This is a genomic window from Acinetobacter piscicola (assembly GCF_015218165.1).
Taxonomy (GTDB): Bacteria; Pseudomonadota; Gammaproteobacteria; order Pseudomonadales; family Moraxellaceae; genus Acinetobacter; species Acinetobacter piscicola_A.
In genome coordinates this window covers 1-57,671 of sequence record NZ_CP048660.1, presented here as the reverse complement: position 1 = coordinate 57,671, position 57,671 = coordinate 1, and the positions used below count along the sequence as shown (strand labels likewise).

Genomic DNA, 57,671 nt, shown 5'->3' with positions numbered 1-57,671 from the left:
GTAATGTTTACTATAAATAGGATTTAATATATCAACAGAGTAATCATTTGTTTTACAAAAACTATAATAGTTATTATATGAATCAATCAAACTCCATTTATCAGCTAATAACGCTTTTTTTATTTTTTCATAATCATTATTAGAGAAATTTTCTTTACTTATTTTTAAAACCACAAGTTGAGTAGAGCTTTTTTTCCGGAGAGTCTCATAACTAAAACTATATTCTTTAAATAGTTTTTCAGATAATTCTTTTAAATCTATTTCATCATTTTTACTATTATTTAATGATGTGCAGTTTATAAGTAAAAGAGATAGTATAATATAACATAGTATTTTTTTCATTTTATAACCTCTAATCTTGTGTACGAACTAAAGTAGGCTTACTATCACTTACACTTATATCTACTCCAGGAGTACCCATACCAACTTCCACACCAACAGGTCCATTCCTATCAAAGAAGGAGCCAGCAGGAGTTGTAACTCCAATCCTAGCTCCCCACCATCCAACACTCTGAGATATTCCCATGCCTGTTAGAAATTCATCAGTAGCTTTTGAATTTGTCAAACCTGATGGTTTATTTAATATATATCCTGCCATGCAGCTACCACTAAACATTTTTCTTAGTTTATTCAGCTTAGTAGCTCCTATTTTAAATTTATTATCTATACTTTTTTCAGCAATATCTCCTACCGTTTTTGCATGATCTTTCATATCTTTAGTTCCAGTTAACGAAATACCACCCGCGGTATAGACATTACCATTATGTAAATTATATATCTTAGAACCTCCAAATGCTGAGAATCCTCCAGTACATATTACATAATCAAACAAAGGTTCTACTGCAATTTCACATTGTCTCCCTGTTTTCATCCAACAATCATAATTAACGTGAATTCGGCTTAAGCAGATTTTAATTCAATAGGTTTTAAAATCTGCTGAATTCCTGAATTATATCCATTCACAAGTACCAACGCATATAAGGTTAAAGCTGAGAATATTGTCGTCAATAATCCTATTTTTGATCTATGGCGAGTGTGTTCAAGATCAAATTGACTTTTCATCAAATTAAATGGTGCTTCAATAATTCCACGTTTTTTTAATACAGCATGATCAAATGGATCTAAAACTTGTGGTTTCATATTTCTTTTTACACGTGTAATCAGTTGAACACCAACTTCTGCAAGGCGATCCTTCCAATTCTTACCAATATAGCCACGATCACCAAACAACTTACCTTTTAATTTTGAGTGTTCTATTAATTCTGGTAATACTTTACGGTCATCAACGTTACCTGTTGTTATACAATAAGAAACTAAGCGTCCAACATGATCGCAAATCAAATGAATTTTGAAACCATAAAACCAATCTACAGAGGTTTTCCCCCGACTTGCGCTGTCTACAAATACACGGTGTTGCTGAATACGTTTATTATGACACACTGAACCGTACCAGGTTTGTCGGAGACTTTTTTATTTAAGTTAGGCCACCTGACCTAACGGATTAATCTTATCATAGTACATTGCTTCAAACTCAAAAGGCGATACATAACCCAGTGCGCTGTGTACACGTTCTTTATTGAACCAATCGACCCAGTTTAGTGTCGCAAGTTGTACATCTGCTAAACCTTGCCAATCTGCTTTTAAATATTCAATCACCTCTGTTTTGTATAAGCCATTCACCGTTTCAGCCAAAGCATTATCGTATGAATCACCCGTTGTACCGACTGATGCTCGTAAATTTGCTGCTTCTAAACGATTGGTATAGCGAATGGAAAGATATTGCACACCTCTGTCGGAATGATGAATCACGTTCTTTGGCATGCCTCGATCATGCAATGCTTGCTCCAGTGCATCAAGTACCATATCTGTATTCATCCGTGTTGATACTTTCCATCCAACAATTGCTCGCGAGAACACATCAATAATAAATGCAGTGTAGACCCAGCCAGAATTGGTTTGAATATACGTAAAGTCACTGACCCATAATTGGTCAGGTCGATCAGCACTAAAATTCCGTTTCACTAAATCATCTGCTCGTTTTTGATCATCTCGGCTGCGGGTAGTTTGTTTGTTCTTACCACGCCAAACACCTTGTATATCTAGCTTCTGCATCAATCGAGCAACTGTACAACGTGCAATAACATAGCCTTCACGTTTCAATTTTTGCCAAACTTTACGTACACCATATCGACCTAAACTTTCTTTCCAAATACGTTTGATTTGCTCTGCATGATGTAAATCATGCAGAGCACGTTTCGCTCGATGTTCTGGGTTATCAACGAGATCTAAAGCCCGATAATAGGTCGAAGCTGCAATCGGTAAAATTCTACAAATCGCTTCAACACCATATCGATCTTTATTGTTATGGATAAAATCCACCATTATTTGTGTGGGCGGTCGAGCTCCGCCTGGGCGAAAAAAGCGGCTGCTTTGCGTAGAATTTCATTGGCACGCTTTAATTCTTTAATTTCACGTTCCATTTGCTTCATTTTTTCTTGGTCAGATATCTGTTGTACTTTGGCAGGATTTAGTTGATCCATATGCTTTAAATACCAAACACGCAATGTTTCAGGAGTACAACCGATTTTAGGAGCAATAGCTGTGATCGCAGCCCAATTCGATGGATAATCTTTTTCAGATTCAATCAATAGTTGAACCGCTCTTTCTCTGATTTCAGGGGTATATTTTAATTTTGTCATCGGGATAGTCTCTCAGAATATTGACTCTCCGACAAACCCGGTACGGTTCACACAGCTAATTTGGTAGAATCAATAAAAGCAATTCCAGAGGATTGCACCTTTAAACTCTCAATAAGAGCGACAAAATACATCACATATTTTGCTTTTAATTCAATGAATCGGTTATAGCTAGGTAAGTTTGGAAAGTAAGAGCAAAGAAAAGGCTTAGCCCAATAAAGATAAAAAGCCTTGAAGTTTCTACTCCCTGTTAGATGAAACCACAATAATAAAGTGAGAACTTCAGAAGCACTGATTTTACTTTGGCGCAATCGCTTAGCTTGTCCTGAAGTAAGCCTATATTGTTCAACATTGTTGGTAATATCAGCACAAAAATCATCAATTAAACAAAAAAGTGTTGTAAGCTGTGTATCGATAGGCATTTGAGGTTATTCAGTTTTTTGTCGTGATTAAATTGTGACTCAAATGCCTATTCTTTATCAAATTTCTTATCCCGAATTCACGTTTTTCTAGGTGGAATCACTGCATGCGCTTGCCGATCTGCAATGACCTGACGGCATTGCTTGGTGTCATAAGCTCCATCGGTATAAACAGAGTCAATCTGCTCATCTTGTGGAATTTGATCGAGTAAATCACCAAGCACTTGTGAATCACTCACATTATTTGTAGTGAGTTGAATAGCGCGTATTTGAAGGGTTTTAGCATCTATACCAATATGAAGTTTACGCCATTGGCGACGATATTCAGGTCCATGTTTCTTGCGTTTCCATTCGCCCTCACCTAGAAACTTCATGCCTGTAGAGTCTATGAGTAGATGCAGCCCATCGCTACTTTTTTGGTAGCTGATTGCAATATCAATATGCTTTTGTCTTCTACAAAGCGTACTGTAATCTGGTGCGGTCCAATTTAATCCACAAAGTTTAATCAGACTTTGCACAAAGCCAGTGACCATACGTAAAGATAGACGGAATAAGGATTTAATCATTAAGCAGCATTGGATAGCTGCGTCGGAGTAGGTTTGATTTCGCCCTTGTTTGCCTTTTGATGGAGCATACCATTGCGTAGCAGGATCAAACCAAATGGCAATATTTCCGCGACTCATGAGTGCTCGGTTATATGCGGGCCAATTGGTTGTACGGTAGATTTTGTGTGTAGGCTTCTTCATTTGAAAATTATATCGCTGAAAAAGCCTTTACAGATAGGTTTGTGCAACAAAGCCCACTGCCGCTAACAGTGGGCTTATTCATTTGAGAATTATAATATTGAATAAGCCTTTAACCGTAGGTTTGTGCAACAAAGCCAATCAGTAATGAATAAGGTATCAAGAAAGGCAAAGCGATGCCCATCGATCTCATTACTCCAGTCCACTTGTGTCAGATATTCCAGATTGAACTGATAGCAAATCACGGTTCCTCGCGACACCACGCAAAACTGATTAAGCTTAAAGCAAGTTGTTAGACTCTATTAGATTGTAAATGTCTAATTAGACTTCTTTAATCTAATAGGAGCTAATCAGGCCAATAAAGTACCCTCCTTACTGACTAAGTCAGTTTATTTTATAACTCCATTATTTTATGGTTTAATATACATATATAGGAATAAGACCCAATATTATGGATTTAAAATTCAAAAAACCTGAAGAAGTTGTTACTTTGTTATGTGAAAGGCTTCGCAAAGAACGACTTTATCTGGAAATGACTCAGTCAGACGTCGCTACACGTGCTGGTATTAGCGTGAATACAGTATCTAATCTGGAAGCTGGTCGAAATGTTTCATTTGAAAACTTAGTACGTGTTGCCATGGTATTGGGCCGATTAAAAGAATTAGAGGAACTCTTCAAACCTCATTTAAACAGTGTAAATGACATTCTCCGCTATGAGAGCAATACGGCTCGACAACGTATCAAAAGGAAATAAATCCATGCTCAAAAAACTTAATGTTTACTACAATGGATGGGGTGAATATTGGCTTTGGGGTACACTGGTCTCCTCAACCGCAATCACAGGTCGGCCATTAATCGCCTTTGAATATAGTGCAGAAGCGATCAGTAAAGGTTTAGAACTTTCCTCTTACCTACTTCCGTTAAAAGGTGAGTCATTGAGAACAAACTTTCCTGCCCATCAAATGGGATTGCCAGGTCCTATATATGATGCCCTACCCGATGGTTGGGGCATGCTTCTTATGGATCGCTTATTTAAAAAAAATGGACTCAATCCAGCACGGATTGGGCCATTAGAAAGACTCACGTATATTAATACAAATGCGATGGGGGCATTATCCTTTGAACCTTCAGCACTTGAGTTAGCCTTAACTGAAAATATTCCACTGATTAAACTCGCTCAAGAAGTCCAGGAAGTTCTCAAAGGAGAAGGTGCAGAATTTTTACAGCATTTATTAGTTATGGGTGGATCACCACAAGGTGCAAGGCCAAAAGCACTCGTCTATCGTGATCCTGTCACCAACGAATTCTCAACAGTTAGCTCACATCAACATGAAGCCTGGCTGATCAAATTTCCCGCTCAGCAAGAGCATCCTGAAGTTTGTGCAATTGAAGCTGTTTATGCAGAATGTTTACGTCATTGTGATATTGTCACCCCTGACACTCAATATTTTACTCTTCCGAATGGATTAACCGCATTTGCATCAAAAAGATTTGACCGCCATGATGGTATGCGTATCCCTATGCAAAGTTTAGCTGCCTTCACTGGAGCTGATTTTAAATCACCAGGGAGTTTAGACTACAGTAACTTTCTTCGCGCTGCACACTTTTGCACCAATGATGTTCGCGAAAAAGCAATTGCATTCAAGCGAGCTGTTTTCAATGTAGTCTTCAATAATCGAGATGATCATTGCAAAAACTTTTCATTTCTGATGTCCCAAAATGGACAATGGAAACTCTCCCCTGCCTATGATGTTACTTTCTGTGAAGGACCAGGGGGATATCATCAAATGGATATCATGGGTGAGGCACTGGATATTCCTCGACAAGCTCTTGTAAAACTTGGTACTCAGGAAGCGGAACTTTCTGCCCAAGAAGTCGATGAAATTATTGGCTCGATTTGTAAGGTTGCAAGCCGATTCAGCGATATCGCTCATGATCTATTACCTGGACAAATTCAAGCAGAGACTCTGCAAATGATCCAAAATAGGATTGAGCATAATATTCATTTATTGAATTTAATATAAAACATTTTCATGAGGATTAAGATTCATTATAATATTAAATTATATACTGTTGTTATTTCTCATGAAAATCAGTATCAAAACATCGGTGACTTTTATAAACTAGAATATCTAAAATAAAGTGACCAAACCAATATTAAATGATCTAAATTTTAGCCCACTAAAAACTAAATATTAACAATTAAATTATATACTTATAAATAAAGTAATTTAATGATATAAATCTCTGTAATCTTGCAAAGGTTGAGTTTTTTAATATATAAACTAACGTGAATTCGGGATAAGAAATTTGATAAAGAATAGGCATTTGAGTCACAATTTAATCACGACAAAAAACTGAATAACCTCAAATGCCTATCGATACACAGCTTACAACACTTTTTTGTTTAATTGATGATTTTTGTGCTGATATTACCAACAATGTTGAACAATATAGGCTTACTTCAGGACAAGCTAAGCGATTGCGCCAAAGTAAAATCAGTGCTTCTGAAGTTCTCACTTTATTATTGTGGTTTCATCTAACAGGGAGTAGAAACTTCAAGGCTTTTTATCTTTATTGGGCTAAGCCTTTTCTTTGCTCTTACTTTCCAAACTTACCTAGCTATAACCGATTCATTGAATTAAAAGCAAAATATGTGATGTATTTTGTCGCTCTTATTGAGAGTTTAAAGGTGCAATCCTCTGGAATTGCTTTTATTGATTCTACCAAATTAGCTGTGTGTCATAATAAACGTATTCAGCAACACCGTGTATTTGTAGACAGCGCAAGTCGGGGGAAAACCTCTGTAGATTGGTTTTATGGTTTCAAAATTCATTTGATTTGCGATCATGTTGGACGCTTAGTTTCTTATTGTATAACAACAGGTAACGTTGATGACCGTAAAGTATTACCAGAATTAATAGAACACTCAAAATTAAAAGGTAAGTTGTTTGGTGATCGTGGCTATATTGGTAAGAATTGGAAGGATCGCCTTGCAGAAGTTGGTGTTCAACTGATTACACGTGTAAAAAGAAATATGAAACCACAAGTTTTAGATCCATTTGATCATGCTGTATTAAAAAAACGTGGAATTATTGAAGCACCATTTAATTTGATGAAAAGTCAATTTGATCTTGAACACACTCGCCATAGATCAAAAATAGGATTATTGACGACAATATTCTCAGCTTTAACCTTATATGCGTTGGTACTTGTGAATGGATATAATTCAGGAATTCAGCAGATTTTAAAACCTATTGAATTAAAATCTGCTTAAGCCGAATTCACGTTAAACTAAAAAAATCAGCCTAAAAATGTGTACTTTTTGTCAACTCGTAAATGATTAAAAAATAAAAAAATGTTTTATTGTATGACTTAAGTTGTTTCTAGGAAAGCGGCGGCAGTCAGTCCAATGCATGAATATTCAAAATTCTTCGGTATAAATAGTCAGCAAAAAGTAGATCGTTTTTTGATTTATAAAAGAGATCTATACTCTTAAATAGAAAAATATCTTTGATAGAACGTAGTAACTTTGAGCTGTAATATGGGGAGGATTAGATACGGTAATAGTGTTTAATAAATATACAGAGCTATGTGATATCGACACTCAGATAGTAATTTAAATTTGATAGCGGCTAGATTTAAATCTGTTTTTACAATTAAAGAATTTACTGTAGAAAGTACATTATAAATTTACTATAATAAGTAAATATTAGCTTAATACGCATGTATAATTTTATTTTAATACACATATGAATAAATATTGCACACTTCAAATTTTTCAAAATAACGAATGGCAAGATTGTGCTATTGTTGAACTAACTGCTAATCAAGAGCAGGGCTGGAGAGCATCTACACGAACATCATACCTATTTGAATATGCTATTGAACATATGGATTTAAGAGATGGCCATGCTCTATCATTCCAATTTCCAGTCAATGTAAAAAACAGTTTAGAAAACCAATGGCCAGCATTTCTCATGGACTTGTTACCTCAAGGCTATGGGCGAAAGGAGCTTTTAAATCAGCTGGGCTTCTCAATTAATGCAGAAGAACAAGCTGATTGGCCCCTACTGAAATCTGGGGCAGGTAATCCTATTGGTAATCTACGAATTAAAGAAGCTTATGACTGGCTTCAAGATCATTTTCCAACTGTAAAACCTCGTGGATTTAGCCTAAGGGAAATTATTGAAAGAAAAGAAGACTTCATTGAGTCACTTGCATCATATGGTTTATTTGTTGCTGGTTCTTCAGGTGTTCAAGGTGAGTGGCCTAAACTACTATTAACTCAAGGGTATGATGGTCTTTTTTATTTAGATCACAGTCTTCCAGATGAATTAGCGGCAAAGCATTGGCTAGTTAAATTTAGTCGTGGAAATGATCAAAAACTGGAAAAAATACTGTTACATGAAGCAATCTACATGAAAATAGCTCGGTACTTAGGTCTAAGAGTGTTTAAGGATTTAGAGCTTCACCAGAGGACGCTATTTATTCCACGTTTTGATCGCCAAATTATCAATGGTAAAGTCGAAAGAATTGCGCAAGAAAGCTTGGCCTCTTTAAGCGGTAAAGCTGGCTTCGGTGTTAAAATGACGCATAATCAAATTTGTATATTGCTCATGGAATGTTGCTCATCACCAAAAGCTGAAATTTTTGAATATTTGAGACGAGATATCGCTAATGTTGCATTAGGAAATAAAGACAACCATACCCGTAATACCGCAATTCAACGTTTAAATAATGGCACAATTCAATTGACACCCCTCTTCGATTTTGCCCCAATGTGGCTTCATCCTGATGGAATTGCACGCACAACACGCTGGGAAAAAGACGATCATGGTGGAATGCCTTTATGGGAATCAGTCATAACGCAAATAGAAGAATGTACAGGAATAGATTCAAGTGAAATTAAACACACAATTACTCAACAATTGCCACTTTATGAAAATTTGCTTGATGAAATGAAAAAAATAAATATAGATGATGAGATTCTACAAAATAGTCATCATCGTATATTGAATATATGTCAACAGATTCAGGAGCTTTCTAATGGATAAACGTTATAAGCCTATGACGCCAATCGAGCAAATGAATAAACGCTTACAAGTCTTAGAAAATATAAATAACAATCCTGAGTGGGAAATTTACCAGATTGCATCATACATTAGAAAAGAACTACATTTAACATTAACTGAAATGAGTAAAATTACTAAAATAGCACCACAAACTTTACAGAAAATGGAGCAACCAGATAGTAATCCAACATTAGATTCTATAAATAAGTTGTTAAATGCATTTGGTTTAAAATTTATTATTAAATCAAAATAGTTTAATTTAAATTACCTATAAACTAGATTTGGATTTATTTTCTAAATAGTCACCCCACCATTGCATCATGTCAGCTCTTTGTTGAATATAATCTGCGTGATTATAACTAGCGCGAGTTTTATTTTTATCTACATGTGAAAGTTGAGCTTCAATCCAGTTGTCTTGAAATAAGCCTGAATTATTTAAAATAGTACTGAATGTTGATCTTAAGCCATGTGAGGATAACTCATCTGTTTTATATCCCATCTTACGGATGGTTGAATTTATTGTGTTAAAATGCAATGGTTTATCTTTAATTTTTGGGCTAGCAAAAACATAACGATCTCCTTGTGACCACTCTAGTGCAGATCTAATAATACTTACCGCTTGCGATGATAATGGAACTAAAAAATCTGGAATATTATAACCTGCTATCACTTTTCGACGATATTGCTTGATATGTAAAGCAGGTATTTTCCAAAGTTTGTTGTCAAAATCAAAATGATGAGGTTCTGCAGATAATAACTCTGCCCCCCTGACTCCAGTATATAATTTAAATAGTATCGCTTTTTTTATAATTGGATTTGTATTTAATTGAGTTACTCTAAGAATAAAATTAGAAATTTCTTCATCTTTTAAATAGGGATAATTTTTCTTTAATTTTCCTTTTAATAATATTTTATTGAGACCATAAGCTTGATTATATTCACAGTATCCCATTGCAACTGCAAAATCATAGATTTGGTTTAAATAGCTATATGCTTTTTTTACAGGTTCCTTAACTCCCCTATTTTCAATTTTTTTAATAACCGTAACTAAATCAGTTCTTTTAATTTTATCAAAACATTTATCACCAATAAGTGGATAAATGTCATTAATTAAACATGTATTCGCCAATTGGATTACACCACCCCGTGGTTGGTCTTTAAATGAATTATTTTTTTTAAACTCTAACCATTCTTCACAAACAACTTTAAAAGTTTTAATTTTTTCCTGAACTAAATTTTGTGTAGAAAATTTAGTTGCCTTATAGGAATCTCTGGCCACTCTAGCTTCTTTGAGATTCATCTCTGGATATGTACCTAGAGTTACTCGTGGTCTTTTACCCGTTTCTGGAACTGAGTAACGATAACTCCAAGATTTTCTTCCATTCGGATAGACTTTTAAACTTAAACCATCATCGTCAGCTAAAAAGTAAACTTTTTCCTTTGGATATGACTTTCGTATTTGTGTTTCCGTAAGACTCATAAATTTTTATAAACCAGCATAATGATCCCCGTTATTGTAATTATATCAAAAATAAGCATTCTTATGTGATGCGTATATTACGCATCACATAAATATTTATATATATGTTTTTTATGAATATTTTTGTGATATTCTACATTGTAGTAACCAAAAAAGTAACCACTGTTAAAATCTGTATTAAGCAACAAAAATCAGTGATAGTTAAATACTATTCTGCAATGGGTTTGTTTTACAGACTTAGTAACCGAACCTTAATTATTTGAGGTAATATTTTAATTTTGTCATCAGGATAGTCTCTCAGAATATTGACTCTCCGACAAACCCGGTACGGTTCAAATTCTAGATAAACGAACTAGATCATTTAAGTTTGCCAAGAAGCTAAAAATTGCTTCCTCGCCTTTATATTGTTTTTTAAATTTATAACCTTGTTGTATATTTTGGATTAGTTCGACAATCTCGTTATAACTTGTTACTCTCTCATCTGTTTGAAATTCAGATAGTGTAATTTTTTTAAGGTTTGCAATATATTTATTAATGTCCTTTACATCACAAGTAAGAATCGGTTCTTTTTGATCTTTTTTATGTGCTATGAGTGTAGGTAACGCAGTCATAGGACGGTTTCTATTTGGTAATACCTCTCGACCAACAATCGCATTAATAGTTGTAGACTTACCTGCTTTCATCGTACCAACAACAGCTAATACAACTTCGAAATTTTCGAGTTTTGTATATTCCCCTTGTAATACATTTTTCATTTCAGGTACTGTCTTGTTATCAAATACACGAGGCTTCTCGGCATTATGCTGTGGGACTAAATCATTCTGCTCTAAATTTAGTAATAATTGCTGTTGATTAAATAAAACCTTTTGAAGTTGCTTTTTTAAGCCAACCAATAAATTTTCATTTGATATCTTTTGATTCATAAGATCACCCTAATAGACCACATTCCAATTTTTTTAAAATATTATTAAGTTAATAAAATTAAATATTTTATATCATTTGATATTTATACCTAAGCAATCTTTACTACAGGATAAAATGGCTTACCCCATGTTTTATCATGAGAATGATTTAACATCACTTTCAACATTTCAGGAATTAATGTCGCTAGAATATTGCAGGCATCTTTAAGTTGAGCACGATTCACTGTGCTATTAAAAGTTGCTCCGCCATGAATAATTTGATTACGTAAAGTATATAGATGATTAAAAACAGCAATGAGTATTTCAGGAGTATCTTTTTGGCTTAAAGCACTTAATGCCTTTTTCTTGTTTCGTTCAAAACTTTCGACCCAAATCTGTTCTGTGATTAAACCATTGTGATAATCCCAAAAAGGCTGAAAGGTAAATTGATTATTTAACAAAATACGGATGCTACCTGAGAAGGTATTCCAAACTGAATAATAAATTTTCTGTTCTTTATCTAAATAGCAAATCCGATAGATAAATTGTACAAATGCCCCCTTATCCGCACTGCGTAAATCTGCACGTAAATCTTTCGCATAAACAGCATTAAAACCAATCCACAGAAAAATAAACTGTGAATCAAAGTCTTGTTCTTGTTTGGCCTGTTCTGCTCGCTGTAACCAGCTTAATGAACGATGAATCCGTAAACGAAAATCTTCATTAAAGTTTTCACGGTTTTGTTTAAAGGTTTGCTGGATATCCGAAAGCATTTTTCTTCCCAATCTAAAAAACTAAATAGGTTGCTTACCCTAAAATAAACAACCTCAATCCACTGAATTAAATGCTTAATTGAATGATACGGTTATTATTGGTTTGCTGGCGATGAACATCATCCAAACTCTGCGCGGTACAGATTTCAATTTCATTTGGTGAAAGTACTTTAGCAAATACCTTATGACCTTGGATATTACCCGATAATCGTAAGTTTTGTTCAAACACACCTTTATCACCACGTTTAACCTGATTTTCAAGTGCTGCACTAGATGAAGTTGTATAGCCCATAACCAACACACCATTGAGGGGCTTACCGAGTTCCGCCCACTCCTGATAAGTCTGTCCACGATGAATTGCCACTTGCAAAGTATCTCGTCTAAATGCACCAATAAAGTATTGGAATGGACTATCGGTATTATCCTCCGCAGCATGGTTGACGACTTTTAGTGTTTCCCCAGGACACAAACGTAATAGCCCCAACGCTACACCTGTTTTAGCGGTTGGTGCATAAGCATTTTTAGGATCAGCATCTAAAGGTAAATGAATTTCCAGATTAGGCAAATCCTCAAAAATCTCTGCTAAATCTGTCAACAACAATTGATATAAGGCTTTAGATTTCTCATCATCTAAACGCCCAAGTAGCCCTAACACAATTCGTGATCGACTTGAATTTCCAGCTAAAAGAATATGAATCAATTCAGGTAGCTTTTGATGCTGCTGTTTAAATGCAACATTCATAGCTATAAAGAAGTCTTTTAAACCCTGACGAATACGATTTTCAAGAAACTTAATCAATTCATCCTGTTTTATTGCAATTTCACAATCTACAGTTTGCCCATCTTTGTTAATGAGTTTAAACGTTTCTGTCCCTTTAGAGTCAAGATCAATTTTTCCAGCTTCCCATAATGGTCTTAGTTTAGACATCATTAACGTGGTATTGGTATAAGCAGCCTGTGTTTGTGCAATGAGTAGTTCTGAACCTGCAAAATTTTCTGCATCCAATGGTTTGGTAAATGCAATTTTCTTTTTATTACATTCACTACCGTTGGCTTGAAATACTAGATATGCCAAGTTTTCCAGTAAATTTTCACCACCCAAAAATTGATCACCAGATGAACCAAAATGTTCAATGACATGATCCCATCCCTCATCGTGCTCTTCGTCATTTGGATTGCGATAGAAGCCATAGTCAAAATCGGTTGTGCCACCACCAAAGTCAAATACAGCATAGGAAACACCACCATCATCAGGTTCAATTTCCAAACGCTCTAATGCTGCAGCAGCAAAAGCAGCAGGTTCAGAAGCCAACTCTTCTACACTAAACTCATTAAAGCGTTCATCATAAATCAATGATTCAGGCAAACTACGTTGTAGTCCTCGGCGAAATGCTGCCAATATTCGGGCTTTCACCTCATTTGAATATTTCACAGGAAAAGTTAAATAATAGTTGAGGAATATACCTCTTTCTCGCCAGTTAATGGTCATTCCCAAAAACCACGCATAAACTTCGATTGGGTCAAGTTGTGGGTAGTCTTTACCGATTTGAATTGCCTGACCTTTGACTGGGTTATATTCAGTTAAAGGTTGTAGTTGATATTCATACTCTTGTTGGTCACGTAAACGAACTTTTGCCGTTTGCTCATTTCGCAATGCCCATTGTTTTAAGCGAGCAAAAATACTACTCACCACTTTGGTATTACTATTATTGTTGCGTAATGCGGCTCTTGCCTCATGTGAACAATGGATATTATCCCAATCAACCAATGGACGGTAACTTTCGCTTTGCCATTCATTCAAAAAGTTTTGTAAATCTAAAAATTCTAAAACAGTCGGGTTTTCATATTGTTGGTCAGTAATGACGTCTTTGGCAAAATCTTTTTCCTGCATCCCAATACGCAATAATTCATCTTTGCCATTTTTACGAATGGCAACAACTGTACTACTTGTACCAAAATCAATTGCGACATTAGCTTCCCGAATATCCAAAACAGGGTTACGATCACGGCAGAATTGTTTGGATTGAACTTTTGTATATTTACCCTGTAAAGCTTTAGGAACAAAAAATTCCCACATACCTTGTTCAACATCAGTAAATTTTAGAGCATCAATTTTTGGTAAGCGTGTGCTGATATAGTCAATATTTTGCCAGACTGCAATTGGATCAACTTGTGGTTTATAGTCATATTTCTTTTTAGATATCTTTTCTAATACAACTAAATTTTCATAAAATTCTTTGAGTTCTTCATTTACATAAGTCGTTAGAAATTTCCTCAACTGTTCTAATTCTGATGGAATAGCAAATGGATTTTTTAACCAATATTCTTTATTATTTACAAATGTTTGGTAAATATCATGACTAAACTTAGAATCAGCAATACATTGATCTATCTCTGTTTGGAGCACAGTAATAAAATGCGGACGGATTTTCCATTTTTTCTCAGAAAAAGCTTTTAGTGCTATAAGCGTTGTTGGTTTTTGTTTAAAAAATGAATTTACAGCTAAAACTCTTGCATCGCTCCATGAATCATTACGTTTATTAGATTCATTACTTTCATCCAAATACAATACCTTATTATCTTGAGTTAACCAAAAGTGGTAATCTAACAATCTAAGACGTTGCCCTCGTTTTAATGGAAATTCCTTTGTCTGTGTAATCTTCCATAATTCAGCATCTAAAGGCACACGCCAATCACTTAACCCACCTAATTTTAAAGGTGCTAAATCTTGGTTAGCTTGCTCCTGATGACAATAATAATATTTTTTATTACTTGGATTCCCCTGCCATAACAACCCTGTTTCTCTATCAAAGATCATTTCCCCATCATTAATCCACCAATAACGATATTTCTCAAAATAAGCTACTGCTGCCTCGGTGGCTTGTTTCAACGTTTTCGCATCTTCTACCTTATCATTTTCAAGTGCGATTGCTTCTGCTGTAGCAAGCAGCTTTTGATGTTTTAAAGTTGGTACAAAAGTTTCAAAACTTTGACTCATTTATGTTCCCCGATTTAACTATTTCTCAATTTTGATGTTTGGTTGGGACAGGTTATGTCCCTATGACAATTTAATTTGCTGTAAATTATTACCACCCGTTACTTGTATTTCGTCCAGATCAGTTGCTGAACACAATTCAATCTCACTTGGAGCGAGAATACGAGCGAAAACTTTTTGCCCTGCGGTGTTGCCAGCAAAACGGATACGCTGATCAAATAGACCTGTTGCTCCCCGTTTCATTCCTTCATCCGTTAAGGCTTGAGCCAAAGAACTATAAAGTAATAGGAAAATCCCATCTTCACTCACAGCACCAATCTGCTGCCATTGATGGTACGCATCGCCACGTTTTATCATGACTTCAAATACCCCACGTTTTTGACGACCAACATAAAACTGGAATGGACTATTTGCATCATCATTTGTTTTGGCATGGTTAATGACTTTTAAGCCCTCTCCAGGGCAAAGGCGTAATAAACCCAATGCCACACCTGTTTTTGCAGTAATGACATCATGATGTTTAAGGTCAGCATCTAGTGGATAATGAATTTTAAATTCAGGAATATCCTGACCAAAAATTGTGCTTAGATTTAATCGTGTGGTTTGGGTTTGATCTTTTTTCTCAATGCCCACTAATAATTCTTTCACCAATTTGGAACGACTAGCATTTCCTGCTAGCAAAATATGAATAACTTTAGGTAAAGCTTGATGCTGTGTTGTAAATGCCTGTTTTAGCTCTACAAAGAAATTAACGAAACCTTGATAGATACGGCATTTTAGATAAGATAATAATTCATCTTGTTTGACCGTAAATTGACAATTTACAACCTCATTTTGTCGGTTGAGCAACTTAATATCCAAAGCTCCTGCAAAACCATCAGCAAATTGACCTTTTTCTAAAAATGGACGTAGTGCTGCCATCAATAAAGACGTATTGGTATACGCCATTTGACTATCATCAATGAGTTGTTCATGACCTATAAATTTTTCGGCATCTAGTGGCTTTGTAAAACTTACTTTTTGTTTACGGCAAATTTCCTGATTATATTTAAAGACGATATAAGCAAGATTTTCCAGTAAGTTTTCACCGCCTAAAAATTTGTCACCCGATGCACCAAAGTGTTCAATTACATGATCGTATAAGTCTTCTTCCTGCTCATTCGGTTCTCGATAAATACCATAATCAAAATCGGTTGTACCTCCACCAAAGTCAAATACAGCATAAGCAACGCCTTGTTCAGTCGGTTCAATATTGAGTTTTTCCAAAGCTGCGGCTGCATAGGCGGCAGGTTCAGAAGCCCATTCCCGAACACTAAACAGGTTAAACTGCTCATCAGCAATTAATGATTCTGGCAAGCTACGCATTAAACCACGGCGGAAAGAAGCCAGAATTTTATCTTTTACTTCAATTGGATATGCGACTGGAAAAGTCATGTAGTAATCAAGAAATATGCCACGACCACGCCAATTGATATTCATACCCAAAAACCAAGCATAGAGTTCAATTGGATCAAGTTCAGGGTAGTTTTGATTGATTTGAATCGCTTGACCTTTAACAGGGTTATATTCCGTTAATGGTTGAACCGTATATTCTGTGCCTCGTTGGTCAGTAATCACAACTCTGGTTTGTTGAGCATCACGTAATGCCCATTGTTTTAAACGTAGGAATATACTTGAAATAACCTTGCTATCTGCTTCCTTATTATTATTTAAACTGGCTTTGGCTTCATGCGAACAATGTACATGATCCCAATTAACCAAAGGACGATAGGCTTCACTTTGCCATGCAGTTTGAAATTCATTAAGGTTTAAAAACTCTAAAATCGTTGGGTTTTCAAATTGCTCTGCACTAATCGCTTTATTTAAGTCTTTTCCCTGTATTCCAATACGTAATAATTCATCGCGCCCATTTTGACGAATGGCAACGACCGTACTACTTGTACCAAAGTCAATTGCAACGGGTGCATATTGAATATCTAAAGCAGGATTTCGACCACGTACAGAGGTTTCGGACTGAACTTTATTAAATTTATCCTGTTGAGATTCTGGAGCGTAGAATTCCCATAAACCTTTATGATTATCAGTAAAAACTGCAGCATCTATGACAGGTAAGCGAACAGAAAAATAATCAATATTTTTCCACGATGTAATAATATCTAATTGCTCTTTTGAGTTTAATGATAACAATAATTTATATTTTGATAGAGTCATTAAGAATGCTTTATAATCTGAATCTTCTTGATTACTAAAGGGTTTAAAGTCCAAACCAATCTCTAAAAATGTGTTAATTCGATCAATATAAGAACTATCTTGAAATGAAGCATTGACTGCAATGACTTTAGCAATTTGAAATTCATTATATGCTTCTCTTGAGCTTGGTGACCAGCGAGAGTAAGCAGTAAATGCCTTAGGGTTTGGCTCTCTAGTTCTTTTCTCAAAAAACTGACCAAAGCCAATATTTTTCTCTTTTAACTTTGCTACTTTTTTATCTGATGTAAGCCATGCCCACCAGTTATTTATTTCAAAAAATTCTCCTTTTTTTAGTGGAAATTTTGGCTCTCCTTTAACAAGATTCTCTAGTTGTAATGCTGTAGGGAGTTTCCAATTTAATAAACCTAAAATATGACCAATATTCATACTCGCAGCATCTTGCTGATCATATTTATATTGAGTTCCTTTCGGATTACCTTGCCATAAAAGACCTGTTTGATTATCTAAGATCACTTCACCATTATTAATCGTCCACCAACGTTGTGTTTTAAAATAACTCTCTAATGCTTTTTCTGTTTCAGCAAGCTTATTATTTATGTCATTTACTATAAGTTTTTGTAATACCTGTTGCTTGGCTTTAAGTAAATAAACATCATACGTGGTGGATTGACTCATTACTTCCCTGTTCTTAGGCTATTTCTATTCATCATTATTCCTCCTTGTCTCTTTGCTATATAAGGGGAATTTATTCATTTCTAAAATTAACGTGTAGTTACTATTGCAGCTCTTACATTTTCGCCTGCGGCATTATATAAACCTGCGAGTAATACTTGCTCAATACTTCCACCACTACCTGATACTTTTTGATGAATATCATAATCATAACTTTCACCAAACTCTGGATTTTTCAAGGTTGCCTGATTACTTTGTAGAGTCAGATTAAATAAAGCCAAACCATGCTCAATAATCTGCTGTTCTGTTACAGAAATTGCTTGTTGTGTATTTTTAATTTGTGTTGCTAAAGCATCCCAAACTCGTAACACGTTATTCCATTGAGATGCAATCGCAATTAATTGCAGGACATTATCATCACCATTTGGCAATAAAATACTGGCAAGCTCTGGATGTGACTGTACTTGTTTTAAAAAATTAAATTCTGATTTAAGTGAATTTGCCCAGTTAAATGAACCAAGTTTTTTATTTAAATCTTGATTTTCAGTACTTAAAGACTCATTATTTTGTTTAAGCTTTTGGTTGTCTTGACTTAATCCACTAATCTGCTGCTGTAAATGACTAACATCTTGTTCTTTTCGCTTAAATAAATCCAAAATCCCCATATTTTCTTCCTCTAATTTCTTATTAGTATGTTTAAGCTGTGTTATTTTTTGACCTAAGTTATCATTATCCTGCTGTATAGCATGGATACGCTGTTCAAGCTCTGTCAGTTTTGAGTTTGATAATAAATGATTTTCCGATTTTGTATCATGTCGTATAGGCGAAGTATCATTTTGGGTTGCTGTTTTACCAACAATTTTGCGTAATAAGCCACCCAATTTTTCTTTAAACACGTTGTCGTCCTCGTTTAATTGTTCTACACGTTCAAGAAATTGAATGATTTCTTTTTTAGTAGGCATGTTGTCATCTTTTGCCATAATTAATCCAACGCCCCGACTAAAGCTTTAAATTCCTGATGTACTTGTAACGCATTATGGTTATGTACCAACTCTCGACATAAATCCAAAATTTTGCCCTGACTTTCTTCTGACAGTGCTAAATATTGACGTTTCTTTTGTTGAACTGTGCTTAGGCTTGGTGAATGGTATGGTGATGGCACTGATGGCGTATTAAGTACCCCAACAATCATCGCCAGTTCATCAGGACGTACCACATTCCAGAAATCTTTAAAAATGACAGGTAGAAAAACCAAAAGGCTTTCTAAGTCAGGCTGCTGCAATTTTTGCAATTGCACTCTTGCATCAACAATCTGTTGTTGTAACTGTTGCTTATCATTTTCAAGTTTATCCACTTGTTGAGCCAAGGCTTGTTCTGCATCAGAGCGCATTAATGCAAGCTGCTCTTCAATCTGATTTTTTTCCTGACGTAAAGCAGCTAAAGCTTGCTGTTGATGCTCAATACTGTTTTCATGCCAAACTAATGGCAAGAAATGATCTTGTACCCATGGGTGATCTACTGTTTGAGTATCAAAAAATACCTGTTCGATATTCAATATCTGTAAAGCATATTGATAGATACTATCCCAATTGAGTATTTGCCATGTCTTACAGTGATATTCCTGTAAGTTTTTCACAGCATCAATAAATAGTTTATCTTGCCCCTGTTGATAAAGCAGACTCACTTTTACTTTTGCCAAGCCATCTTTTAAATTCAAGTTAGCAGAAATATCGCTTAATACATCTTTTAAGCTACTCACCTTATCCTTGTGTAGATATTGCTGACTTCCTTTAATTTGAATTAACTGCCAAGGTTCTGATTGCATACTTTGGTATGCGACCAGATGATCTTTAAATGCCAAAATACATAAGTAATGTTGTAAGTCATCATTAGGTGTTACTTTTTGTTTACTCATGACGATAGGTGTCCAGTTCCTTGTAAATGTCTGCATTGGTTTTTTCTGGATTGATTGTCTTTTCTGCTTCAACCAATTTCGCTTCCACTGCATTACGTTCATTTGATGAAAGTTTGCCATCAAAGTATTGAACAACATCAGATATATTTTCAACTTTATCAAGAAAACTTGCTAAACGATCGCCTGTAAAATAATCAGGCGATTCTACTGTTTTGGTTAATAATCCAACACCATCTACACCAAATTTTTCTTCATACGCCCATGCCTGCGTTGCAATCCCTGCAAGTTTTTTGTCAAGGTCACTAATTTCAGCAGAACGTTTTGGGTCAAGTTCAAAACTCTTGATTGCCGCTGAATACTCCTGATAAGTCGCATAATTTTCAGGACTAATCCCTGCTTCCTGCGCCTGTATCGCACGATCACCAATATCATCAGTATCTTCGTCAGGTTCTTGTACACCCAGAATCTTGCCAATAATATCAAGGGCCGCAACAACCTTACCTAAAGCTCCCGTAATTGGAATCACAACGGCTAAGGCTGAAAACAGTGAACCCGCATTACTAATCACACTACTAATTCCTCCCATAATACTGGAACAAGCACTGCCAATTGCTGAACCAATCGAAGAACATGCACTACTAATTGCTGAACCTACACTGCTCCAAAATCCCATTTTATTTCTCCTGAAAATGTTTCTTTACGTCATCAATACTATCTATATCGTCCAACTCATCCTGCATCTGATGAAGCTGAAACTCTTGTTTTTTAGTACTTAAAGCTGTTTTTACATTTTTATCTTCAAGTTTAAAATTACTCATCTCAGCGGCATATTTTTTATAGGTTGGGTCTTCTTCTTTTACTTGATTAGATGAAGAACCAATAGCTGAACCAATACTACTCCAAAATCCCATAGCATTTACTCCACTTAAATTGACTGAATTTGTTTAAATACAAGTGAGATATCATTCCAAAGAGGACGCTTATTCTCACTTTCAATCGGAAAGTTATCACCGCTTTTTGTATCTGCTGGTAACTGGTTATTATTAATTAATCCAAATAAAATATCGTATAACTGATAAGCAGTTTTACCATCCGTATAACTTTTATCTCTAGACACGGGTGCAATATCTTTAAATAAATCTTTCAACGCCTGAGTTTGAGTAATCGATGGATACTTACCTTTGAGATTATCCAAAGAGCTTACAAGACGATTAACCCATTCCTGACTTGGGCTAATTACCCATCGAATCATTAAATTCAAAAATTTGGTTGCATCCACAATATATTGATTAAAAGTTTCTACCCCTAACACATTCCAGTCTTCACTCGCTGATAAATTGGGATAGAGTCTTGCTCTTTGTGCAAACATGCGTTGTTGCCCAAGTTGCTTAATGATATCAACGTCTATTTCAGGTGCATTGGTATCATTTGGCGTGTGTACTTGTACCCTGACTGCTTCATGCCAACCTGCACTATAGACAATCGCTTCACCTGCAGTAAGCAAGGTTAAAAACTCTTTTTGTTCATCATCTAAACCAATCGTATCGCCAATCGCATGACGATCATCAGCAGCGAATAGTCGATGAATAATTTTGGTATTGGTATTTTTTAAGACTTCTGGTGTCAATTTATTCGGAATTTGATCAGCAATAATCAAACCTTCACCATATTTGCGGACTTCGGCTAAAAGGTTAGCGAATAGCTCTACACCCAAACGTTTAGAACTATCTTCCCCGCCGTGTGGTTTAGATAACAAACGGTGAGCTTCTTCCAACAAAGTTAAATGCTGAAAACTATGGTCTTTTTTATGACGTTGTTTAACTGCTTCAGCCACACGCCCAATCAGCAAGCCCATCATTAAACATTTATCTTGTTCATCTCGTAAATCCTCTAACTCAATCACAACTTTTTTATCAAGTATCTCATTGATGTCAATTGAATTGCGAGTATTCAGCATCCGACCTTTTGCGCCCGTAGTTAAATTATCCAGACGAGAGATCAATGAGCCTTCATATTTTTCTTGTAAATCACGACCAAAGTTTTTCGATTTAATCACTTCTTTTAAGGTCAATAATACTTCGGAAAAAATTGGAAAACTTTGTCCCCCACAATTCCAAGGGTCAGGATAAATATAGTTTTCATCATAATGAATATCCCAGCCTTTCTGCTCATAACTACGAACAATTGCTTCTTCAATCAAATACGGCATTGAGGCTTCCATTGGAAATACTGCGGCAAATGTTGCTTTAAGCATGTCAATATGACCTGATAAAGGCTCATTCGGTAATAATTCAAATGGATTAAAACGAAATGGTGAAACTTTTTCATTACCCAAAGTATAATATTCAATTTCAGGATGATGCTTCGATAGGCTACGATATTCAGTTTTAGCAGGCTCAATAACCAAAAAAGGTAAACCTGAGTTAATCAAAATCTGTTGGCAAGTGGTGGTTTTACCTGCACCTGTAACCCCTGAAATAAAAATATGCTGATTAAGTAGTTTTTTATCCAAACGAACAACATTATCTTTAAGTCTACGTCCATGCTGCACCACAACACCCAAATCAAAACCATCTTTTGGATTCACTGGATTTACTGCAAAATCAACATTTTTGCGTAATTTAATGCCTGCTACTTCACGACTTGGTAAACCTGCCAATAAAGAAAGCTCATTAGCATTAAGCCATGTTGCTGCGGAAAATACCTGTTTAGCCTGTGGAATACTGTGAATCAATGCCAGTTGATTACTCATATTTGACTGTGGCAAACGCTGTACTAAAAATAGATTATGAACTTGTTTTTTTTGTAAAGAAAAATCTGTTACTTTAAGTGGAGAAAAATGCGATTGATTGCCCTGAAAAACGGACACCATCGCACGAGATAAACGATTATAAACGACTGGTGTTGGTGCAGCTAAATAGACTGCGGTACGGAACATACCTTTACTACGCCCTAAATCAAAACGCTCAATCAATTTGTCATTGATATGACTTTGTACACGTTCAATCTTTTTATTCACGTATTCAAGGGTATCTGACTTAGAAGAACCTGTATTTGTCCCTTGAGTTGTAGAAGTATTATCTGAATCGGTTTTAGAAATAGATTTTCCTGTATTTTTTCCTAATGTTGTAGATTCATTACTACTTGTTCCTGTAGCTTTAGATTCAGAGGTATTATCTCCCCAACTTTTTGAAGTACCACTACTCCAAGAACTACCACTTTTACCATCAGATGAACCTCCTCCCGTATTTTTTCCTTTTTGACGGGTAAGTGTTTCACTATCACCTGTTCCCTCGGTCTTAGAATAGCTTGTTCCAGAGTTTTGAGTTAAACCATGACTGGTACTGCGCCCAAAGGTACTTGAATTACTTTCGCCCTGATTAAAACCCAACTGTTGTGAGTGTTTAATGTGTGGATGTAAATCAGATGAAAGCTGTAATAACTCATCAATTTGCTGATTAATCTCAAATTCCTGTGCAGGCTCAGCCACTAATAGAAGCTGCCAGACCTCACCTGACAAACCACGAGCAAGACGATCTATCCCCTGTGTAATGTTCTGTCCAGTCTGTGATTGCTGGTCGATACTGCGAGAGGGTACGCCATGCAACAACCCAAAATGTATCGATTCCTGTAATGGTTGAATGATTTTTACAGATAAATCTTCGCTGCTAACTTTTTCCAATTGCACACCCGTCAGATTACCCTCTAACTGACTGGTTAGCAGTTCGCTATATTCATGTACACCCGATTTTTGAACCTTATTTACCACCCCTAGATAAAGTTCAATCCCTTCCGATGTACCCGAAATATAGTATACCCAACAATAATCAGGATGATCCAAACAGGCGATAACATTTTCAAGGTCTTGTCTTAATGTTGCTTCCTCTTCAGCAGAAAGCTCAGTAATACGAAAAAAACGAGCATTGCCATTATTAAGCTCAAATTTTTCATCCCATTGGTGTTTATTCAGGCTTAAAATTGGAGTATTACTCCATCCTTGTGTCTGAGATAATTCCCCAATAAAAATATCAACATCATCTTTTAAATTTTGCTGTTTTATTAAGTCCATTATTTATGCTCTAAATATTCTAAATATTACGTATATAAGTTAGTGGATATATCACCCAATCTAATAATGTCACTTTTCCTACAATTTTCATTACCATTCCACATTTTACACATCGTGGAAAACCTAAAATCACATCACTTTTTGGTGCAAAAATTCCTATTTTTTTACATTGATGGCATTGTATTTTCATTGGTTTAGGCTTCCACGCCATTATGAACTCCTACGCTCTAAATATTCCTTTAGTCCCTTTTCCATCTCATCTTGTAATCTTTCTGGATTTACAATTTTAAGATGTGGAATCCAAAACCGGATTAGAGGCAACAGTTGCATATCATGATTAATTTTTGAGGAGACCAATAAACCACCATCCCCCAACTCTCTTACAATTTGCTGCTCGGGTAATATTGATCTCTGTTTAAAATAAAAAGCAACCTGACTATCAATAGATAAAATGATTTCCTGTTTATCCTGTCCAAACCAGATGCTGTCATCATCTTCCACAATTTTTACAATATTTTGATCTGGAATAAATTGAGGATATTCATGCGTAGCGTGCATAAGTTGAATATGTGAAATGCGATAAGTACGTAGTTGATTTTTTCTTACCGCTGCTAGATACCAACTACCATGATGATGAATCAAACGATAAGGCTGAACCAGCCTAGGTTCCCCTTTATATACAAAACCAATTTGCCTATGTTCTTGAATCGCTTTTCCAACAATCTTAAATAACTCTTTAAACTGACTTGCATCTTCAAAAGAGTAACCTTTAGCACAATAAATCTGTTGTGCTCGACTATCTAAAAGTTCACGCAGAAAAGACATATCCAATGACGGATACAAATGACTAATTCCTGAGAGCTGCGCAAAATTACGGATATCTTTCGGAGCAATTTTTCCTAAATAATTTGCCTCCAAGTAATATCTTTTATTTTCAGCATCCTGCAGCAACGGCAAATAAGTATTAAGACGATCAAAATCTCTTGAAATAGTACGTGTACTCACTCCAAACTCAGATGCTAGATCTTTAATACTTAACTGATGTCCAATATTTAACTTCGTTAAAATATTGGCCAATCGGTCAGCTAAACGCTCATGAATAGAATCATCACGTTGCATAAATTTTCTCTAATTATTTAAAACATATACCAAACTTTTAAAGTTTTGATATGCTTGAAATATAACACATTAAAAAAACAAAAATTAACAATAAATCACAAAAAAAATTAATTAATTTTTAATTTAAACAATGTTTAGTCTCTCTAAATAACATTCTAAGTGCAACATTGCTAAATAGAATCTCTTTAATTCAGCCCAGTTTATTTTTCCCTGTATTAATGCTCTAAAAATACGCTTTAAAGCCTTCTTACTATGCTTATTGGTAAATGGGCCTGAACGTATTATCATATCGATTTTCTTTTCCTGGGTACTTTTCATTGCAGCATTTGATTAAGCCTAAGAGACTCAAATAAACAAGACAAATATAGAAAGAGAAAATGACAGGTGATGTCATAAAGCTTAAAAATTATTTAATTTATTGAATATCTACTTTTCTTATTTGATTTTTTTTGCTGAGATGGTGGCATCTTAACTCAACTTCCGTTTCCTTTAAAAACTTATAATTAAGAGAAAATTAAGTTAGATTTTTAGTAAGCGTCCACTGAAACCCATGTCTATTTTTAATTTGAGTTGGATTTCCAGCGGTGTGGCAGTAATTCTTCTATTTGGGTCACTTTATGAGTCGTCAACCTTTTTAGCACATCACTTAAATAGGCATACGGATCTAGCCCATTCAGTTTTCACACTAATTTCACTATCTGAGAACTATTTTAGGTGGAAAGTAATAGTTGAAAGTTTCTAAATTCTTAAAATACAGGGGTATAATTAAATGGCTATAGAGTTTGTTTCAAAAGCAAAACTACCAACTGCATTTGGTGATTTTGAAATTATAGCGTTTCAAGACCAAAGTACTGGTGAAGAACATATCGCTCTTGCTAAAGGCATGGGTACTATTTCTAATCAACCTGTACTCGTTAGAATTCATTCAGAGTGCTTAACAGGTGACGCTTTTGGATCACTCAAATGTGATTGTGGCCCCCAATTACATTCAACCATGAAAATGATTAATGATGCAGGTCAAGGTGTGATCTTATACTTACGCCAAGAAGGTCGCGGCATAGGACTAACCAATAAAATTCGAGCTTATGCCCTTCAAGATCAAGGACATGATACTCTTGACGCCAATTTATTATTAAATTTACCAGCAGATGCTCGTAAATATGATATGTGTACCATTATGTTAGATTATTTAAAAATAAAGAATGTAAAACTCATTACAAATAATCCCCTTAAAATTAAATCTTTAACTGATTTAGGAATTAATGTTGTTGAACGTATTCCTTTAAAATGAACCGTACCAGGTTTGTCGGAGACTTTTTTATTTAAGTTAGGCCACCTGACCTAACGGATTAATCTTATCATAGTACATTGCTTCAAACTCAAAAGGCGATACATAACCCAGTGCGCTGTGTACACGTTCTTTATTGAACCAATCGACCCAGTTTAGTGTCGCAAGTTGTACATCTGCTAAACCTTGCCAATCTGCTTTTAAATATTCAATCACCTCTGTTTTGTATAAGCCATTCACCGTTTCAGCCAAAGCATTATCGTATGAATCACCCGTTGTACCGACTGATGCTCGTAAATTTGCTGCTTCTAAACGATTGGTATAGCGAATGGAAAGATATTGCACACCTCTGTCGGAATGATGAATCACGTTCTTTGGCATGCCTCGATCATGCAATGCTTGCTCCAGTGCATCAAGTACCATATCTGTATTCATCCGTGTTGATACTTTCCATCCAACAATTGCTCGCGAGAACACATCAATAATAAATGCAGTGTAGACCCAGCCAGAATTGGTTTGAATATACGTAAAGTCACTGACCCATAATTGGTCAGGTCGATCAGCACTAAAATTCCGTTTCACTAAATCATCTGCTCGTTTTTGATCATCTCGGCTGCGGGTAGTTTGTTTGTTCTTACCACGCCAAACACCTTGTATATCTAGCTTCTGCATCAATCGAGCAACTGTACAACGTGCAATAACATAGCCTTCACGTTTCAATTTTTGCCAAACTTTACGTACACCATATCGACCTAAACTTTCTTTCCAAATACGTTTGATTTGCTCTGCATGATGTAAATCATGCAGAGCACGTTTCGCTCGATGTTCTGGGTTATCAACGAGATCTAAAGCCCGATAATAGGTCGAAGCTGCAATCGGTAAAATTCTACAAATCGCTTCAACACCATATCGATCTTTATTGTTATGGATAAAATCCACCATTATTTGTGTGGGCGGTCGAGCTCCGCCTGGGCGAAAAAAGCGGCTGCTTTGCGTAGAATTTCATTGGCACGCTTTAATTCTTTAATTTCACGTTCCATTTGCTTCATTTTTTCTTGGTCAGATATCTGTTGTACTTTGGCAGGATTTAGTTGATCCATATGCTTTAAATACCAAACACGCAATGTTTCAGGAGTACAACCGATTTTAGGAGCAATAGCTGTGATCGCAGCCCAATTCGATGGATAATCTTTTTCAGATTCAATCAATAGTTGAACCGCTCTTTCTCTGATTTCAGGGGTATATTTTAATTTTGTCATCGGGATAGTCTCTCAGAATATTGACTCTCCGACAAACCCGGTACGGTTCAAAAGTTGGTTTAAATATCTTTAACAAAGCTTATCTTGAAACAAAGCAAAAACGCATGTCACATCTATATGATAATAGTGATTTTTAAAAAGCGATCACTTTTCGAAAAAAAATCCACGTATAAAGTTCCATCTCCCTCACGGGAGAAGGCCAAGATAAAATATTGTTTTATATTCAATTATGGTTTTAAAGAATACCTATCAAAGAAGCTGTCTTATTCTTTATTTTCTCTCAGGATTTGCGAAAAAACTGTGACTTTTTCTAAAGTCGCATTCATTCCCTTATTAAAAAAAGTATCGACGAGCGCTGAGCCAATGATAATAAGATCTACTTTATTGGCTAGTGCTTTAACATGGCTTTCATTTTTGATCCCAAAACCAATTGCAACAGGAATATTAAAAATCGGCTTAATTTCAGTTATCTTTTTCTCAAGATTAGATAGATTGAAGTCTCCTCCTGTTAATCCATTTTCTGCAACATGATATAAAAACCCTGTCGCGCGCGCTGAAATTTGCTCTAACCTTTCAACTGGGGTCGTCGGCGCGGTCATTGCAATTAAATGCATATTTTTTTCATTTAACTGCACTTCAAAGTTTTCTCGATATCCATATGGAGCATCTAAAATCAATATTCCATCTATAAGATTTTCTGTTTCGGCGATAAGTGTCTCAAAACCATATTGCATAATCGGATTTAAATAAGTCATGAAAATTATTGGTGTCTGGTCATCATGCAGCCTGATTACTTTTACCAACTCAATGGTCTGTTTTACCGTTAGACCTGCATCTAAAGCCCGAAGATGCGCTGCCTGAATGATCTCTCCATCTGCCACTGGATCAGAAAATGGAATACCCACTTCAATAATGTCAGCCCCTGCTTGACCCAATTGGCTTAACAGACGACAACTTTCTGTAAAATTAGGATCTCCAGCAGTAAAGTAACAGACCAAACCGCTTCGATTTTCCAGTTTCAATTGCTTTAATTTTTGATCTAGACGGTTCATGCTGTAGCTCCTGCAAGATATTTTTTGACCGTGTTTAAGTCTTTGTCTCCTCTGCCACTTAAATTGACAATAATGATCTGTTCTGGCTGCATCTCTTGAGCAAGTTGAATCGCATATGCAATTGCATGAGAACTCTCAAGCGCAGGAATAATACCCTCCTGTTGACTTAAAAGCTGAAAGGCATTTACAGCCTCTTGATCGGTGATCGCCGTGTATGTCACACGTCCTGTTTCAAACAGAATGCCATGCTCTGGACCAACACCAGGATAATCCAATCCAGCTGATACAGAGTGCCCTTCTAAAATCTGCCCATCTAAGTCTTGTAATAAATAGGTTAAATTGCCATGCAGCACACCGACCTGACCTTTGCAAATAGAGGCGGCATGTTCATCGCTATTTATTCCTTTTCCACCTGCCTCAACGCCAAACATTTTGACATTCAGGTCTTCTAGAAAAGGATACATCAACCCTAATGCATTTGATCCCCCACCAACGCAAGCAACTAGAGCATCAGGCAGTCTATTTTCTTTCAGGAGTATTTGGTTTCTGGCTTCTAAACCAATAATTTTCTGAAATTCTCTGACCATGGTGGGATATGGATGAGGGCCTGCACCCGTACCCAATAGGTAATAGGTTGTATCCACATGACGAATCCAGTCACGTAATGCTTCGTTCATGGCATCTTTTAAAGTCCCACGACCTTTTTGAACACTTCTGACTTCAGCACCGAGTAATTTCATGCGTTCAACATTCATTTGTTGGCGCTGAATGTCTGTTTCTCCCATAAAAATGGTACATTTCATCTTAAACAGCGCGCAAACCGTTGCTGTTGCAACACCATGTTGCCCAGCACCCGTTTCTGCAATGATTCTGGTTTTACCCATAAATTTGGCTAATAAGATTTGCCCTACACAATTATTGATCTTATGCGCACCCGTATGGTTCAAATCTTCTCGCTTGAAATATATTCGAGCGCCGCCTGCATAAGCTGTTAGGTTTTTTGCATAAAAAAGAGGACTAGGACGACCAACAAAGTCCGTTAAAATCTGCTGATATTCAGCCCAAAATTCAGGTTTGTGCCGAACAGTATTAAAGGCTTGCTCTAATTCTTGAAGTGCAGGCATTAAGCTTTCTGGCATATAACATCCGCCAAATTGACCAAAAAATCCCAAGTCATCAGGACCATTACCTGTATAAGGGGTTGTCATCTCATATCTCTTTTACTATCAAAACTTGTTTGATCTTAAAATATTTTCATTTTGATGATAATTGATATATTTTGAGCTTAAGGTGTTAGAAAATTTTACAACATGAAACGCAGAACATTACCTCCTCTTAATGCTTTAAAAGCATTCGAGGCTGTCGCTAGAAATAAAAGTTTCAGCTTAGCTGCCGAAGAATTATGTGTAACCCATAGCGCGATTAGCCATCAAATAAAGCAGTTAGAAGAATGGTTGGATAAAAAATTGTTTATTCGACATTCCTCGACCATCTCTCTGACGGCGGATGCCGAAGAATTATCGCTCGTTTGTATGGAGCTTTTTAATCGTTTAGAACAATGCGTCTTTGAGTTAACAAATAAAACTTCAGAAGTAGAAGTTGTCATAGGCGCTTCTCATAGTTTTATGGCAAATTGGCTGATTCCTCGATTAGAAAAGCTCGAAGTCATTTATCCCAATATCCATATCAAATTAATGACATGTAATGACTTAAAATTGTTAGAAAAAGAGAAGGTTGATATATTTATCAATAGCGTCAGTGAGCATCATTTACTTCCCAATTTTTTGAATAAATTTCTGTTATTTCCCGATAACATGGGTCCTATTTGTAATCGTGAAATAAATCTTCTTCATTCCGTAAATGATCTTTTAAACTATCCATTACTTCATACCCACTCAAATAAAAGTGCATGGCATACATGGTTTAATCAGTTTCAAATAGGCTTTTCCCCAAAATCCAATGACCGTTATTTTGATAGTCTGAATTTAATGATAGAAGCTGCCGTGTCTGGGTTAGGAATTGCCATAGCACCTCAAATTCTAGTAGAAAAAGAAATGTTAAATGGAAAGATCATTGCCCCTTTTGGTTTTATCTATTGTGACTATAATTTTTATGCAATGGTCAGAAAAAATAACGAAAATCGTGATGTTATGAATATCATTGATTGGTTAATGGCCGAAGAAAAAAGTTAAACATTTAATCTTTGATTTGAAAAATTCTATTCAATTGCTCATCTATAACGTCTATTTCACATTCTGTTCACGCTGTGCTGCCTAAGGTATAAAGATACACTTCATACGGACACTGATGATGAGACTTGTAAAAACACTTATTGCTACAGCCTTATCCTTGCCGCTTCTGTTGTTAGCCGGATGTAAAAGTATTCCCAGTTATTCAGCCGATTATGCCCAATCCAGAAACGGTATTCAGGGGATAGCGCTGGATCAGGCTAAAGCTCAGGATATCGGCCTCCGCTTTACCTCAGCCTTTAATACCTTGGGCACACCGGAATTTGTGGAAAGAGCCGGATCGCTGTATGCTGACCAGCTGTTTATTAACGATACTCTATCGCAATTTTCATCCCGTCAAAATCTGCTGGAGCACTTTCAAGGCATGAACAAACGGGTCAGCAAGGTCAGCGTCAAGCTGTTAAACGCTTCTTATCATCAGGACTCTGCCTATGTGCACTGGCATATGGCCTATGATTTTAAAATGTTCGGCACGACCCGCAGTATGGACTCTTACGGTATCAGTGAAATCAAGATCAACGAAAACAACAAGATTATTTTCCAGCAGGATTTCTGGGACCCTGCGAACGGCCTGTACCGTTCCCTGCCTTATGTTGGAGGGGTCTACTCATGGCTACTGCCTTTCAAAAAATAGCGATCAGCACGGCGTTAGTGATGGGATGTAGCTTCAGTACATGGGCACAGGCACAAAGCCTGAATCAATGCGGCAATGGTCCGCTGATGGTGGGTCAAAAACAGGTCGGTATGGCCAGTTATTTTGCCCAAAACTGTAGCCAATTCTGGGAAAAACAAAATATACAGATGGACTTTTCCTATACACAGAATATTCCGGAATGGGCATTTAAGCGTGCGGCCACACATTTACTGAAACGTAATGTTAAAGACGCAAAAATACATGCTCTATTCAACCCAATCACCGATTTGTATCGTCCGGTCAGATCAGGCGACCTATACCGTTTAAAATACAACCATGCTACACAGACCCTGAGCTTATCCTTGAACCAGCAAGGTTTAGGGCAGCTTAAACATCCTCTGGCACAACAATATTTTAATATATGGCTGGGTCCCCAGCCATTTAGTGCTAAATTAAAACAGCAATTATTAAATTAGTATCTGCCGCTATGTCGAAACATTTTATCCTGATGGTTGAAGACCATTATGAACTGGCCTCTACCCTATGCGAGTTTCTGGAAGAACATGGCTTTGTGGTCGATCATGCCCGCAATCTGAGTGCTGCTAGACAATTACTGAAACAGCAACGCTACCATATCTTGCTACTAGACATTAATTTGCCTGATGGTTCTGGTTATGAATTGTGCGCGAGTGGTTACGCAATGAAGAGGGGTTGGACTTACCTGTCTTGATGCTTACCGCTCGGGATACCTTGGATGATAAACTCAAAGGCTTCAATTCCGGCACGGATGATTATCTGGTCAAGCCCTTTGACTTTAACGAGCTGGTGGTTCGGGTCAAGGCCCTGATCAAACGCTCCCTGGGTGAAGTATCCAACAGTCGTCTGCAAATTCATGACCTAATTTTGGACCCCGCAACACAGCAGCTAACTCGAGCTGGCCAGAACATTGAATTGCCTCCAATTCAGTTTAAACTTTTGAAGCTACTGATGCGTCACTCTCCTAAAGTACTGACCAAACAGGAAATTATGATGGAGCTTTGGGGTGACGAAGAGCCAGAAAGTGATGCTCTGCGCAGTCATATCTATAATTTACGCAAAATGGTCGATAAACCCTTTGAACAAAAGCTGATTTACACCATATCCGGGATTGGTTTAAAGATTGCTTTCGAAGATGAAGCCTAATTTAGGTACACAACGACAATCAGTCCAGTGGTCATTGCCAGGTCAACATTCTGATGGGTGCCAATATAATATTGCCTGTCAAACAGCTCCACACGCCAACCTAGCTGTTTGCATAGCTTTTGCACCAATTGCAATCCAATGCCATGCCCTTTGATTTCCAGTTGTAGCTGCTGGCCAGACAGTTCCTGAACCTTAGAATTGTTAGGTAAAGGCATGCCGACCCCATTGTCAGCAATCAGCACTTTATTTTTTTCCAGAATCACATCAATTTCTGTGCCCTGTGAATAGTTCAGCGCATTGCGCAGAATATTACCAAACACCATTTTGGTCATGGATGGATAAAGTTTACGCGGCTGTTCATCGAGGTCTTTTTGCAGGTCAATCTGCATACCTTTGTTATGACTGACAATCTCTAGATCCTGCACCAGATTGTCCAGACATTCTGAAAGCATGGTCTGTTCAGCAGTTAAAGTATTGGTGGTATTGCGGGCAATAGCCAGCAAGGTATCCACCAGCAGCTGCATGTCTTCAATGGTGTTATGCAGGCGGGTAAAGGACTTGTTGTCGCCATAGCGTGCCTGACACAGCTGCACATTGCCTTTTAAAATGGTCAGTGGCGTGCGCAGCTCATGGCTGACATCTCCGGTAAATTCACGCTCACGCTGAATAAATTCGCTTAATACCTGATGATATTTTTCCAGCGCCTGCTTGAGGTATTCAGCTTCCAGATTGGAGTCGGTGCGGATGTCCTGAAAAGGCGAAGCCTGATTTTTCTGATGTTCCCAGTCAATATGCTCCAGCGCATTAGCAAGACGGGTAATCGGGGAAAAATAGCGCCGGGCCCGACGGTTCCACCACCACAGCACGCTATACAGCACAAACAAGCTGACCATCAGCGGTGCCAGACCAAACAGCCACACCAGCTTGTTGACGTTGCTTTCGCCAAACACCAGCAGCACATGCTGTCCGTCTTTTTCACCATACACGGTCATGCGCTCTTTGCCATCGACAAAATGCCGGTTCACCCCTTGCTCAAGCTGTATGTGGCGAAATTGGACTGGCGGTGCATCGCTCCAGCGATAACCATACAAGTTTTTGGTATCGGGCAGTTCAGCAGCCGGATTACGTTCCAGCCGCTGCCAGTAGTGTGACATTTCCTGTTCTAGCGCCGTTCTGAGCAAAGAACCTTTAATCACCCAGGCACTGAAGCCAATCCCGATCACCACAGACAGGGCAATGAATCCGATTTGCAGCCAGTAATAGCGGTTAAACACCTCACCTAGAGGATGATCGTGTTTGTCCCTGAACAGCTTTAACATTGGTGCATTCCCCGCTACCCCATCCGATTCGCCATTCAATTATACGGTTTTCTTTTTAAACAGAAAGTGACCGATCACCCACTCGCGTCCATGCTCATAACCGAACAGCTCGGCACAGGCCATAAAGAAAATCCGCCAGCGTTGCCACCAGATTGCGGCATCTGCGCCATAAGTTTTTTCAAACAAGGGCTTTAGCTCGGCCTGTTTAGCATCCATATTTTCTAGCCAAGCATTTGCGGTACGTTCATACTGCGTACCCGCCCATTGCCAGTGCTGCTCTAATTGCAAATGCTGCTGGAAATGTAGAAAGGTAGACGCTGCCGGCATCAGTCCGCCACTAAAGAAATATCTCGACATCCAGTCGAATTCATTTTTCACTTCAAACGGATAATGCAGGAAACGGTGACAGAAAATATGGCACCAGAGCAGACCATCCGCTTTCAGCCAGCTGCTGATATTTTCAAACAGTTTCTGGTAATTACGTACGTGTTCAAACATTTCCACCGAAACTACGCGGTCAAAGGACGCGGGTTCCAGTTGCAGTACATTGACGTCGCAGGTGATCACCGTCAGGTTCTGCAGTTTTTTCAGATTGGCCTGTTCTTGAATGTACTGGCGCTGGGTCGAGGAGTTCGACACCACAGTAATGCGAGCCTTGGGATAATGCTCGGCCATATACAGACTCAACGATCCCCAGCCACAGCCAATTTCCAGAATATCCTGTCCATCTTTTAACTGTGCACGCTGGCAATAGCTGGCAAGTGCCGCTTCTTCCGCCTGGTCCAGCGTGGTATGAGTATGTTCAAACAGGCTAGCACTGTATTTCAGACGCTTGCCCAGCACCGCCTGGAAAAATGCGGTGGGCAGTTCATAATGCTGCTCATTGGCTTTGTCTGTCTCGATGGCAATCTCGCTATTTTTCAGCATATGCAGCACATCCATATAGCGCCGAGCTGCCAGTGCCGGGTCAAAGCGTCCTTCTTGTGCCAGACGTTTTTTGCTTAGGCTGCGAATGCCCGCGCGAATCACCGAATCGGGCAGCTTGCCGCTTTCGACCAGTTTTAAAGATTGTTGAATCATAAAGTCCATGTATTTACCTACTGTTTGGGTGGCCACGGAATAAACATTGAAGTTCGTCGTTGATAGTCTTTATAGTTGTCGCCGCGATGTGCCAGCGCCTGTTGTTCACTAAAGGGAATCCCGGTGATGTAGTACAGAAACAGCCACATCAGCAGCGGATAAATCCATAATCCATAGGCACCTGCTGCCAGACCAAGGACCGGATAGGCAAACCAGTGCAGCCATTCAAAGAAATAATTGGGATGGCGCGAATATTTCCACAAACCCTGATCCATGGTTTTACCTTGATTCTGTGGATCTAGCTTAAAACGGTAAAGTTGCTGATCGGCAGTGCTTTCGCCTATCAAAGCGGATAGCATGATCATGCCCGCCCCAATCACAGTGACCAAAGTCCAGTCATTCCATTGCTCGGTCGAGATACTTAACAGCTTCAGCATTGGGTAAGAAAACAGTAGAGCCAATCCTGCCTGAAATATAAAAAACACCAGAAAACCAAGATGCTGATACTCCCCCATCGCTCGGCGCATGTTGGCATAACGCGTGTCTTCTTGGGTTTCACTGGCATAGCGCCGTAACAGATGCCAAGTCAGCCGTGAAAACCAGATCCCACTCGCCAGTCCCAGAAATAAGCGAACCAACATCGGTGCACTGTCAATTGCCCAAGCGGCAATAATCACATTGAGGGCAATACTGAAACTCCAAGCGACATCGACCAGCCCTGCTCTGCGGTTATAGGTCACCAGCAGCCAGCTACAGAGCATGATAAAGACATTCAGCATCAGTAAATTCAGCAGCATTTCGTCCCTCCTGTTTTATCTTGGCTTAGTAGGCACTGGCTTCGAACAGCAGATGTACATCACTGATCACGCCTTCGCGGAAGCCACCTTCGCAATAACACAGATAAAAATCCCACATGCGGATAAAACGCTCATCAAAGCCAAGCCCAAGTACCTGATCATGCTGCTGCAAGAAACGCTGACGCCAGCAGTGCAAGGTCTGGGCATAGCTCTGGCCGATATCTTCCAAATGTTTGAGTCGCAGTTTTTGCTCAGAAGCGGTCTGGGTCATGACACTGATACAGGGAATAAAACTGCCCGGGAAAATATAGCGCTTGATAAAGTCCACGGTATTCAGGGCTTTGGCATAGCGTGCATCTTCAATGGTGATGGCCTGAATCAGGGCCAGACCATTCGGCTTGAGGAGCTCGCGGCATTTTCGGAAATAAGTTGGTAAATACTGCTCACCTACGGCCTCGATCATTTCAATCGACACCAGCTTGTCGTATTTGCCTTCCAGTAAGCGGTAATCTTTCAGCTGCACAGTCACACGATGTGACAATCCTGCTGCAGCGACCCGGGCCACGGCTTCATCATACTGTGCTCTGGAAATGGTGATGGTGGTGACCTTGCAGCCATACTGCTGCGCGGCATAAATGGCAAAACCGCCCCAGCCGCTACCAATTTCGACCAAATGATCCATCGGTTTGAGTTGCAGTTTCTGGCAGATCAGCTCTTTTTTATAATCCGAAGCCTGTTCCAGGGTCATGCCCGGCTCTTTAAACACAGCACTTGAATACATCATGCTGTAATCCAGGAACAGCTTGAAAAAGTCATTGCTCAGGTCATAATGCTCGGCAATATTTTTGCGGCTGCCATCAATCGAATTCTTGCGCGATTTATACCAGACCTTTAACAGTAACTGGCTGGCTTTGGCCACAGCATTCTGATTCATCTGGTCCAGCACATCGCGGTTACGTGCCAAAATGCGGATCACATCGACCAGATCTTCACTGCTCCAGTAGCCACGGATAAAACCTTCGGCAGCACCCAGTACACCATTACGGAACAGCAGATCCATCAGACGAACATCATGCACCTGTATCACCGCCTGTAAATCGCTATTTTCCCCGACAGCCCCGTTCCAGACGCCTTTAAAAATCAGCTGACCATGGCGTAATTTCAGCAGGTGGCGCAGTACCACCGGCAGTGTGCTTTGCTCTCCCATGAATAGTGTCTTCATCGCAATGTGTTTCCTTTTTCTTTTTTAGGATGTCGGTAAAATGGAACTTTCTTTTTCCATAAACGAAAGGCGTGCAGATAAATTCCGCTGACCATCCTGAAGGGTTCAAGAACTTTCAGTACAGCATAGCGATGCTGCTGTGAAGGAACCGTGATGGCCTGCAAGGAAAATTTCAGGGTGGCATCGAATTGCAAAACGTTCTGGTCAAACAGCTGCATATGAATCACATTTTTTTGATCTGAAAAGCTGAAGCGCCAGCGGTAATCCAGTGCCATCGGCATGAACGGCGACACATGAAAGGCCTTTTTAAAGTCAAACTGGTGACTCTGGTACGGCGCATGTTCGTCTGCATTGTTTCGGCAGTCGTGAATGTAGACCTGTCGTTCATTCCACAGTGTGTTGGTGATTTCACTCAACACAAAGAGCAACTGGTCGGTGGCACCAAAGACCAGATAAAATACTACGGAATTGAAACGGAAACCCAGTGTGCGCGGTAAAGCCAGCACCCGGATAGACGCGGCATGCGGAAGCAGGTAGTTTTCCCGCTTGATCAGCAGGCGTGCAATCTTCTGCCGAATCGAGCCACATTCCATAGTCAGAAAATCTCGCTCATCTAGGGTCAGGAAATTCCAGCGTTTAGATGACCACAGCCAGGATTTTCGGGTAAACGTCGCGAGTTGATCTGGATCAAACCATAGATAGCTCAGCTGGGTTTTAAAAGCATGGGCTTGGGGTAAATAACGTCGATGCCAGATTTCAGCAGTGGCGATCGCAAGTGGATACATCTGCATCATGCGCTCCTAGTCTGCCTGTTCGGCCTGTTTTAATAGCTGATCGACTACCCATAATGCGCTACGCGCCCCATCCTCATGAAAGCCCCAGCCCCAGTAAGCACCACAGTATGAAGTGCGGTTTTGGCCGTTGACCTCGACCCAGCGTTGCTGTGCTTCAATCGCCGGGGCATCAAACACTGGATGACGGTAATGTCGTTCTACCCAGACTTTTTTCGGATTCAGGGCAAAATTAGGATTCAGGGTGGCAAAGACTTGGGTTTTGCAGTTCAGGTTCTGCAACTGGTTCATCCAGTAGCTAAAGCCATAATGTGTGCCACTGTGTTGGAATGGCGTCTGTTCAGTGACCTGAGTCGGCGTGACGTGTACATGCCAGCTGGCCCACTGGCGACGGGATTTGGGCATGATAGAGGTATCGGAATGTACCACCATGCGGTTATCCTGATAGTGGAACTTGCCTAGCACGTCCAGCTCCTGCGCGGTCGGGTCTTTCAGCAGTTTCAGGCTGTCATCGGCGTGGCTGGCGAAAATCACCCAGTCAAAACGCTCACTGTCCTGTTGGGTTTCAATCAGCACATCATTGGCACTGCGAGACACCTGATGCACAGCAGCTTTACGAAGCGTGATATTGCATTGGGCCTGAATGGCACGGACGTAGCGAGCTGATCCACCCTTGACCGTCAGCCATAAAGGACGGTCTTTGAGCTGCAACATGCGATGATGCTGGAAAAAGCTCACCACAAATTTATAGGGAATCTGTCCGGCCTGTTCCACCGGACAGGACCACAGCGCTCCACACATCGGATAGAGATGTTCATGACGGAAGGCATCGCTATAACCATGGTGATTTAAATACTCATCAATACTTAGCTGTGCATCGACCTGTCCCACATCCAGATCTTTATTGGCCGCATAGAAACGGAACAGATCCGACAACATCGCGCGAAAATCTGCATTAAAAAAGTTTTGAGGTCGGAACAATAACGAGAATTTTTTTGAAGGATTGTACTGTAAGCCACTGACCTGATTATTCACCGAAAAGCCCATGTCACTGCTTTGCGATTGAATCCCAAGTTCTTTTAGCATGGCGCAGAACAGCGGATAGTTATGCTCGTTAAACACAATAAAGCCACTGTCCACCGCAACCTGTTCACCATCGATATTCAGCTGATGGGTATCGGTATGACCACCAAAGTAGTTATTCTTTTCAAAGACTGTGACTTCATGCGCTTTGCTGAGTTTCCAGGCAGCATACAGACCGGAAATACCTGAACCAATAATTGCAATTTTCATGGCGATTCCTTTGAATGAATAGTCGGAGTGCCGGTCTTGGCAGCTTTTTTCTGTTTTCGAGCCCGGGCAATTTTACTGACATCATAGACCCGTGGCGGAATCGGCTTGAGTCCCCAGACCAGCCCGAACAAAGACATGAGTTTCAGCAGGTAATAGGTCACATCAATCTGCCACCAGTAAAAACCCTGCCGGGTACTGCCGGCATAATAATGGTGATTGTTGTGCCAGCCTTCGCCCAAGGTAATGATTGACAAGAATAAGTTGTTGCGGCTGTGATCTTCAGTGTCAAAATCCCGGCTGCCATAATGATGCGCCAATGAGTTAATACACAAAGTGGCATGGAGCAGCAACACAGTGGAGACCACAAACCCCCAGACCAGCAATTGCAGGCCGGAGGTACCGAGTTGCGGCCAGGTCATAGCCAGCCACTCCCCTAGCGCATAAATCCCGCCCGCGGTCAGCACCACCACAATTAAACTGAAACGGTCCAGCCAGATCAGTTCCGGATATTTCAGCCAATCTCTAATGACTTCTTTACGCGTGGCAAAGTTATATTCGTTTAAAAACCAGCCAACGTGGCTGTACCAAAAACCATGCGTGGAGGAATGCGGGTCTTGCAAGGTATCGGTATAGCGATGGTGATAACGGTGATGCGCCGCCCACCAGAGCGGGCCACGCTGCGCACTCATGGTACCCATCAACACAAACAGGAACTGTACCGGACGCGAAGTCTGAAAAGTTTTATGTGACAGATAACGATGAAAAAAAGCGGTGATGGAAAACATGCGGATCAGGTAGAACAGCAGCATAAAGCCAATCGCAAACCACGACACTCCCACCCAGAACACGGCGAGACAGGCTAGATGTAATAGAATAAAGGGTAAAATCCTCAGCCACTGAATCTTGCTGTTTTCAGCCGTCAGTGTTTCGGGCGCTGTGGGTGTAGACCAGCTGTCTATCCATCGCATCAGACTTTTCAACATGGACTCATCCTATTTTCAAGCGATTGTCTTTATTCTATTTGATGAGTGTAATCAGTCAGATATGAATTTTATGTGAAATGAAATAAAAAAAGCCGAACTGTGTAGAGAGAGTGGTCAGTTCGGCAAAAGGTTAGCAGATTAATGAGGCAATTTGATAAGTTTTGTAACGTCGTAACCATAATGTTTTGCAGTGTCTATATATGACTGATAAGTTGCTTCATCCAGTTGCGGTTCACGCGATAAAATCCACAGGTATTTGGTACTCGGTCCACCGACCAGTGCCACTTTATATTCCGGATCCACGCGTAATACCCAGTAATGCCCTCTGGTAAACGGAATCCATCTTAAACCTGGCGGCAAAAAGCTGACCTTTAGTTTGCTGTTGCCCTGATTTTGCGGATAGGCCACCCCTTCAGAGCTGATCATTTCACCATTTTCAATCCGGCAGCTATTTAATACGCCCATAGTCTGATCGGCATTGACAGTGTATTGTGCCGAGATATTCGATACGCATTTACGCTGAAAATACATCGGTAAATGCGCAATTTCATACCATTTACCAGCATACTTCTGGATATCAACCTGATCGACTGCCTGAGGTGGAACCGTTTCAGCTTGCGTAGTAAAGCTTAAGCTGATTATCGCCAGCGTTGTCGCTGCCAAAACAGACTTGAATAGCATCTTCATTTTTTAGCCTTGTTTGATTTTAGGCTTAAGATAACTCAACAGCATGTGAACAAAGCGTGAAGACGAAATGATGTGATTCAGGAGGCGTGCTGCTAAAAAAGTCCTAGACTGGTTTCCGGGTTAAAGCCATTCTTTGCTGTCATCTGCCACAGGGGTACCATGCATCACATGCTGAATCATGGCATAGGCAATACTGCCCTTGAACGGAATTTCGGGTAACTGATCAAATTTGAAAAACTGCGCATCGCTCAGTTCATTTTCCTGAATTTGAATGTCCCCTGTATGATATTCCGCCTTGAAGGCCATCATCAGATTGCTGGGAAACGGCCACGGCTGGCTGGCCAGATATTGAATGTTTTTGATCTGCAGCCCAACTTCTTCTAGGGTTTCACGGCGGACTGCCTCTTCCAGGGTTTCTCCGACTTCAACAAAGCCGGCAATCAGACTGTACATTTGGGTTTTATTGCGGGCATTTTTTGCCAGCAGAATTTCATCTTCGCCCCGGGTAATGATGGTAATCACACAGGGATTCACCCGTGGATACTGGTTATAGCCACAGGATGGACAGACCATGGCATACTGGCTGGCGTGTTGCTGGGTGGCATGGCCGCATTTACTGCAAAAGCGGTGGTTACGGCGCCATTCCAGTAACTGTACCGCACGGCTGGCCTCTTCAAATTGTGGTCTGTTCCAGACTTGCACTAGTTGTCGGATCGGAACCAGCTGATAACCTTCAGGCACCGGTTCGTCTTCTTTCAGGTCACGAGCAATGATCTCGCCATTTTCCGTCAAGTTCAAGTCGTGCTGCAGTTTGGCTACCTGCGGCAACTGAAAATGCTCATCCACCAATAATTGCTGCTGTCTAAAAATATACGCTTTTGAATGCATGCTCGTGAGAATTCCCTGATTAAAAAAAATCCCATACTGGGGATGTATGGGACAAAACTAAGGAAGCTTACATGGAGTAACTTCTAGCCAGATACTAGGTGCACGCCACCTAAATTACAAGCATAATAATTTGTATCTTTTTGATTAAAATCACATAATTTTCACACCAATTATGAACTCAGAAATCATGCAAAGTAAGTTTCATCAACTAGCTTTAGCATTGTAGAGATGAACAGTCTTTTATTGCAGCAATTATGATTCCTATGCGATGTCAGAGGATCATCTGGTCGAGTTGAATTGATTCAACATACGGGTTGATATTTATTTTCACAAAAAATTGAACTCTCTGAATTTACACTGCGCTATCTTTCATTGGGTCTGGAATAGCTATGCGTTTCGGTTTAATTCTGGGTGATCAGCTTCATCATCAGCTTGCTACACTCAAGACACTGGACCGTACCCGGGATGTGATCCTGATGGCCGAAGTTGTTGAGGAAGCCACTTATGTCGCCCATCATCCGCAGAAAATTGCCCTGATTTTTAGCGCCATGCGTCATTTTGCCAAAGAACTCAAAGCAGAAGGCTGGCGTGTACGTTATCATGCTTTTCAATCCGGCAGTCCGATTCGTAGCCTGCTGGATTTTGTGCAGGCACAGCAACAGCAGTTCCCCGTCACAGTACTGGTCATGACCCAATGCGGAGAATACCGCTTGCAGCAGCAGATTGAACAGCACTGGAGCCAGCAGCTGCAACTGCCGATACAGTGTCTGAATGACGAGCGTTTTTTCTGCAGTCCGGAGCAGTTCCGGCACTGGGCCAGCCGTTACCAGACACTGCGTATGGAATATTTTTATCGGGAAATGCGTAAGCAGACCGGCTATTTAATGCAGGGACAGCAGCCGCTTGGACAGCAATGGAACTATGACAGTGCCAATCGCAAGGCTTGGTCAGGCAGTCCACCATTGACCGCGCCACTGTACTTTGAACGCGATCAGATTGATCTGGATGTACTGGAACTGGTTGAACGCGAGTTTTCCCATCACCCCGGCAGCCTTGCCGATTTTCGCTGGGCCACCACGCGTAGCAATGCCCTGCTTGCACTGGAGCATTTCATTGCCTACAGTTTGCCGCATTTTGGCGATTATCAGGATGCCATGGTTCAGGGTGCAGACATGCTGTTTCACAGCCTGCTCTCACCCTATTTGAACTGTGGCTTGCTGCTGCCCCGAGAAGTCTGTGATGCTGCAGAAGCAGCCTACCATGCTGGTCATGCACCGTTAAATGCAGTCGAAGGTTTTATCCGGCAGATTCTCGGCTGGCGCGAATATGTCCGCGGGATTTACTGGCTGTACATGCCGGAATATGCCAGCCGCAATGCCCTGCAGCACTCAACTCCGCTGCCGCAATTTTACTGGACCAGCCATACCCGGATGAACTGTATGGCGGAGTGTTTCCGTAATACCTTTCAGCATGCCTATGCACATCATATCCAACGTTTGATGGTGACTGGCAATTTTGCTTTATTAACTGGTGTAGACCCGCAGCAGATCAGCGAGTGGTATCTGGGAATCTATGCCGATGCCTATGCATGGGTGGAACTGCCGAATACGCTGGGCATGGTGATGCATGCCGATTGCGGCTTGATGGCCAGCAAGCCCTATGCCGCTTCGGGTAATTACATCCATAAGATGTCGGATTACTGCAAGCACTGTAGCTACAATGTCAAAACCCGTACCGAACCGGACAGCTGTCCTTTCAACAGCCTGTACTGGTATTTCATGATCCGGCATGAAGCGACATTCCGTACTCATCCACGTATGTGCATGATCTATCGACAGCTGGACAAGCTTAAAGATCGGCCTCAGATTATCAGCCATGCCCAGCAACTTCTTAGCCAGATTGATGAGTTATAAACCATGAAAAAACAGCATTTTCCTGAAAAAATCTGTATGCACTGTTTGCGTCCTTTTACTTGGCGCAAAAAATGGCAACGCTGCTGGGAGGAAGTCAGATACTGTTCTGAACGATGTAAACGTGAGTCCAGACGTTTATCAAAATCAAACACTTAGAAACGCCTGTATTGGCGTGAACAATAGGCCCGTATCACATCAGGTAAACGCAGCTGCAGATGTTTGGTTTTTCGGCCAGTCACGCGTGCACGCCACATTTTAAAGCTACTGTGTTTCATATTTTGCCGCATCAAGCGAATCACCGCCGCTTCATTTAAACCATACTGACATAAAATAGCTTCAAAAGGAGTTCGATCTTCCCAAGCCATTTCTATAATTCTGGATAAGTCCTCTTCAGAAAATTGATTCATACCATTCTCGTTTTTAATCATCACGAAGCGTCAATAAGCTTTATCGACTTTAATCTGACTAAAAGAATAACAATACAATCATGAATTTTTTGTGATTTTTCTCTAGTTTACGGACTCAGCACAAATAAAAGGGCTAGTTAAACTAGCCCTGTTAAGTCTTAGTTACCTCTATAAGTCGAATATCCATAAGGACTTAAAAGTAGAGGAATATGATAATGGCTGACACTTCCATCTACCTTAAAAATTACAGGAACTTCAGGAAAGAAAGTATCTTGCTTATTTTTTTTAAACCAGTCCTCAGTTTTAAAAGTAACTTTATAAATACCGGCTTCAAGCTTCTGATTTTCAGGAAACAATCCAGTAATACGGCCATTAGGACCAGTATATTGCTGATTTAACTTCACCCATTTATTCCCAGTACTTTTTTCGAGTACCACTTCGACTTGAGCTGAGGGTAGACCATTTTCTAGATTCAACACATGCACACTTAAAGGGTTAGTTTGTGCGAAAGTCATTGAGGTCAACAATAGTGTTGAAAGTGGCAATAATTTTTTAAACATGATGAATTCCTTAAGGATTGAAAATAGACTTAACAGCTGTTTCAGCGCAGTAATGGTCATTTTTTGCACCCCCTGCTCCGGCAACACCAATGGCACCGACCACCTGATTTTCATAACGCACAGGTACACCGCCACCCAACAGCAGTAGATTGGATAAGGTGGTTAAATTTTTTACATCCTTGTTTTCATGGGCATTTTGACTTAACAACATAGTCGCCGTTTTGGTCGATAAGGCGGTATAGGCTTTCTTTTCAGCTGCGCCCAAATTATGCGGTCCGACAGTTTCATGCCTGTTTGCCATTAACGTATTTCCGCCTCGATCCACCACCACCACAGCAATATTGTGCTGTATTTTTTGACACGCAGTCACCGCAGCATCCATAAGAGTTCGTGCTGACTGAGAATCAAGTGAATAAACTTGATTCAATTGAACGGATTGTGCAAAAGTACTGCTACTCATCAGCATTACTGTTGCAATAAGCCCTTTGAGTTTGTTCATCATGATTGCCCTGAATTAAGTTTTAAAAATTTTATACAACCTGAATGATTTGAAGGATGACAATCACATTACAAAATTGTCATCTTTAAAATGAGTCTGAACAAAATGTGTATTCTAATTATCGAAGATGAAGCGAAGATCGCCTCATATCTGGTTAAAGGGTTAAATGAATCTGGCTATGAGGCGCAATGCGTCCACTCAGGACTAGAAGGCTTGGAAAAGTTAAAGATGCATGCATATAGCCTAGTCATATTAGATGTAATGTTGCCCGATATTGATGGCTGGGCAGTCCTGAAAGTCTTGCGACAATTTTCCCAAATTCCGGTCATTTTTCTTACAGCAAAAGATCAGGTGATTGATCGGGTCAAAGGTTTGGAACTGGGCGCCGATGATTATCTGGCCAAGCCTTTTTCTTATATTGAATTACTGGCCCGAATTAAAAGTCTACTTAGACGCCAGCAGTATGCACAGGAAAACCAATTAGAAATTGCCAATTTGAAATTGGATTTGATCCATCATAAAGTCTGGCGTAACGAGCAGTCGATAGAACTCAGTAGAAAAGAATTCAATCTGTTGCGCTTTATGCTGCGCCATCCGAATGAAATTATTACGCGCAGGCAAATAGCTTCTGAAGTCTGGCAAATCAATTTTGATACCGATACCAATTTTATTGATGTAGCGGTACGGCGTTTACGTAGTAAAATTGATGAGGGACATGATATAAAGTTAATTCATACTGTTCGCGGTTTGGGCTATAAAATTTCGGCAGAGAAATAATGTTGAAACCGATTCGTTCTCTAGAACTCCGATTAACACTCTTGGTTACAGGGTGTGCTGCAATGGTCTTGTGCTGTGTAGCATTTATGACCTATCTGGGTATCAACCAGATTTTAATTGCTCAACAAGATAGGGCTTTGATTGAGCGAATTGAGCGACTGGAAATATTACTACAAGACAGTAGCAATATTGAACAGATTATCGCTCGCCCGAAGCTGTATCAAAACATGTTGGGAAATCAGAATAATTTGTTTTTATTGATTCAGGGTGATCAGGCGCTGATCAGCATTAATCCTCTTGGCATTCCTCTACCTGAATTTACCCATCAGCCCCAAATTCAATTCCAAGATTTATCGGCGCATGCTTATCCCACCCGCATTGCCTGGAAAACCATTCAAATTAATCGCCAGCCGTATCTGTTAATTGCAGGCAAACAGTGGTCTGAACGTTTAGGCATCATTGCACCTTTTCAAAAGAGTCTTGTCATCTATGTTTTCACAGGTATCTTGGCGATTTTCATCCTTTGTGCTATTGCTAGCCATCTGGGATTAAAAGTATTAAGAACCCTGCGAGAACAAACCCATGCGATAAATATTCAGCAACTTGAACAGCGACTCAATCTGCCCTATCCTCCTCAAGAGATTGCACAACTGGCCTCCGATATCAATGCTATGCTCGACCGTATTGAGCTGGGATATAGCCAGCTGAATCGTTTTTCAGAAGACATTGCTCATGAATTTAGAACACCATTGAATAATTTAATCGGACAAACCGAAATTTTACTCATGAGTGAACGCAGTCCCTCACAGTATCAGGAAGTACTGATTTCCAACCTAGAGGACTATCAACGCTTAAAAAGAATGATTGACAGCATGCTATTTCTAGCCCGCGCAGATGCACACAAAGTTTACTTAAACAAACAGAAGATTCAACTACAATCCTTTATAGAAAATATCTTCAGCATTTTTGAGTATCAAGCCGAAGAACAACACTGCAATTTTGTTTTAAAGCTTGAGGCAACTGAGCTATTGGCAGATCCAGAACAGTTACAACAAGCTCTGTATAATCTGCTCTCGAATGCCCTGATTCATGGCGGCAAGCACCGGACTATTTATGTGCATAGCTATCGAAAGATTATCAACAAACTGCCTATGATTGCGCTATCGGTCGTGACCAGTGGTTTAGAAATTGCCTCGGAACATTTGCCGCATATCTTTGAGCGATTTTATCAATGCAGTTCCAGTAGACAAAGTTATCATCAAACAGGTGGTTTAGGACTATCCATTGTGGCATCTATTATGACGCTTCATCAAGGGATGTATCAGGCGATTAATAGCGCAGAAGGTATATGCTTTGAACTGCTTTTCCCAGATACGTGATTCACATTCACACTGAGCTTATATCATTTTTGGAATCACTCTGAATTCTCCCATCCACCAAATTAATGGTTCGATCACAGGTTGCCGATAATCTAGGATCATGAGTCACCAATAAGACTGCACAGTCATGTTCGCGATGAACTTTACGAAATAATTCAAACATTTCCGCAGCAGTTTGAGTATCAAGATTACCTGTCGGTTCATCGGCCAACAATAGTGCAGGCTGAGTAATCAGTGCACGTGCAATCGCTACGCGTTGCTGCTGCCCTCCAGAAAGCTCATTTGGTTTACGGTCAGCAAACTTATCTAACCCTACAGCGGCCAATAATTCATGGGCATATTGCAACGCAGATTGATCTGGCTTGCCTTGCTTCAGCATTAATGGCATAAGCACATTATTTAAGGCAGTAAAGGCCTGTATAAGATGATGGAATTGAAACACAAAACCTATACTGTTGCCACGTAATGCTGTCCGAGCCATATCATCCATACGACTTGTTGCCTGACCCAACAAGTACAACTCACCACAGCTAGGCTGATCTAATAAGCCAAGAATATTCAGTAAAGTACTTTTGCCTGAACCAGAAGGACCAATTAATGCAGCAAAGTCATTCCGTTGAATACACAGGTCAATTCCATGTAATACCTCCACTTCATTAGGTTGCCCAACATTATAGGACTTTCGCAATGCTTCTAAACGTAGTACTTCCTCAGATGAATCAGACATGACGAATTGCCTCCACAGGATCGAGTGCAGCAGCCCGACGGGATGGTATTGCAGCAGCCAAAACTCCCGTTAAAGTCGCCAAGAATAATGCTGACAAGATAAGCTTGATTGAAATCGAAATATAAAACAAACCGGGACCAAACTGATTAAATCCCCAAATTAGACAATAACTGACAACACTACCAAGCATCGAACCAAGCAGACCAAAAATTGCTCCCTGAAATAAGAAAACTCTTAAAATTTGCGTTTGTGTAGCCCCAGTTGCACGTAAAATACCGATTTCCCGAGTCCGTTGCACCACACTCACCGACATCACACTGGCAATGCCAAAAGCGACTGAAATCCCTACAAAAACAATAATCATGTTGGTCGAAAGACTTTGAGCGGTAATCGCATTCATTAATTGAGCATTGGTTTCAATCCAGCTTTCTGCTTTTAATCCAGTCAGGCGTCTAATTTGTGAGGCAACTTGATCCGCCTGAAAAATATCTTGGATCGTCAGATCAATCACGGTGACCCCACCCGGCAAATTAAGTAAAGATTGCGCTTGTTTCAAATCCAGATAGACATAGCGCGCATCCAATTCACGCACGCCCAGTTCAAATATTCCAGAGATATTCACCACTGCATTTTTCTGTTGCCCAGTATCTAATCTTAATTTGCTCCCGACTTGCACACCCAAATCTTTGGCTAATTGACGCCCAATTAATACATTATCCGCACTGACCCGTAATTCACCACTCACCATATATTGCTTCAACGGAATAATCTGTTGATAACGTTCAAGGTTGATACCAACCAATGCAACCGATTGAATCGCATCTCCGCGCTGTACAAATGCAGGACCAGAGACCACAGGAGAAACCGCAGTCAACACCGGTAACTGATCTAAAGTCCCAGTCATCTGCTGCCAATTATTCATAGAACGTAAGCGTTGTGCACGCTTATCTTCTTGTAACAACTGAAGTGTTCCTGCTACTGGTGGCACAATGTGATTCACCTCATCTGGTGAAAGCAAACGAATATGCGCCTGCGTCCCTAAAGTCCTTTCTACAATATTCGATTGTAAGCCCTGAATTAAGGCGCTAATGAACACAATGACCGCTACCCCCACCGCGACGCCAATGGTAATCATCATCGACTGTGTGCGACCCTCTCGCAAAAAACTGATTGCGATGGTCCACTCTGCCCAAAGTCGCCCAAAAAAGTTTTTCAATCGAATTTCACCGGTAATTCATTTTTGCTATTTGTCGGATGCGTTTGATTCTGCAAGACACGTTTAGTTTGCTCTATTCGGACACGAGTTCCATCTTTAAGCACTGATTCTGCATCGGTAAGGACGTGATCACCTTCTTTCAATCCAGCTACAACTTCCGACATGACCAAACCACGTAAACCCAGTGTGATAGGATGACGTTGAATTTTTCTATCTCTTACTAAAATAACCATAGCCTTGTTGCCACTTATACTGCTTAAAGCATCATTTGGAATGACCATGGTTCGCTCGCGCTGGTTGGTTTCAACATTTACCGATACCGTCATGTCTTGACGCAAAAAATCAGGGACTGGATCAACTGTTAATCGAACGTCTACTGTGCCACGTTGAGCATCAATACTTGGGGCAATAAAATTAATATGGGCAGGAAAAGGTTGATCTGGATAGGCATCCGTAATCACTGATGCTTTTTGTTGTAAAGCCAGCAGTGGTAAATTTCGCTCATCAAATGGCACTCGTATTTCAGTCGCACCATCCAGTGCAATAGTGAACAGAGTCTGACTCGGTTGCACCAAATCCCCTGGCTCAACATTACGGGTTAAAATAATACCTGAAACTTCTGCGCGAATTTTGGTCTTGGCGAGTTGCGCTTGTAATGCAGCGAGTTGTTCACGTAATTTTGTCTCTTCAACTTTATCTGGGGCAAGTGAAGCAACTTTTAATCGAGCTGATTCCAAATTATTACGGGCGAGTTTTTCTGCCTCTATCGATTTCTCCCTTTCCTCTGCTGATAATATTCCTAATTCGGTATTTCGTCTGCGTACCGCTTCTCTTTGAGCCTGTTCTAATTGCACTTTGGCATTCGCTAAATCGAATTCTGCTTGCGGACGTCTAGTGGTTGCGAGTTCCTTTAATTCAGCTTCTGCCTGCCGCACCTGCGCTGAAATTTCATCAGATTTCAGTACTAAAAGAACATCCCCTCGAGAGACCCGATCTCCCTCTTGAACCAAGCGCTCAAGAACAACCCCTGTAATTTCACTACCAATCTGAGTCCGAGATACTTTCTCTACCCGTCCTGAAGCAACAACTGTCTGAATCAATGGACTAGATACGACTTCATAAGTAGGTAACAATGGTCCTTGCCACCAGCGATATATAGCAAAACTGACGAGCAAAACCAGTAGTATGATCATGATCCAAGGCTTATAACGGGTAACAAGCAATTCCATTCTCCAAGCCAGATTAAAGAAAAGTTTTTGAATTGAATAATTAATGTCTAGTTAAATATATATGAAAATTTAGTTACAACACACCAAATTAAAAAAGCACACCATTTTTATTAAATTATTTTCTCTTACTGTTATAGTTTTTTCATAATTTTGATTAAAAAAACAAACAAAAAATAAACCTATATTTCTATATATTTCATGATTTTATATAAAATAGGACTTACGCAGTATTATTTATAGATTCTCTGTGGTAGCAGATGATTTTTATCGAGAATAAAGTCATCAATGAAGTCTTTGATGATTGGTCTAAATAATTTCTTCTGCCAACGATATACATTTTCAAAGATCCGCTCAAACTGGTTCTTTTGTATCTCGACGTAGGCCATTAAGGCTGAAAAAATATGATTCAAAATCAGTTTAGATCGTCTCACTTGAAACTTTTCAATATGACAAACTTGTTTAATCACCCGGTGATATTACTCTATTTTCCAATGACTTGAATGTAATTCATGAAAACCCTCAAAGGACAATAAATCATCTTCATCTTGATACACAATATAAAACCTCTGCTGTTCTTTTAACTGAGTCTTAAATAATTGTACAAAGCCAAAATCTTTGAGCCAGACCACTTGACCCTGATGGAAATCTGGTAATAAACGCAGTTGAAACCATTGTCCTTTTTCTGGGGAAACCTTACGGTTACAGTCGATACCAAACATAAATCGAATACCATATTTTCTTATGGTTTTTAGATTTGCAGTCGATGAATACCAACTATCACCTGTAATAAATTGAATCTTTGCACCCCAACTGAGTACTTCACTTAACATCTCCATAAAGTAATCATTCTTGGTTTTACTTTGAGATTTGTCATAAAATCGGAAATTAATTGGAATATTTTGACCATTTTGATCTGTCGCATACAAGGTAATGAGATTAATACCCTTGACAGATCGGTGGTGTTTGCCTGACCAAAAATAGCTAACTAAGTCCATATGCTGACTATACGGTTTATCTAAAACAGTATCATCAATACTGACTATAAGTTTATTATTATCAATATGTTGAATTGCTTCTTGATATAGGTCGTGAGGTGTGTAGTCTTCACGCTCTAGAAAGCGATTTACACTATCATGCGAGATGTTATAAGTCTCGGCAAGTTGTGTGCAGCTAATAGAGTTCGGTTCTGTCATGAGAAAGCCCATATAAATGGGTAGAGTACAAGTTGCTGTAGAAGCATGTTTAATTCGTCTGATCACAGATACTTTATAAAGTATTTTAATACTTTTTTTAATCCGTCAATGCGTAAGTCCTAAACTATTGATGTTACTATACTTAGCCGTCTAGTTTCCCTCCGGCTTGATATGCTATTTTTATGATCACAGTCAACCATTCCTTTACTTACTGTATGCTAACTGCACGGCGGGTTTGTTATTATTTATTATCAGATTGCGCTAGGCAGTTAAATGCAGGGCTGTCAGGAAATTTTGCCAGAGAGTTGCCAACAGTTCAGATCTGGCTGCCAATTACGTAAGTAGATTAAGGTAAATTGAACCGCGTATTTTAACTGTATTTTCAGAGTGATTTCAGATCACTACGTAGCTAGGGCTTTTACAGATCGAAATGATAAAGTCATAAATTGCTTTTCAAAAAAAAAGAAACTAATATGTTTCTTATAGGATCCAAAAGAAATAAATGTATCTACAATGAATAAGTCTTTACTTCAGCAAATCAAAAAAAGACGAACCCAATTGGGCTTAAAGCAAATTGATATGCAATCCCGTACAGGCATTTCAAGACAGCAGTACCAAAAACTGGAAAGTCAGGGCAACCCTCGATTAGAGACCTTAGAAATTATAGCGGCAGGATTAAATGCTCAACTGATGCTCATCCCTGATGATAAGGTTCATTTGATCAGACAATTATTGAATGATGAAATTAAAGTCACTATTGAAGATCAGGATGACTTAATGACTAAACCATGGAAAGATCTTCTCGGAGGAGAGGAACCATGAATACTGTTGCCGTCCTGAAATTAACATTACATCACGGTATCGTTGGATACTTGGCAGGATTTCAGAGCGGAAAAAATATTCTGGTTTTTACAGATTCTTTCCGCTTTGATCAGCAACGTCCGACCTTGAGCCTGCTGACTTCCCCCTTGTATCCTCAAGCGGATAAAATTTTAGAAAAGACCTATGTTACTCATCAGCGCTTACACCCCTTGCTATCAAACTTGCTACCAGAAGGTGCATTACGTGAACTGATTGCACAAAGCCTCAAAGTACATATAGACAATGAATTTCAGTTATTGGCAGCTTTAGGTCATGATTTACCTGGAGCACTCATTGCGACTCCATTAGATCCAGAAGAAATTCCAGATGAAATAAAATTCAAACTGCAGATCTCGAATCCAGATCAAATTTTAAAGCAAGAGATTCGAACAGATAATAAGTTTTCCTTGGCTGGCGTCCAAATGAAGTTTTCCATGAAAGCCAAAGATGGGCGTTTTACACTAGCACAGGCAACGGAAACGGCTCTACTCGGGGACTGGATTATCAAAACTCCTTCTTCCAGACATGCTTTTGTTCCGCTAAATGAATATTCTATGATGAGCCTTGCCAAAATGGTCGGAATAGATGTCCCTGAGATTCGCTTGGTGGATATGGCACTCTTACAAAACCTTCCACCATTAAATTTACCCCAAGAGCAATATGCTTTTGCAATCAAAAGATTTGATAGACAGAGTACTGCTGATACTACAGAGCTTATTCACATCGAAGACTTTGCTCAGATCTTCGGTGCATATCCACAGCAGAAATACAGCCCCACAAATTATGAGCAGATAGGAAAGATCATTTATCAATTTTCAGATAACAAAATTCTTGATATTCAGCAATTTGCCAGCCGCTTACTTGTCAACATTTTGCTCGCCAATGGAGATGTACACTTAAAAAACTGGAGTATGATTTATCAGGACAAAAGAACACCAAGATTATCTTCCGCATACGATATATTGATGACTAGTGTATATATTGAAAATGAGCGTCATTTCGCATTGAATCTTGCCAAAAATAAAGATTGGTATTTAGCTGAGATGAAACACTTTGAACAATGGGCTGAAAAAGTCGGTGTTCCATGGCGTGTTATTGAAAAACAACTTCACGCGATCATGGACAAAGCACGGTCGGTATGGCCAGTGCTATTACTAGACTTACCTATGATTTCTGTTCATAAAGAAAAATTAAGAGAACATTGGAAAAAATTGCATCCGGACTTTCAGATACTTACAGATGATTAGGGTAATCTGAAACCAAACTAAAATTTCTCAAACAAGTTCATCACGTCATTTTCCGTCAGTTTCGCTTCGCCTTCATGATCTGTACTTAGAATAGAGTGTGCCAGTTCTGCTTTATTTTGCTGTAAGGCAAGAATTTTTTCTTCTATGCTTTTATTAGTAATCAGCTTATACACAAATACCGGCTTGTCCTGTCCAATCCGCCATGCACGATCTGAAGCTTGATCTTCAGCAGCAGGGTTCCACCATGGATCATAGTGAATGACCGTATCTGCGGCAGTTAGATTCAAACCGACCCCTCCTGCTTTCAGACTGATTAAAAATACCGGCACTTGTCCAGACTGAAACGCTGTAATGACTTCATCTCGCTTTTTGGTCTTTCCAGTCAGCTTCACATAGCCAATTTCTGCGTGATGGAACTGTTGTTCAATCAGTTCCAACATTGAGGTAAACTGAGAGAAGATAAGAATTTTTCGCCCCTCTTCCACCATTGGAACGACCATATCCATCAACTGTTCAAGTTTGGCAGAATGCGCCTGCCCAATTTTCACTGAATCCAGTTTCAGTAAGCTAGGATGGCAGCACACCTGACGTAGCTTCAGTAAGGCATCTAAAATTTGAATTTGACTACGTTTAAAGCCTTTTTCTGCCACAATTTTCTGAATGCTTGCCTGCATCGTGGCACGAACAGCCTCATATAACTTGGATTGCTGGTCATTCATATCAATATTGACTTCAATCGTGGTTTTTTCTGGCAACTCTTTGGCTACGTCAGTTTTCAAGCGACGTAAAATGAAGGGCTTAATCCGGTTGACCAACTTTTGTCTTAACTGCTCATCACCGCGCTTTTCAATCGGATGACGGTACTTTTTATTAAAAATTTCTTGTGAATATAAAAATCCTGGCATCAGGAAATAAAATAGTGCCCACAGCTCACCCAAATGATTTTCCATAGGTGTACCGGTTAGACATAGACGATGTCGCGCTGTTAATTGCCGTACTACCTGTGCAGCTTTGGCGCGCGGATTTTTGATATTCTGCGCCTCATCCAAAATGAGTTGATGATATTCATATTGCTTTAGTTGCTCTTCATCTCTCGCCAGAAGCGGATAGGTGGTTAACACAATATCATAGTGCGGAATCTGCTCAAAATACTGATGGCGATCGGGCCCCTGTAGCAGCAATACCTTGAGCTCTGGGGTAAATTTCTCCGCTTCTTTGAACCAGTTATGCATCAGCGATGTGGGTGCAACAATTAAGGCGGGACTATCCTGCAAATATCCAGCCTGCTTTTCCATGAGTAAATGGGCTAAAGTTTGTGCTGTTTTCCCCAAGCCCATATCATCTGCCAGAATCCCGCCATGCTGGGTTTCCCTTAAAAACTGTAACCAGCCTAAGCCCTGCTGCTGGTATAGACGCAACTCCCCCTGAAAACCTTGTGGTGTCGGCAGTTGTTGCTGATAGCCTTGTTTGAATTTATGTACAAATTTCTGCAGGCGATCACTGACCTGCCATGTCATCCCAAGATTATGCTGCAATTCTACTAGTTGACTCGCATCATAGCGATCAATACTGCGCTCTTCTTGCTGTAAAATGCTCTGCAGATGCAATAATACCGGCTTAATATCCCTAGCGGATAGCGCCAAATCAGGTTGATCAACTGCAGTTTTCACGGTGAAAATTTGACTGTCATGCAGATGAATAAAAGTCCGCGGATCAAGTAAATCAGGATTTACTCGCACCAAAGCTACGAGCGCATCAAGTAAATTATAAGAATTGCCTGCACTGTCTTGAACCGTCGCCCCGATATTGAACCAGTCCTGCTGGCCTTCAGCTTCAGTGATAGAAATATTTAAATTTTCAACATATTGCAGGTTAAAGGGGCTGTTTTCCAGATGCTCTATCTGCCAGCCCATCAACTCAATTTGATTGATGGGCATCAGCTGTTTGATCCAGTCTCCATAGAAAGCAAAAACCATAGAATCGAGACGTTGTTTATCCAGTTTTAATTGCTGGTCATAACTAAGATCTTTCACCCACTTCAGTGATTCGACCAATAGCTGTAAACGCTGGATTGACTGTTGTTCCTGAACTAAGTCCCGAAGCTGTCGCACCATTTTGTCATGCTGCTCACCAATGAAACTGTCACCTGATGTACCTGCTTTAATTCGCCCGCCTGCATAGGAGAATTCAATTTCAGCACAAACAGACTCTTCCCATTTCCAATCAAATTTATCTAAAACACCAAAGCGTAAAATTGGCTGGGGATTACCCTGTAAGACTTCAATCTCTTGAAGAAACCCAGGTTTCGGCAAGTTATGTATCGTTGTAGATTGATGAGTAAGCTGCTCAAACTCAGTCAAAACCGTCGCAGGCATCTCTGGCATCCGCCAAAGGTAGTACAGTAAATCCGATGTATATTCACTATAGAGTTGCCCTACCGTATTCTTGTGAATATCGATATAACAAAGTGGCTGACTTACAAGAATTTGAAGATGTGGATTCGATTTTAAATTGAGTCGAACATTTCCATTGACCAACTCAAAATCTAAGTGCTCAGTCTGTTTTTCAATGCTCTTTTGCCAAGAAAATTCAAGCTGATAGCTTTGTTCTGACCATGTAAGTGGAGCATCACTTTTTTGTTTCCAATAGACATCACCACTCTGAATGAAAGATTTAAAATGCTCTAAAACAATGCCTGATATATCAAGACTATTTCCATAAGAAAACTCATTCTGATTGAGCTTGGCATAATAATAAATTTGATTAAATAATTGTCGCTTCCCATCAGGCAAAGACAGACGTTTTTTTAGAATATTGCCATATTCAGTATAAGAACTGACACCTGTGATCGTCCCACTTTTATTACGTCTACCTTTGCGAACCTCAAGTTTTAACCCGAATAGACCTAAAGGCTGATCTAAATAATAAAGTAAATAATTACTCGTTGTCTTTTGCTGCTCTAACTGGGTATGTTGTAAATACTGCTTAAACTCACTTAACCAGCGTTGTGCTTGATTAATTGCAACCCGATCTTTTTGAGTGTGAGATGATGACTGAGAGTCAACATAGCTCTTCAGATATCCTTCTCGATATTCTTGATAAAATAATTTGGCTAAAGCAGCAGCATGTTTACAGTTATATCCAACCGGACAAGTGCAGTCGTCATCGATTAAACGGTCTTTTTGGGGATTATAGGTAATTGCAGTATCGTAATAATCTGTCCCTTCAATTTGGGCATACATCGTAACCCCGTCTTTTTCCTCAAAGAACTCAATCGTTTTCCTATCAATGTGTTTAGCATAGCTCTGGCTGCGCTGAAGAGTTGCAGTACTAAAGCGAGATAGAAAATTGATCAATGAGGACATAATTACCAGACACTAAAAATGTTTATACAATTATAACGGACAAAGCTGTCATTTCAGAATAGTAGGGCTTTGTTGCACAAAGATTTATAATTTGAAGCATCCCCCAACTCGCTCAAATTTAAATTATAACTCGCTATCTGGTAGTGAACTTTGGTGTTTTTTCTATTGGCTGGCGTAAATACTTTTAAGCTGCCTGATGTATCAGCAAAGGCAGAGCCCTGCCCATCGATCCCATTGCTTCAGACTACTGGGGCCAGATATTCCAGATTGAACTGATAGCAAATCCCGGTTCCTCGTGACACCATGCAAAATTAATAGAGCTTAAAGCAAGTTGTTAGACTCTATTAGATTGTAAATATCTAATTAGACTTCTTTAATTTAATAGTATCTTCAGTCGGCTCTGTTGTATAAATATGTAAGCATCTGATTTAAATAAATTTAATTTTGGATCAAAAAATAATCAAAACTTTTAAAATCATATAGTTATGAAATCTTTATGCAACAA

At 39.4% G+C, this 57,671-nt stretch carries 46 protein-coding genes, 9 pseudogenes and 2 other annotated features (1 of these 57 running past the window's edge); of the genes and pseudogenes, 17 read left to right on the top strand and 38 right to left on the bottom strand.

Annotation, left to right across the window (positions count from 1 at the left end):
- From G0028_RS19320 to G0028_RS19295, 6 genes and pseudogenes are all read right to left on the bottom strand, one after another.
- Window positions 1-342: the 5' portion of a hypothetical protein gene (locus tag G0028_RS19320; protein WP_111886095.1), read on the bottom strand. It extends 108 nt beyond the left edge of the window; the window shows 342 of its 450 coding nt (coding positions 1-342); the start codon lies at window positions 340-342; the stop codon falls past the left edge of the window.
- 10 nt (window positions 343-352) lie between these two features.
- The gene (locus tag G0028_RS19315; protein ID WP_227554844.1) at window positions 353-871 is read right to left on the bottom strand and encodes a hypothetical protein; all 519 of its coding nucleotides are present in this window, start codon (window positions 869-871) and stop codon (window positions 353-355) included.
- A 29-nt stretch (window positions 872-900) separates the two neighbouring features.
- Window positions 901-1,443, bottom strand: a pseudogene (locus G0028_RS19310) (IS982 family transposase); the annotation flags it as partial.
- A gap of 36 nt (window positions 1,444-1,479) precedes the next feature.
- A protein-coding gene (locus tag G0028_RS19305; protein WP_104915068.1) for an IS3 family transposase occupies window positions 1,480-2,699 on the bottom strand; the annotation gives its coding sequence in 2 pieces (ribosomal slippage) (window positions 1,480-2,423 and window positions 2,423-2,699; 1,221 coding nt in all).
- Window positions 2,308-2,424, bottom strand: a sequence feature (AL1L pseudoknot). (Overlaps the previous gene by 117 nt.)
- A 50-nt stretch (window positions 2,700-2,749) precedes the next feature.
- Window positions 2,750-3,118: pseudogene (locus G0028_RS19300) on the bottom strand (IS982 family transposase); the annotation flags it as partial.
- Window positions 3,119-3,201: 83 nt separating this feature from the next.
- Window positions 3,202-3,861, bottom strand: a pseudogene (locus G0028_RS19295) (IS5-like element IS17 family transposase); the annotation flags it as partial.
- Between the two features lie 448 nt (window positions 3,862-4,309).
- Here G0028_RS19295 and G0028_RS19290 point away from each other — a divergent pair.
- From G0028_RS19290 to G0028_RS19270, 5 genes are all read left to right on the top strand, one after another.
- Window positions 4,310-4,612, top strand: coding sequence for a helix-turn-helix domain-containing protein (locus G0028_RS19290; RefSeq protein ID WP_111861263.1), 303 nt, complete (start codon window positions 4,310-4,312; stop codon window positions 4,610-4,612).
- A 4-nt stretch (window positions 4,613-4,616) separates the two neighbouring features.
- Window positions 4,617-5,882 (top strand): type II toxin-antitoxin system HipA family toxin, encoded by a 1,266-nt coding sequence (locus tag G0028_RS19285; protein WP_130075352.1) that lies wholly within the window; start codon window positions 4,617-4,619, stop codon window positions 5,880-5,882.
- Window positions 5,883-6,229: 347 nt separating this feature from the next.
- Window positions 6,230-7,135, top strand: a complete 906-nt coding sequence (locus G0028_RS19280; RefSeq protein WP_194088734.1) for an IS982 family transposase — start codon at window positions 6,230-6,232, stop codon at window positions 7,133-7,135.
- A gap of 475 nt (window positions 7,136-7,610) precedes the next feature.
- A complete protein-coding gene (locus tag G0028_RS19275; protein ID WP_130075353.1) occupies window positions 7,611-8,915 on the top strand; it encodes a type II toxin-antitoxin system HipA family toxin in 1,305 nt (434 codons plus the stop codon).
- A complete protein-coding gene (locus G0028_RS19270) occupies window positions 8,908-9,186 on the top strand; it encodes a helix-turn-helix domain-containing protein (RefSeq protein ID WP_111861266.1) in 279 nt (92 codons plus the stop codon). Before G0028_RS19275 ends, G0028_RS19270 begins: the two co-directional genes overlap by 8 nt.
- Before the next feature lie 15 nt (window positions 9,187-9,201).
- Here the strand turns inward: G0028_RS19270 and G0028_RS19265 are convergent, their stop codons facing one another.
- The 12 genes and pseudogenes from G0028_RS19265 to G0028_RS19210 all read right to left on the bottom strand — a co-directional run.
- A complete protein-coding gene (locus G0028_RS19265; protein WP_130075354.1) occupies window positions 9,202-10,413 on the bottom strand; it encodes a tyrosine-type recombinase/integrase in 1,212 nt (403 codons plus the stop codon).
- A gap of 332 nt (window positions 10,414-10,745) precedes the next feature.
- Window positions 10,746-11,123: pseudogene (locus G0028_RS21420) on the bottom strand (dynamin family protein); the annotation flags it as partial.
- 302 nt (window positions 11,124-11,425) lie between these two features.
- Window positions 11,426-12,088, bottom strand: a complete 663-nt coding sequence (locus G0028_RS19255; RefSeq protein WP_180047324.1) for a HEPN domain-containing protein — start codon at window positions 12,086-12,088, stop codon at window positions 11,426-11,428.
- Between the two features lie 67 nt (window positions 12,089-12,155).
- The gene (locus tag G0028_RS19250; RefSeq protein ID WP_180047322.1) at window positions 12,156-15,086 is read right to left on the bottom strand and encodes a hypothetical protein; all 2,931 of its coding nucleotides are present in this window, start codon (window positions 15,084-15,086) and stop codon (window positions 12,156-12,158) included.
- Window positions 15,087-15,146: 60 nt separating this feature from the next.
- A complete protein-coding gene (locus G0028_RS19245; RefSeq protein WP_180047320.1) occupies window positions 15,147-17,969 on the bottom strand; it encodes a hypothetical protein in 2,823 nt (940 codons plus the stop codon).
- Window positions 17,970-18,055: 86 nt separating this feature from the next.
- A complete protein-coding gene (locus G0028_RS19240) occupies window positions 18,056-18,928 on the bottom strand; it encodes a hypothetical protein (RefSeq protein WP_180047319.1) in 873 nt (290 codons plus the stop codon).
- A 20-nt stretch (window positions 18,929-18,948) separates the two neighbouring features.
- A complete protein-coding gene (locus tag G0028_RS19235; protein ID WP_180047317.1) occupies window positions 18,949-19,881 on the bottom strand; it encodes a PspA/IM30 family protein in 933 nt (310 codons plus the stop codon).
- Window positions 19,874-20,554 carry a hypothetical protein gene (locus tag G0028_RS19230; RefSeq protein ID WP_019384640.1) on the bottom strand — a complete coding sequence of 227 codons (681 nt, stop codon included), beginning with the start codon at window positions 20,552-20,554 and terminating at the stop codon, window positions 19,874-19,876. Before G0028_RS19230 ends, G0028_RS19235 begins: the two co-directional genes overlap by 8 nt.
- Window position 20,555: 1 nt before the next feature.
- Window positions 20,556-20,792, bottom strand: a complete 237-nt coding sequence (locus G0028_RS19225) for a hypothetical protein (RefSeq protein ID WP_019384639.1) — start codon at window positions 20,790-20,792, stop codon at window positions 20,556-20,558.
- A 14-nt stretch (window positions 20,793-20,806) separates the two neighbouring features.
- Window positions 20,807-23,950, bottom strand: a complete 3,144-nt coding sequence (locus tag G0028_RS19220; protein WP_180047315.1) for an ATP-binding protein — start codon at window positions 23,948-23,950, stop codon at window positions 20,807-20,809.
- A 210-nt stretch (window positions 23,951-24,160) separates the two neighbouring features.
- Window positions 24,161-25,069: a helix-turn-helix transcriptional regulator gene (locus G0028_RS19215; protein WP_180047313.1), complete on the bottom strand. Its 909-nt coding sequence runs from the start codon at window positions 25,067-25,069 to the stop codon at window positions 24,161-24,163.
- Between the two features lie 560 nt (window positions 25,070-25,629).
- Window positions 25,630-25,749 (bottom strand): annotated as a pseudogene (locus tag G0028_RS19210) (transposase domain-containing protein); the annotation flags it as partial.
- An 89-nt stretch (window positions 25,750-25,838) separates the two neighbouring features.
- Here G0028_RS19210 and ribA point away from each other — a divergent pair.
- A pseudogene (ribA, locus tag G0028_RS19205) lies at window positions 25,839-26,354 on the top strand (GTP cyclohydrolase II); the annotation flags it as partial.
- Between the two features lie 42 nt (window positions 26,355-26,396).
- Here the strand turns inward: ribA and G0028_RS19200 are convergent.
- A protein-coding gene (locus G0028_RS19200) for an IS3 family transposase (protein WP_104915068.1) occupies window positions 26,397-27,616 on the bottom strand; the annotation gives its coding sequence in 2 pieces (ribosomal slippage) (window positions 26,397-27,340 and window positions 27,340-27,616; 1,221 coding nt in all).
- Window positions 27,225-27,341 (bottom strand) — a sequence feature (AL1L pseudoknot). (Overlaps the previous gene by 117 nt.)
- Window positions 27,617-27,666: 50 nt before the next feature.
- On the opposite strand from G0028_RS19200, the pseudogene G0028_RS21415 reads away from it, so the two are divergent.
- Window positions 27,667-27,753 (top strand): annotated as a pseudogene (locus G0028_RS21415) (GTP cyclohydrolase II); the annotation flags it as partial.
- Between the two features lie 126 nt (window positions 27,754-27,879).
- Here the strand turns inward: G0028_RS21415 and trpA are convergent.
- A complete protein-coding gene (trpA, locus tag G0028_RS19195; RefSeq protein WP_180046958.1) occupies window positions 27,880-28,668 on the bottom strand; it encodes a tryptophan synthase subunit alpha in 789 nt (262 codons plus the stop codon).
- On the bottom strand, window positions 28,665-29,876 hold the full coding sequence (gene trpB / locus G0028_RS19190; protein WP_180046960.1) for a tryptophan synthase subunit beta: 1,212 nt from the start codon (window positions 29,874-29,876) through the stop codon (window positions 28,665-28,667). Before trpB ends, trpA begins: the two co-directional genes overlap by 4 nt.
- A gap of 102 nt (window positions 29,877-29,978) precedes the next feature.
- Here trpB and G0028_RS19185 point away from each other — a divergent pair, with 102 nt between their 5' ends.
- The 4 genes and pseudogenes from G0028_RS19185 to G0028_RS19170 all read left to right on the top strand — a co-directional run bounded on the left by G0028_RS19185 (window position 29,979) and on the right by G0028_RS19170 (window position 32,733).
- The gene (locus G0028_RS19185) at window positions 29,979-30,860 is read left to right on the top strand and encodes a LysR family transcriptional regulator (RefSeq protein WP_180046962.1); all 882 of its coding nucleotides are present in this window, start codon (window positions 29,979-29,981) and stop codon (window positions 30,858-30,860) included.
- 118 nt (window positions 30,861-30,978) lie between these two features.
- Entirely contained in the window at window positions 30,979-31,551 is a 573-nt protein-coding gene (locus G0028_RS19180) for a nuclear transport factor 2 family protein (protein ID WP_026438210.1), read from the top strand.
- A complete protein-coding gene (locus G0028_RS19175) occupies window positions 31,527-32,027 on the top strand; it encodes a chalcone isomerase family protein (RefSeq protein WP_180046964.1) in 501 nt (166 codons plus the stop codon). Before G0028_RS19180 ends, G0028_RS19175 begins: the two co-directional genes overlap by 25 nt.
- Window positions 32,028-32,038: 11 nt before the next feature.
- Window positions 32,039-32,733 (top strand): annotated as a pseudogene (locus G0028_RS19170) (response regulator transcription factor).
- Here the strand turns inward: G0028_RS19170 and G0028_RS19165 are convergent.
- The 9 genes from G0028_RS19165 to nudC form a co-directional block, all read right to left on the bottom strand.
- Complete coding sequence (locus G0028_RS19165; RefSeq protein WP_218946349.1) at window positions 32,730-34,043, bottom strand: sensor histidine kinase; 1,314 nt, start codon at window positions 34,041-34,043, stop codon at window positions 32,730-32,732. The pseudogene G0028_RS19170 and the gene G0028_RS19165 overlap by 4 nt on opposite strands.
- A gap of 48 nt (window positions 34,044-34,091) precedes the next feature.
- Window positions 34,092-35,141: an SAM-dependent methyltransferase gene (locus tag G0028_RS19160; RefSeq protein ID WP_180046968.1), complete on the bottom strand. Its 1,050-nt coding sequence runs from the start codon at window positions 35,139-35,141 to the stop codon at window positions 34,092-34,094.
- Between the two features lie 8 nt (window positions 35,142-35,149).
- Window positions 35,150-35,929: a DUF1295 domain-containing protein gene (locus tag G0028_RS19155; RefSeq protein ID WP_180046970.1), complete on the bottom strand. Its 780-nt coding sequence runs from the start codon at window positions 35,927-35,929 to the stop codon at window positions 35,150-35,152.
- A gap of 25 nt (window positions 35,930-35,954) precedes the next feature.
- Window positions 35,955-37,151 (bottom strand): SAM-dependent methyltransferase, encoded by a 1,197-nt coding sequence (locus G0028_RS19150; RefSeq protein WP_180046972.1) that lies wholly within the window; start codon window positions 37,149-37,151, stop codon window positions 35,955-35,957.
- Window positions 37,148-37,942: a DUF1365 domain-containing protein gene (locus G0028_RS19145; RefSeq protein ID WP_180046994.1), complete on the bottom strand. Its 795-nt coding sequence runs from the start codon at window positions 37,940-37,942 to the stop codon at window positions 37,148-37,150. The genes G0028_RS19150 and G0028_RS19145 overlap by 4 nt, the downstream gene beginning before the upstream one ends.
- A gap of 9 nt (window positions 37,943-37,951) precedes the next feature.
- Window positions 37,952-39,235, bottom strand: a complete 1,284-nt coding sequence (locus G0028_RS19140; RefSeq protein ID WP_180046974.1) for an NAD(P)/FAD-dependent oxidoreductase — start codon at window positions 39,233-39,235, stop codon at window positions 37,952-37,954.
- Window positions 39,232-40,218 (bottom strand): acyl-CoA desaturase, encoded by a 987-nt coding sequence (locus tag G0028_RS19135; protein ID WP_179994247.1) that lies wholly within the window; start codon window positions 40,216-40,218, stop codon window positions 39,232-39,234. The genes G0028_RS19140 and G0028_RS19135 overlap by 4 nt, the downstream gene beginning before the upstream one ends.
- Before the next feature lie 138 nt (window positions 40,219-40,356).
- The gene (locus G0028_RS19130; RefSeq protein ID WP_180046976.1) at window positions 40,357-40,905 is read right to left on the bottom strand and encodes a lipocalin family protein; all 549 of its coding nucleotides are present in this window, start codon (window positions 40,903-40,905) and stop codon (window positions 40,357-40,359) included.
- Between the two features lie 120 nt (window positions 40,906-41,025).
- Entirely contained in the window at window positions 41,026-41,793 is a 768-nt protein-coding gene (gene nudC, locus G0028_RS19125) for an NAD(+) diphosphatase (RefSeq protein ID WP_019837893.1), read from the bottom strand.
- 389 nt (window positions 41,794-42,182) lie between these two features.
- Here nudC and G0028_RS19120 point away from each other — a divergent pair, with 389 nt between their 5' ends.
- Together G0028_RS19120 and G0028_RS19115 are read left to right on the top strand one after the other, a co-directional pair.
- Window positions 42,183-43,706, top strand: a complete 1,524-nt coding sequence (locus G0028_RS19120) for a cryptochrome/photolyase family protein (protein WP_180046978.1) — start codon at window positions 42,183-42,185, stop codon at window positions 43,704-43,706.
- A 3-nt stretch (window positions 43,707-43,709) separates the two neighbouring features.
- Complete coding sequence (locus G0028_RS19115) at window positions 43,710-43,862, top strand: DUF2256 domain-containing protein (protein ID WP_180046980.1); 153 nt, start codon at window positions 43,710-43,712, stop codon at window positions 43,860-43,862.
- Here G0028_RS19115 and G0028_RS19110 read toward each other — a convergent pair.
- The 3 genes from G0028_RS19110 to G0028_RS19100 all read right to left on the bottom strand — a co-directional run bounded on the left by G0028_RS19110 (window position 43,859) and on the right by G0028_RS19100 (window position 45,172).
- A complete protein-coding gene (locus G0028_RS19110) occupies window positions 43,859-44,113 on the bottom strand; it encodes a TIGR03643 family protein (protein WP_180011913.1) in 255 nt (84 codons plus the stop codon). The two genes, G0028_RS19115 and G0028_RS19110, sit on opposite strands and share 4 nt — an antisense overlap.
- A 158-nt stretch (window positions 44,114-44,271) precedes the next feature.
- Window positions 44,272-44,673 (bottom strand): hydroxyisourate hydrolase, encoded by a 402-nt coding sequence (gene uraH / locus G0028_RS19105; RefSeq protein WP_004981585.1) that lies wholly within the window; start codon window positions 44,671-44,673, stop codon window positions 44,272-44,274.
- 10 nt (window positions 44,674-44,683) lie between these two features.
- A complete protein-coding gene (locus G0028_RS19100; RefSeq protein ID WP_180046996.1) occupies window positions 44,684-45,172 on the bottom strand; it encodes a GlcG/HbpS family heme-binding protein in 489 nt (162 codons plus the stop codon).
- Between the two features lie 105 nt (window positions 45,173-45,277).
- Between G0028_RS19100 and G0028_RS19095 the strand changes: the two genes are divergently transcribed.
- Both G0028_RS19095 and G0028_RS19090 read left to right on the top strand, forming a co-directional pair.
- Window positions 45,278-45,949 (top strand): heavy metal response regulator transcription factor, encoded by a 672-nt coding sequence (locus G0028_RS19095; protein ID WP_180046982.1) that lies wholly within the window; start codon window positions 45,278-45,280, stop codon window positions 45,947-45,949.
- Window positions 45,946-47,328 carry a heavy metal sensor histidine kinase gene (locus G0028_RS19090; RefSeq protein ID WP_180046998.1) on the top strand — a complete coding sequence of 461 codons (1,383 nt, stop codon included), beginning with the start codon at window positions 45,946-45,948 and terminating at the stop codon, window positions 47,326-47,328. Before G0028_RS19095 ends, G0028_RS19090 begins: the two co-directional genes overlap by 4 nt.
- 7 nt (window positions 47,329-47,335) lie before the next feature.
- Here the strand turns inward: G0028_RS19090 and G0028_RS19085 are convergent, their stop codons facing one another.
- The 4 genes and pseudogenes from G0028_RS19085 to G0028_RS19070 all read right to left on the bottom strand — a co-directional run bounded on the left by G0028_RS19085 (window position 47,336) and on the right by G0028_RS19070 (window position 51,759).
- Window positions 47,336-48,055, bottom strand: a complete 720-nt coding sequence (locus tag G0028_RS19085) for an ABC transporter ATP-binding protein (protein ID WP_180046984.1) — start codon at window positions 48,053-48,055, stop codon at window positions 47,336-47,338.
- Window positions 48,048-49,271 carry an ABC transporter permease gene (locus tag G0028_RS19080; protein WP_180046986.1) on the bottom strand — a complete coding sequence of 408 codons (1,224 nt, stop codon included), beginning with the start codon at window positions 49,269-49,271 and terminating at the stop codon, window positions 48,048-48,050. Before G0028_RS19080 ends, G0028_RS19085 begins: the two co-directional genes overlap by 8 nt.
- The gene (locus G0028_RS19075; RefSeq protein WP_180047000.1) at window positions 49,268-50,494 is read right to left on the bottom strand and encodes an efflux RND transporter periplasmic adaptor subunit; all 1,227 of its coding nucleotides are present in this window, start codon (window positions 50,492-50,494) and stop codon (window positions 49,268-49,270) included. Before G0028_RS19075 ends, G0028_RS19080 begins: the two co-directional genes overlap by 4 nt.
- Window positions 50,495-50,730: 236 nt before the next feature.
- Window positions 50,731-51,759: pseudogene (locus G0028_RS19070) on the bottom strand (transposase).
- 447 nt (window positions 51,760-52,206) lie between these two features.
- Here G0028_RS19070 and G0028_RS19065 point away from each other — a divergent pair.
- Together G0028_RS19065 and G0028_RS19060 are read left to right on the top strand one after the other, a co-directional pair.
- Window positions 52,207-52,515 carry a helix-turn-helix transcriptional regulator gene (locus G0028_RS19065; protein WP_180046988.1) on the top strand — a complete coding sequence of 103 codons (309 nt, stop codon included), beginning with the start codon at window positions 52,207-52,209 and terminating at the stop codon, window positions 52,513-52,515.
- The gene (locus tag G0028_RS19060) at window positions 52,512-53,801 is read left to right on the top strand and encodes a type II toxin-antitoxin system HipA family toxin (RefSeq protein WP_180046990.1); all 1,290 of its coding nucleotides are present in this window, start codon (window positions 52,512-52,514) and stop codon (window positions 53,799-53,801) included. The genes G0028_RS19065 and G0028_RS19060 overlap by 4 nt, the downstream gene beginning before the upstream one ends.
- Window positions 53,802-53,818: 17 nt before the next feature.
- Here the strand turns inward: G0028_RS19060 and G0028_RS19055 are convergent, their stop codons facing one another.
- Complete coding sequence (locus G0028_RS19055) at window positions 53,819-57,166, bottom strand: DEAD/DEAH box helicase (protein WP_180046992.1); 3,348 nt, start codon at window positions 57,164-57,166, stop codon at window positions 53,819-53,821.
- Window positions 57,167-57,671: the final 505 nt, after the last annotated feature.

Excerpts from the sequence above, each read along its gene's own strand:
- G0028_RS19315 (WP_227554844.1), bottom strand. The coding sequence starts at position 871 with ATGAAAACAGGGAGACAATGTGAAATTGCAGTAGAACCTTTGTTTGAT.
- G0028_RS19290 (WP_111861263.1), top strand. The coding sequence starts at position 4,310 with ATGGATTTAAAATTCAAAAAACCTGAAGAAGTTGTTACTTTGTTATGT.
- G0028_RS19285 (WP_130075352.1), top strand. The coding sequence starts at position 4,617 with ATGCTCAAAAAACTTAATGTTTACTACAATGGATGGGGTGAATATTGG.
- G0028_RS19280 (WP_194088734.1), top strand. The coding sequence starts at position 6,230 with ATGCCTATCGATACACAGCTTACAACACTTTTTTGTTTAATTGATGAT.
- G0028_RS19275 (WP_130075353.1), top strand. The coding sequence starts at position 7,611 with ATGAATAAATATTGCACACTTCAAATTTTTCAAAATAACGAATGGCAA.
- G0028_RS19270 (WP_111861266.1), top strand. The coding sequence starts at position 8,908 with ATGGATAAACGTTATAAGCCTATGACGCCAATCGAGCAAATGAATAAA.
- G0028_RS19265 (WP_130075354.1), bottom strand. The coding sequence starts at position 10,413 with ATGAGTCTTACGGAAACACAAATACGAAAGTCATATCCAAAGGAAAAA.
- G0028_RS19255 (WP_180047324.1), bottom strand. The coding sequence starts at position 12,088 with ATGCTTTCGGATATCCAGCAAACCTTTAAACAAAACCGTGAAAACTTT.
- G0028_RS19250 (WP_180047322.1), bottom strand. The coding sequence starts at position 15,086 with ATGAGTCAAAGTTTTGAAACTTTTGTACCAACTTTAAAACATCAAAAG.
- G0028_RS19245 (WP_180047320.1), bottom strand. The coding sequence starts at position 17,969 with ATGAGTCAATCCACCACGTATGATGTTTATTTACTTAAAGCCAAGCAA.
- G0028_RS19240 (WP_180047319.1), bottom strand. The coding sequence starts at position 18,928 with ATGCCTACTAAAAAAGAAATCATTCAATTTCTTGAACGTGTAGAACAA.
- G0028_RS19235 (WP_180047317.1), bottom strand. The coding sequence starts at position 19,881 with ATGAGTAAACAAAAAGTAACACCTAATGATGACTTACAACATTACTTA.
- G0028_RS19230 (WP_019384640.1), bottom strand. The coding sequence starts at position 20,554 with ATGGGATTTTGGAGCAGTGTAGGTTCAGCAATTAGTAGTGCATGTTCT.
- G0028_RS19225 (WP_019384639.1), bottom strand. The coding sequence starts at position 20,792 with ATGGGATTTTGGAGTAGTATTGGTTCAGCTATTGGTTCTTCATCTAAT.
- G0028_RS19220 (WP_180047315.1), bottom strand. The coding sequence starts at position 23,950 with ATGGACTTAATAAAACAGCAAAATTTAAAAGATGATGTTGATATTTTT.
- G0028_RS19215 (WP_180047313.1), bottom strand. The coding sequence starts at position 25,069 with ATGCAACGTGATGATTCTATTCATGAGCGTTTAGCTGACCGATTGGCC.
- trpA (WP_180046958.1), bottom strand. The coding sequence starts at position 28,668 with ATGAACCGTCTAGATCAAAAATTAAAGCAATTGAAACTGGAAAATCGA.
- trpB (WP_180046960.1), bottom strand. The coding sequence starts at position 29,876 with ATGACAACCCCTTATACAGGTAATGGTCCTGATGACTTGGGATTTTTT.
- G0028_RS19185 (WP_180046962.1), top strand. The coding sequence starts at position 29,979 with ATGAAACGCAGAACATTACCTCCTCTTAATGCTTTAAAAGCATTCGAG.
- G0028_RS19180 (WP_026438210.1), top strand. The coding sequence starts at position 30,979 with ATGAGACTTGTAAAAACACTTATTGCTACAGCCTTATCCTTGCCGCTT.
- G0028_RS19175 (WP_180046964.1), top strand. The coding sequence starts at position 31,527 with ATGGCTACTGCCTTTCAAAAAATAGCGATCAGCACGGCGTTAGTGATG.
- G0028_RS19160 (WP_180046968.1), bottom strand. The coding sequence starts at position 35,141 with ATGGACTTTATGATTCAACAATCTTTAAAACTGGTCGAAAGCGGCAAG.
- G0028_RS19155 (WP_180046970.1), bottom strand. The coding sequence starts at position 35,929 with ATGCTGCTGAATTTACTGATGCTGAATGTCTTTATCATGCTCTGTAGC.
- G0028_RS19150 (WP_180046972.1), bottom strand. The coding sequence starts at position 37,151 with ATGAAGACACTATTCATGGGAGAGCAAAGCACACTGCCGGTGGTACTG.
- G0028_RS19145 (WP_180046994.1), bottom strand. The coding sequence starts at position 37,942 with ATGCAGATGTATCCACTTGCGATCGCCACTGCTGAAATCTGGCATCGA.
- G0028_RS19140 (WP_180046974.1), bottom strand. The coding sequence starts at position 39,235 with ATGAAAATTGCAATTATTGGTTCAGGTATTTCCGGTCTGTATGCTGCC.
- G0028_RS19135 (WP_179994247.1), bottom strand. The coding sequence starts at position 40,218 with ATGTTGAAAAGTCTGATGCGATGGATAGACAGCTGGTCTACACCCACA.
- G0028_RS19130 (WP_180046976.1), bottom strand. The coding sequence starts at position 40,905 with ATGAAGATGCTATTCAAGTCTGTTTTGGCAGCGACAACGCTGGCGATA.
- nudC (WP_019837893.1), bottom strand. The coding sequence starts at position 41,793 with ATGCATTCAAAAGCGTATATTTTTAGACAGCAGCAATTATTGGTGGAT.
- G0028_RS19120 (WP_180046978.1), top strand. The coding sequence starts at position 42,183 with ATGCGTTTCGGTTTAATTCTGGGTGATCAGCTTCATCATCAGCTTGCT.
- G0028_RS19115 (WP_180046980.1), top strand. The coding sequence starts at position 43,710 with ATGAAAAAACAGCATTTTCCTGAAAAAATCTGTATGCACTGTTTGCGT.
- G0028_RS19110 (WP_180011913.1), bottom strand. The coding sequence starts at position 44,113 with ATGAATCAATTTTCTGAAGAGGACTTATCCAGAATTATAGAAATGGCT.
- uraH (WP_004981585.1), bottom strand. The coding sequence starts at position 44,673 with ATGTTTAAAAAATTATTGCCACTTTCAACACTATTGTTGACCTCAATG.
- G0028_RS19100 (WP_180046996.1), bottom strand. The coding sequence starts at position 45,172 with ATGAACAAACTCAAAGGGCTTATTGCAACAGTAATGCTGATGAGTAGC.
- G0028_RS19095 (WP_180046982.1), top strand. The coding sequence starts at position 45,278 with ATGTGTATTCTAATTATCGAAGATGAAGCGAAGATCGCCTCATATCTG.
- G0028_RS19085 (WP_180046984.1), bottom strand. The coding sequence starts at position 48,055 with ATGTCTGATTCATCTGAGGAAGTACTACGTTTAGAAGCATTGCGAAAG.
- G0028_RS19065 (WP_180046988.1), top strand. The coding sequence starts at position 52,207 with ATGAATAAGTCTTTACTTCAGCAAATCAAAAAAAGACGAACCCAATTG.
- G0028_RS19060 (WP_180046990.1), top strand. The coding sequence starts at position 52,512 with ATGAATACTGTTGCCGTCCTGAAATTAACATTACATCACGGTATCGTT.
- G0028_RS19055 (WP_180046992.1), bottom strand. The coding sequence starts at position 57,166 with ATGTCCTCATTGATCAATTTTCTATCTCGCTTTAGTACTGCAACTCTT.